Below are 57,671 nucleotides of genomic sequence, written 5' to 3' on the forward strand. Positions count from 1 at the left end.
CCACCCGCAGCGAAAATCCCATGATCATACTAATTTTCTTTTGTACCCAGTTAATCTAAAGCACAAAAAAGAGGAAAGAATGAGTTTCATTCCTTCCCCTGCTTTAAAAGCTAATGCCTATTCACTCTTCCTCATCCAGAAAAAAAGCTGGATCTTTCTGCTTGCGGGCGGTTACGAATACGGACACTGCAAACAGCGCCATCAGTAACAGGACCACCGCTATAAAAATCCATCCCGTCTGACTTGCCATCTGCATTCCTCCTCGTTATATTACATCACCCGATTAAGCAAAAAAGTCAAAACCGAGCGGCAGCTTGAATCCGACGAACAAAGTTGCCAGAAGGAATACGATGAACAAGACCCACATAAGACCCGTGTTCTTTCCTTTTCCGCCGCGGATCAGCGTCATTTCCATAAATCCGATCGTCAGAAGACCCAGTACAAATTTAATGCCGTACAGCATGCCGTTCAGTCCCATATGCGTGAAGAACAGCGTCGCTCCCGAAATGATAATTAAAACGTAGAACAAGCGCAAAATCATGTGAGTGATCTTCTTACCTTTCGTGCCTGCCGCCATGCTCGCAGAAACGAGGAATAGAATTATCCCCACTACCCATGTCAAAATATGAAAATGGGTTGTATCCGTTAAAAATCCCAAACTTGCCACCTCATTTTACTATAGTCGTTTGCTATGTTACCATAATTTCCAAAAGACTACTATTCTCTTGCCTGCAGTCAACCGGCAGTATTTTATTCGAATCGGTTGACCAATGTGCCGATGCCTTCGATAGACACTTTTACCGTATCGCCTTTTTTCAGGAATGTCGGGGGCGTCATGCCTTTTCCTACGCCGGCCGGAGTGCCCGTCAAAATGACATCGCCCGCTTCAAGTGTCAAATACTTGGAGATTTCTGCAATCAATTCATCAATTTTGAACATCATGGAAGAAGTATTGCCGTTTTGACGAACATCATCATTCACTTTCGTCACGATAGAAAGATTATGCGGATTTGGAATCTCGTCCTTCGTCACCACATAAGGGCCCATCGGACATGAACCATCCAGTGTTTTGCCGAGGAAGAACTGCTTATGATCAGCCTGCACATCGCGTGCTGTAATATCGTTCGCAATTGTGTAGCCGAATACATAGTCATAGGCCAGCTGTTTCGGGATATTTTTTCCGTTCTTGCCGATGACAACAGCCAATTCCCCTTCATAATCCAATGAATCCGTCACATCACTGTGGATCGGCAAAGTCTGCTCGTCCCCTGCGATGGATGTAGGAGATTTCGTGAACACCACAACTTTTTCAGGCGGTGCTTCGCCTCCCATTTCAGTTACATGGTCGGCATAGTTCTTCCCGACACATATGACGTTCTTAGGGGTGCGCGGAATCGGTGACAGCCACTCCACATCCGTAAACGCGTGCTTAAACTGCTCCGCATTTTCTTCTGTTTCTGTTTTCTCCACTAATTTACGAACCATTTCCACAAAATCCATGCCAAGGGATACAGCTTCGATCATCGTTTTAGGAAAATCAGGCTGATCTTGCGCTTCTGCCATTGCAAGCACGTCCCACACTGCTTCCTCTCGTTTCACTTTTGTACCGAATAACGTCTGTCCTTCGTAACGGAATGACAATAGTTTCATTTGAATGCCCAACCCTTCCCATGTGTATTCACATACTACTATGTTACGACAAATTCTATACTTTTTCCTCTTTAATGCCGAAATTCTTTCCGTAAGATAACTTTCTCCAAATAGATTCCAAGGGTCCCATACGGAATTTGGACAGCCAGATCTGTGCGGCAATCAGCTGAATGAAAAAGATTCCAATGGCGAGCCACGTACCTGTTATGATATCTACTTTACCATAGAGTCCCGCTCCATATGAATAAAATATCAGCGTCGCAATGACAGATTGCAAGATGTAGGTCGTAAACGCCATTCTGCCAATTGCTGCGAACGGTTTCGTGATAACTTTCAGAAACGGAATCTGCCACAGCAACAAGAATAGTGCGGCATAGCCAATTGTCAAGACCGCTCCGCCAAACGTCGACTGTACGAGATAAATGTTCTCAAACTTCGGTCCATCCACATACGGAATATTTTTCAAAAGGACACCGAATGAAATGAAAATAATCATGACAGCTGCCAGCCTGCCTTTCATTTCATACATCCGCTCGACGATCTTCCATTTAGAAAGTGCTGCGCCGAACATCATCAGCGGCAAAATCGCAAATATGGAGGTAATCAGGCCGGTTACGCCGAACATCAGCCACTCCTGCAGACGGAACAGGAAAATCTCTGCAAACGAGCCGTGGGCATAAGCCGAAATTGCCAGTTCAATTTTCTGAATGTCGACAAAGCCGTCCAGCAGCGAGTTCGGATTGATTTTCCGTCCGATCACGAGAAAACCATACAGCAGTCCCGCCGGTACAATATACAGCACGAGAGCCAGCGATAAAAGCCATTTTTTCGGAATGCGCACGACGGCGATCATAAGAAAACCCATTAACGCATAGGTGAATAAAATATCTCCAAACCAGATCAGCAAGGCATGCAGGACACCAAATACCAGCAGCCAGCTCATCCGGCGTGCCATGAACGGCGCAAAAGGCGTTTCATTCCGCAATGATTTCTCGTACTGCATATTGATGCCATAGCCAAACAGCATCGCAAACAGAGGATAAAAACTGGCCTCTACAAATACATCGATAAAATGAAATGCCGCCTGCTCGCCCGGCGCAGAAAACCACGAATACGGGTCCATATACGCGTAAGGCGAATGAAAATGCAGCATATTCGCAATGAAAATCCCTAATAGCGCGATGCCCCGCAGAAAATCGAGTCCTTCAACCCGGTCCTTCAGCGGCGTAGGAGTCAAATTCAAACTAATTCCTCCTGTAAACTGATTGTTTTCGCTCCGTCAAATAAGTATAGAAGCATCTCTTTGATATCAATTCCTAAAATGGACTGCAGCACCTTTTTATACAGACTCAGCTGCGTGCCGTAGCGTTTCTGCATTTCATTCGCCACTTCCTCCTGCGAATGAAAATTGCCTGTATAATCTGTTTTGTAATCGACAAGCACCCACTCCCCGTCTTCGTGAAACAGACAGTCTGCAATCCCCTGCAGCAGCTGGAATTCCCCCTGCTCTGCCGGCAGCGCATAAGTAAACGGCATTTCACGAAGCACTTCATCCGCCTGCTTCATCCGTTCACCGAGCGGCGCTGCAAAAAACTTCACGATGTCTGAAGCCTTAATGGCAGTCCCTTCTTCCTTCGTCAGCAATTCACGCTCGACAAGCTCTGCGATAAAGTGTTCCGCTTCCGCAACATCCAGCGGCTGTTTCAAATCGAGATGCTGCATGACAGTATGCATCGCGGTGCCGACCTCCGCTTTCGTCAGCTGGCGTTTCTGTAAAAACGACGGGCGGTCATGCAGGAAGGAAGGACGATTCGCAAAGTCAGACGAGCGTTCTTCAAACGGATCCGCGTCCCCCCGTTCAAGCTCCAGCAGAGCAATGCGCTTCAGCTCACTGACCGATTGCTTGGACGGCAATTCAACTGCATATTTATACGGATAGCGCGTCTCAAAACGCTGCGTAATCGTTTCAACAAGCTGCGGATCAGCCTGTAAGTTTTCATTGTCCAGCGGAATCCAGTCGTCGATTTCCGTGCTGTCTGACGAATGAAAAGCGGAGAACGGATAGGCATTGATATCCCATACCGACGCATCATCCATCAACTCGCCGCCGGCCGCTTTGCCGAACTTGCCGAAATCCATATGGCGCGCTACAGCAGGCCCGATCCAGTCTAAATAACCCGCCGCGCGCGAACGTTTATATTCGGGCAGAGGCGCTGTTTCATCCAGCAGCTGTGCTTCCTGCCATTGACTGATCGTCTTTTCGATATCTTTGACCGATGCAATCAGCTCCAAATGTTCTTTCGCACGCGTCATCGCCACGTACAGCACACGCATTTCTTCGGCACGCATTTCCAGTTCCTTTTTCTCTTTCACCGCCAAAAACGGCAGCGATGTGAACGTAATGCGTTTTTCCGGATCTATCGCTTTCACTGCAAGGCCGAAATGCTGATCAAATAAATACGGATTATGGAAATCCATTTTATTGAACGGACGCCCCATCCCTGCGAGAAATACATACGGAAACTCGAGACCTTTCGACGAGTGAATCGTCATAATCCGCACTACATTTTCTTTCTCGCTCATAAAACGGGCTTCACCAAGATCATCGCCCCGTTTCCGCATGCGGTCGATAAAGCGCAGGAAGCGGAACAGCCCCCGGAAAGACGTTTTCTCATAGGACATCGCCCGGTCATGTAGCGCACGCAAATTCGCCTGACGCTGTTTGCCGTTCGGCAGGATCCCGACCATTTCATAATAATACGTATCCTGATAAACCTTCCAGATTAATTCGGACAATGAACCATGCCGGGCCATATTACGCCAGTCTTCCAGGCGGATGAAAAACTTTTGCAGCTTTTTCTGTGCCGCGGGGCTCACTCCCGCTCCGCCTGTCTGGACAAATAGCTGCACGGCTTCATAGAACGGCGCATTCGGTTTCACCAGACGGATTTCCGCCAGCTCGTTTTCTGTCAGGCCGACAAACGGCGCGCGCAGCACCGATACGAGCGGAATATCCTGATACGGATTGTCGATGACACGCAATGTATTGAGCATGATCATCACTTCGATGGCGTCAAAATAGCCCGAAGAAAGCTCTACATAAACAGGAATCCCCGCTGCTTTTAATTCATCGGCAATTTCACTCGACCATGTCATGGACCGCATCAAAATCACAATATCGCGGTATTCAATGGGACGCTGCCTGCCGCTGAACGCATCCGCCGTCTGCGCCTGATCCGCCTGCCACTGCTTGATTTTCTGCGCAATGAAACGGGCTTCCACCTGAGATTTCTTCAGTTCCTGCTGCGCTTCCTGTTCTTCCGAAAGCTCTTCGTCTTCTTCATTTTCATACAGAATCGTCAGACCGGCCGCCGCTTCTTTATCAGGATACTGCGCACCATATTTGAGCGCAGCCGCCTCATCGTACTCAATCTCTCCGACACGAGTGCCCATGATCTGCCTGAAAATAAAGTTTGTTGCGTCCAGCACTTCTCTGCGGCTCCGGAAGTTCGCATTCAAATCAATTTTCAGTCCCTGCTCTGATGGATCATCAAGAAAGCGGTCATATTTCCCGAGAAACAGCCCGGGTTCAGCCAGGCGGAAACGGTAGATCGACTGTTTGACGTCGCCGACCATGAACAGATTGCCGTCCGCTTCCGCCCCCTGCTTGATCAGCTGTAAAATCGCTTCCTGCAGGAAATTCGTGTCCTGATATTCATCGACCAATACTTCCGCAAAACGCGCCTGGTAGTCGAGCGCGATATCCGAAGGCGTTAATTGGCCATCTTCCTCGGCTGATAAAATCTGTAGCGCGTAATGCTCCAGATCAGAAAAGTCCACAAGCCCCCGCTCTGCCTTCACTGCCTGATAACGTGCTGAAAAATCTTCGACCAGTTCCACAAGCGTATGCATAAGCGGAGCCATCAGCCGTATTTCCTCCAGCAGGCGTGCAGGCGTCCGTGTAAAATACGTTTCCTTCAGCTTATTGACGATCCTTTTCACTGAGTCACGCATATCTTTTCCGCGTTTCGCCAGCTCTTCATCACAGGAATCCTTCTTAATCATGCCTGCTTTCACCCAGGTTAGCGTCTGGAAATAGGCATACGCATCTTCCCACTTGCCGTTCGTCACATAGTCAATCGCCTGATTCAGCCAAGCTTCATCCGCTTTGGCCGTATCCAGCAGCGGCAGCGGGCCTTCATTCATCTCCGCCAGCCGCTGCAGATCCTGCGCAATGGTCTTCGCCTCATCGAGCGTATGTTTGATCGCCAGCTTCAGCGGCCCAATGAACGATAAACCGTCAATCACCGCGTCGTCGCCAATTTCATATTGCTGCGGAATCATTTCCAGCCACTTAGCAGGATTTGGATGCACCCGCGAATAGTCGTACAGCTTATCGATCAAGGTCTCAATCGCCTGGTCATTGCGGTCCGCCGTAAAACTGTCGCTTAGACGGTAGATCGCTTCAGGATCCGGCCGGCTGTATGCATCTTCCAGCACTGCGGCAACAGTATCGTCACGTAAAATGGATGCTTCTGCGGGATCGGCAATCCGGAATCCCGGATCGATATCCAGTACATAGGAATACTGCCTGACCACTTGCAGACAGAAGGAATGCAGGGAAGAAATCTGCGCTTTATTCAACAGATTCAGCTGCCTGCGCAAGTGAACAGAAGCCGGATCATTCGCAATCGCTGCCTCGAGCGCACTCGCCATCCGGTGACGCATTTCCGCAGCTGCCGCGTTCGTAAAGGTCACAACGAGCAGCTGATCGACGTCAATCGGATTTTCTGTATTCAGCACTTTTTCTATCATCCGGGTGATCAGGACCTTCGTTTTTCCAGAACCCGCTGCGGCAGAGACGAGAATATCTTTGCCGGATGCGTATATGGCTTTCCATTGTTCATCCGTAAAGGTTTCATGTGCCGGTTTTTCAGGAATTCGCATTCGGATCTACTTCCTTCCGCATTTTCTCTAACGATTCTTCTTGTTTGAGCGGCGTATAATTCCGTTCAGGCTGCGTTGGATCCGTCCGGTCAAACTGGCAGATCGACTGATACGAACAGAACTGACACGGCATATGGTCTTTCAAACGGTACGGATAAACCCGTGTATCACCCGCCAGCATGCCGTCGCCCGCCTGTCTGTGCCGCTTGCGCACGAAACTGCGCATCATGTTCAAATCTTCCGTCGGCAATACTTTCGACGTCGAATAAAACGAACCGTCTTTTTTCAGCCGAGCGGGAACAATGAGCGACTCACTCTCCAGATTATCATCCATCGCGAGCGCCACTTCTGCATCTTCTAGTATATAGCCCTGCATTTTGTATGATTTCATCAGTTCTTTTTCCACTGCATCGTCCGCCAGTTCTTTCGTCAGGCGCAGCATCGGATTATGGACGTACATATACAATACACCGGCTGGGTCTGCATGCACGCCAAGCCAGTCATCCGCATGCTCAAGCGCCACGTCGAGATATGTCAGCATTTGCAGCGACAGTCCGTAATATACTTCGGTCAGATCAAGTGCACGCGCGGATGATTTATAATCGACGACGCGCAGAAATGTCTGATCACCTTTCTTCATCGTATCCACCCGGTCGATCCGGCCCCTGATGCGCATCTGCTGCCCTTGCTTCAATTGAATCTCAAGCGGCGGGATGGCTTCATTCGGACCAAATCCTGCTTCGATCGCAATCGGCGTGAACTTCGAATTGCGCGACTGCGACTGCAGGGCGCGGATCGTCCGCTGAATAATCTGCATGAGTTTGCGCTGAATATACGCATACCGCCGGCTCGACAGCAAAATTTTGTGGAAAAACTTCGGTGTCAGCGCGTCGATCGCGTCACGGCCAAGCTGCCAGCATTGCTCTCTCGTCAACTCCGCCCATGACAGCCCCTGGCGCATCACTTCATCGGATACCCATTTCAACGCAGCATGGAACAAATCACCGATATCCGGTGCTTCCAGCTGGAATTCCATGCGGTCCTGCAGGCCGAGGCCATAAGTCGTGAAATGCTGGAACGGACAGCTGTAATACGATTCGATCCGCGACACACTGGTCGTAAAGGACCTGCCGTACAACCCGGCAGTCAGATGCGGATCGAGCATCTCCGTTTTCTGCCGCTTCAATGCAGGCTGGACAATCGACTGAATGATCGATGACCACAGCGGATCTTCTTTATAATAAGCGAGCACCGCCTGCCACTCCGGCCCCATTTCCTCGTGTGAATTAGCCTGGCGCATAACGCGCACTGCATAGGACAATGACACTTCCGGGTGCTCGATATAAGGCATTTTATCTTCTGTGCCGGGCAGCTCCGTCGGCTCGATCACTGCCAGTTCTACCGGCATCCCGCGGGAAATCTGCTGCAGTCTCGGAACATACAGCGACGGAATCAATGCTTTTCCTTCTTCATCTGCAATCGGATAGCTGACCGTCAGACGCTCCCTCGCCCCCGTGAAGGCACGGTACACCATATACGACTCCCGCATTAGCTGGGTTTTTGAAGTTGGCGCCAGCGTAATGCCCAGCTCGCTGAACAGCTCCCGGTCATTATCTGACAGCAATCCTTCATGATCATTGCGCAAAGGCAGTACGCCTTCATTCGCGCCGAGCACGAATACACAATCGACATCCATCGAATTAAACAGCTCGACTGTCGTCACCGTCACTTGATCGAGCGATGGAGGAATGAGTTTAAATTCGAGCGTGTCAAACCCTTCATCCAGTATTTTTATGGCTTCTGTAAACGGCAGCTCCTTGTCGCCGAACATCAGCACAAACTGATCGAGCACATTGATCCAGCCGTTCCACGCCTGCTCATGTTCAGCCGCCGCACGCAGCCGGTGCTCTTCCTGCTCCTCTTTTTCCAGAGCGACCATTTTATCGTAGACATGCAGCGATTCCATTGTAAAGAACAGTGCTTCCGCAACGTCACGGCCGGTTTTCGCCTGTTTCATTTTCTCCTCAAGTTCAAGCAGCGGCAGACGGATCAAATCGCGTGTTTCTGCATACTCCGCCTGCATCGCAAGTTCTTCGTCTGTCTGGACTTTTTTGACCATCTCCAGCCCTCTGTAGCGGCTGACAATCCAGCGCTCTTCATCCAGCCAGCGTTTGCTGCCGTGAATTCCTTTTGCGAGTACGAAGTTTTCCAGCCGGTCCGCTCGCTCCCGCCACACCTGTTTGCTTTCATTGGCGGGGAAAAAGAGGTCTGTTTTGACCGCGCGGAATACCGCTTCATACGACCAGTCCGTACGCACTGCTTCAAGCAATGAACGCGCAAATTCGATAAGCGGGTGATGCAGCATCGGCTTTTTCCTGCTGATGAACACCGGGATATCGTATTGCGAAAAAGTCATCTGAAGCAGTTCATCATATTCTTCCGGCTGTCTGTAAATCACAGCGATATCCCGGTAACGCTTGCCTTCACGCATCATTTTGCGAATCGAACGAGCGACCGCATGTACTTCTGCGCGCCGGTTTGTCGCTTCAATCAGCCGGATATGTCCTTCTGATTCAATTGCGTCAGGCGGATAACGATCAAATTGTCTTTCCAGATGGCGCAGCTCTTCATTCATGAAACGCTGCAGACCGGTCAAATGAACGGTTTCATCGAGCAGCACTGAATCGCTGTATGCCAGCTGCTGAAGCGTCGCAAATTGCTGTTCAGCAGTATAGAATAATTCATGCTCGCCGCTGTGCTGGGAATCTTCCATTGGCAGCACGACATTGACACGCTTTGTATATTTCATTAATCGAGAGATAATATTGTATTCCTGTGTCGTGAAATCACCGAAGCCGTCTATGTAAACGGAGGCATCTTTCAGCCACTCTGCATGGGGAATTTGCATGGCGAGGGCGTTCAGCTGGCCTTCGCTGTCCATATACGTTGTGCCGAGCCGTTCTTCAATCTTTCCGAGCAGCAGCTGCAGATCATGCGCTTTATCCTGCAGGATGCGCGGTGCCTGCGTGTCTTCCAAGGAGCTCGTGAGTGCCGAGAATGCTTGCTGGTCGATGCAGTATTTGCTAAATTCTTTCATGACATCGCTGATTTGTTCGGCGAAGCCGTGTTTCGAAGCGGCCTGCTTGAACAGACGGAAGTCTTCCTTATTTTCCTCAAGGACGCTGCGGACCAGCATGCGATAGCCGAAGCTGTCGACTTCTTCGCGTGTGATGCCGCCGACTTCCTGCAACACGCGCCAGGCGAGCCGTTTGAACGTCAGGACTTGGGCGCGGATCATGCCGCTGAGCCCGAATTTGACGGAGAGGCTGTATTCCATGGAGTACGACAGCTGGTCCGGCACGATGACAATAATCGGCGGCCCCATCGGACGCTGCTTCAATTCTTCAGCAATCTCCTTTTCAATGAAGTGTGTCTTGCCGGTTCCTGATCGGCCAGTTATGAAACGCAGTGACATGGTTTTGTGCTCCTTTCGTGTTGCTAATTCATAAAATATATCAGATCAAGGTAAGTGGTTTATTGTGATCTATATAACAGGTATGCGGAATGAGACCGTTCCCCTGCGTTCCAGGCGGACGCGTTCTGGAGGGCCCGCGGTGAGCCAACTTGGTCGCTGCGCTCCCGCAAGTTGTCTCACCTGTCGGGCTGATCCTCCCAGAGTCGCCGCCTTCCACTCCGGTACACTGGCTTGTTTTTCAGGAATTATTATGTGGTAAAAAGTCCCGGCATTACAATAAGTAACGCGACTTTTCTCTATTTTTGCTTTATCAATTCCACAGCATGAGTTCAATGTCAAAAACCAGCAAGAAAATGACTTTGCTTTGATTTAAGAATATTGTTTAATGCTAGTCCTTCTTTAAATCTAGCCAATGAGACATGAATACTTTATATACTACTTGAATTACAAAGCTTCCCAGATGTTAGACAATTGCAATGAACTTACTAAAGCCATTCACAAACATAATTAGGATTGAAGCGTAGGGTGGGGCGACTCCCGGAGGATCAGCGTGCGCCTTGAGACCCCGCAGGTAGCGCCAGCGGACGAGGAGGCTCAAGCCACGCCCTCGGGAAAGCGCCCCAACCCGCAGCGAAAATCCCATACTGCTCACTAACTAGCTCTTAAGCTCTTAAACTTCAAACATCCTGCAACAACAAAAAATCCCGTCCCCGCCCTTTCTTCCATTGTACCGAAAGAGAGGAGAGACAGGAAATATTTTAATTTTCTTTGTCTGACTTGTTTAAAGTGGAGAAGCTTTTAAAATCTTGTTCCACTTTCTTGTTGAGCCTACCCTCGAACCATTTTCCCACCAGCCACAGCAAGAAGATCACAACTAGCATAATCAGCGTCCGGATTGGATTCGTAAACAAAGCACGGACATCGTAGCCGATATACGTAATCATAATAATCATCACAAGCTTCCCGAGCATCAGAGCGAACAAATAATTCTTCTTATTCATATTCGACAGACCTGCCACCAGATTGACGAGCGCTGACGGCGTGAACGGGAAACAGATCAGAATGAACAGCGGTCCGAAACCGTTCCGCTCGACCCAGTGGATCAGTTTCTGCACTTTCGCCGGTCTTTTGAGAAAGGAGAAAAAACGATTGTGGCCGTAATAGCGCACCAGCAGAAACACTGCGTACGATCCCGCCACCGTTCCCGCCCAGGATAGCAGAAATCCATACCAGAAGCCGAATGCAATGGCGTTGGCGATCACGAATACGACGAGCGGCAGGAACGGCAAAAAGGCCTCAATGAAAGGGGGCAGCAGACCCATATACAGTCCAATCGCTTCATATTGTTCAGCCAGTTCTTCTACTTTATCGATCGACAGCCATTCATTCATCGCAAACACCCTCACCGTTTCGAATTAACTTATAGTATAATAGCAGACAGATTCCTTTAGAAAGATGGGCTGCCAGATGAACACAACCTTTTCTCAAGGCGTAAAAGCAGGGACGAGCATTGCGATCGGCTACTTCCCTGTCGCCCTGACATTCGGACTGCTTGCCAAAACAACCGGTCTGTCCATTTTTGAAGCGACTGCCATGAGCCTGCTCGTCTATGCCGGCGCCTCGCAATATATGGCGCTCAGCCTGATTGCCACCGGTGTAGCCCCCTGGCTCATCGTGATGAATACATTCATCGTCAACATCCGCCACTTTTTAATGACCGCTTCACTGAGCGAAAATGTTGCGCCGGCACCGAAGTGGATGAAAGCGATTTATGCTTTCGGTATTACGGACGAATCATTTTCCGTCCTCTCTACGCAAAAAGGCGGGAAGATCGCAACAGCGTTTACGTTTGGCGTTGCGTTGATTGCCTACAGCAGCTGGGTCGTTTTTACAGCGGTAGGACATGTCATCGGAGCCAATCTGCCGCAATTTTTACAGGAGGCCATGTCCGTTGCACTGTATGCGATGTTTATCGGACTGCTCGTTCCTTCCATGAAAGGCAACCGGAAAGTTGTTCTGCTGGCTGTAATCGGCGCTGGTATTCATTGCGCATTGTATTACTCGAACCTGCTGTCAACCGGATGGTCCATTCTTGTGGCGACGCTCGGTTCCGCGGTTCTAGTAGAATTTTTATATGTTAAAGCGAATAAAAATGTAGATCGATGGACGACAGAAAGGAAGGCGGATCAATAATGGGACCAGTATATTGGTGGATGATTCTTGGGATGGCGGTCGCCACTTATCTGCCCAGGATGATTCCTTTAACGTTTCTCGACGGCAAAGAGCTCCCGCCGATTGTCAGCGGCGTGCTGCGTAATATTCCGTTTGCTGTGCTCGGCGCGCTGATTTTTCCTGCAATTCTGCATATCCAGGATCATATGCTATTCGGCGTGATCGGAGCGGTTACTGCTTTTATTTTATCTTTTATCGGGCTGGATGTCATGTTCGTTGTGATCGGAACCATCGCCGTTCTGGCGGTCTACAGTTTATTTTGATAGTACTTATTATAATGATTCCCAAATCCCCGCCTGCTAAAACAGCAAAGCTTGATTTACGGAACAAAAACGCGGTTTTCAAAGAGGGACTCTCCTTTGAAAACCGCTTATTTTATTCTTCGATTTGATTTTCCCGTGCATTCTTCACCATGCGCGATGCAAACCAGAATCCGACCGTCAATGAAACGGCGTCCGCCACATACAGCAGCCAGTTATGCGTATACCCTGCATAAACCGAAGCCGCAATCAGCGCTAGCGTCAGAACGAGGCCGACGACATGATGAAAAGTCACTCTGGTGAAAAACACAACTAACAGCCCAGGCAGAAAAATCGCCAGCAGAAGCTTCGTTTCAAAATCTTGCATCGCACTCTCTCCTTTTACCGCACGACCAGCATGCCCAGACGGAAATGATCGTGGCGGTACAGCACTTGCTGTTTCAATCGCACTTCGCCGTCCCGTCCGATGACTTGCAGGCGGCAGTGAGCAGCGTTTATTTGAATCGCATCATATAGTTCATCTTCATTGTGAATCGTAATGCCGTTGACCGACTTGATGAGATCGCCGGGAATGATCCCCATTTTCTCTGCCGGTGAATCTTCCAGAACGGAAACAACGAAAATCCCTTCTGACTGAGGAACCAATAAAAGCGCATGTTTTCGTTCGGTAATCGACAGGAGAATGGACAGGAAAATCCGGCATACGACGCCTGCGATGAGCGCTGCCCAGCCGAGAACCGGCATCCAAATTGCACCGATGCCTACAGCCGCAACCGCAATGCCAAGCCACGCAACGGCCGCACCTATTTTAGGGAACAGGATGTCCGGGAACGAAGCGCGCGCCATTTGTGAAAAGCCGATGACCAGCGGAACCGGAATCAATGAAAAACTCTCCGAACCGAGCGTGAACTGCGGCCAGTACGGTACGTATTCCGCAAGCATATGACCAGGCACAACCAGCACGATCGGAACAATCCACAGCAATTTAGCCTGGTAGACCGCTGCACGCAATCCGCGTTTCGTAGGCGTTAAGAACGGTGAAGCATGGCGGCTGGCATAGCGCCTGATCAATAATCCTTCCGTCACTAAGAACAGTCCTGCGATGACAGGGACCGTCACGGCCATCGTGCCGAAAAAGTCCAGCTCTTCTTGCACAAACCAATCCTTTACCGAAAAGCCTGATGCAAAGCGATCTAGCGCATACAATCCAAAAAACGCAATCGCTGCGTAATAGACCGGTGAAGCCAGTTTATAGGAAAACGAAATAATGGCGAGCAGCATGACAACAGATAAAAGGACAATCCAGTTGAAATCTACAGTGAGTCCGGCGCCGGCAATCAGGATCGACAGCACAAGCCCGTATAGCCAGCCGGATGAAATCGCATGTTTCATTTCAGTCAATCCGGAAAGCACACGAATTGTAAAGTCCCGCCGCTCCCGTTTCACGCGCACATAGCCAAGCAAAACAGCAGCAAGCACTGCCGCCAGCCACACCGGATTCAAAACGAAATAGAGGATCGCTTCTGTAATGTTATTCAGTAGTTCACTAGACATGATGATCACCTTCCCGCTCGTCCAAACAACTCTTTTACCCATTGTACAAAAAATGAAAGCAAATAGCGAATGCCTACTTGCTGAAAATGGCTATTTTGATAGAGATGAGTAAATAGTTCTGCAGAATTTTTACTGTTATGAGCGGCTGCAGATGCTGTATGAGCGAGTTTCATTGGCGTATGATCACTTGAGCCAGGAGTATGAGCGGCTGGCACGGCGGCATGATCACTTGGACGGGGCCAATGATCACTCGAACGAGGCTAATGATCACCAGAGGACTTTTCATGATCACACGCTGCCCGCAGCTTGACTTGCAGCCGTGCCATTCGCCCCCGCCGCGCGAAAAACGCACTGAAGCGAGCCAAAAGCAGCCGGCAGCGAACCTTTCACAACCAGCACCGCACGTATCCGGCCTCCCGGCGAACCAATCCAGCACCCAGCCGCACCATTCGCCCCTTCCCGCCATTCACCCCAGCTGCACCCGCCCCCAATCAAAAAAGAGACCGCCGCAACTTCCCCGGCAGCCCTCCCTTTTATCATTCCCCTAATTCATTCACCAGAAAATCGACAGCCATCCGCAGCTGCTTATCGTTCTTTGGTTCATTGCGGAACTCTTCGACCGTCTCTTTCAATGCGGTGAAAAATACGCGGTCCATCGATTTGCTTTCTGCAATCTGGCGGTCTGCGCGAAATGCAAGGACTGCCGCAGCGGTATCTTTGTCGTAATAGCCGTCGGTGCGGCCGGGCTGATAATCGAGCGCCTTCAGCATCCGCTGCGCATAAGCGATCTGCTCATTGAAATGCCCTTCTTTGAACGTCTCCGTCACCATCTGCAAGTGCTCCGTGAACAGGACGCTCTGCTTCACTTCGATGTCCGCGGCGACCCCTTTGCCGTGAATCCACTTCTCTTTCGGCGTCAGCCATTTATTTGTCGACAGTTTCAGTTCGCCGCCGTTCGATAATTCCATCGTTTCCTGCACGGTACCTTTACCAAAACTCGTCGTGCCAATCAAAGTTCCGCGTTTCAAGTCTTTCAGCGCAGCGCTCAGCACTTCACTGGCAGACGCACTGCCCGTGTCCTGCAACACCACTATCGGAATTTGCTTGAGCCGTTCATTGAACTCGAGTTTCTCCGACTTCTCCGTCACGATCGGCGCCAGACTGCCCTGGGCATCCTGCATCACTACAAACACCTGATCTTCTTCCAGTAAGCTCGCAGAAATCTCGGACACCGCCATCAAATAGCCGCCCGGATTGCCGCGCACATCAATAATGACTGCCTGTGCGCCTTGCTTTATGACGTCAGACGTCGCTTTCTGCCACTCTTTCGCCGTCTCTTCACCAAACATTGTCAGTGCTATGTATCCCAATTTAGCACCCCGTTCCTCAAGCAGCTGATGATTGACCGATTGCACAGGCATCGTATCGCGCTCAATCGTGTATTCCATATGCTTATCCGCATCTGGCCGGAAAATCGTCAGCTTCACTTCGGTCCCTTTTTTACCGCGGATCGAATTCACGACTTCCTGCAGCGTTTCATTGCCCAGCCGTTCACCGTTTACCCGCACAATTTCGTCATATGGCTGCAGTCCCGCTTTTTCTGCCGGCCCGCCTTTAATCGGAGACACGATAATATACTTGCCGTTCGTCCGCGTTACTTCCGCCCCGATTCCAACCCTTGAGCCGGCTAGCGATTCCCGGTGCGACGCTGCTTCCTGTTCGGTCAGATACGTCGAATAGGGATCACCGATCGTATCCGTCATTCCGCGGAGCGCCCCTTCAATCAGCATGTCCTTTTCAACCGGATAAACTGCTTTCTCCTGTATCGCTTCATACGCCTCATCGATCACAGGATATTTACTGACCGACTGCGACTGCTTAGACTCCGTTTTTCCACATCCGTTCAATCCGAACAGCACAACGCCGAGTAACATCATGATTCCCACTAAAAAAAGCCTGCTCCTACGCATGCAACCCCTCCTCCCTCCACTATATGAAGGCAGACAAGAAGTTACGACACAGGAACAGACTCTTTTTTCAGTCCATGAAATCGACTAATTCATTCAGTGTTTTTTCATCCAGCGGCCCAATAACCTTCTGGGCGATGCGTCCTTTTGTATCAATCATAAATGTCGTCGGCATCGAGAATACACCGTACGTATGCGTCACCTGCGCCGTTTCATCCAGCGGTATCGGGAAGCTCAGCTTATAGGACTCCACAAAATTCTCCACCTCACTAATGCCGAGTTTCTCAGATTCCGTCACATTGACAGCGATCAGTTCGACCTGATCTTCTTCTGTTAGTTTCGAATAAAAACTTTCCATATGCGGCATTTCTGCTTTACATGGCGGACACCAAGTGGCCCAGAAATTCAGGATGACTTTCTTCCCTTTTAATTCAGAAAGTGTCACCGTTTCACCGGCAAGTGTCTCCAGCGTAAAATCAGGCGCCGGCGAATACTGCTCAAGCCCCTCTTCTTCTGCCTGCTGCCCCGGCAGGTCTGCCGCAGTCTGCGACGGTTCAATCGGTTCAATTTCAGGCTTGCCCACTGTATTTTTCACCATCAGGAAAACCAACGTGCCGACTACAAGTGCACTCACAATATAGCCAATCATTTTTTTACTCATCGTAATTCTTCCTCTCTATGTAGCGATTTCCCTGCAAACTGCTGCACCAGAACGAGCAGCACTCCTCCGCTGATTGACGTGATGAGCGGCAGACTCATAAAAACTCCGGGCTGCAATGCGGAAACCATCAGATGCACTGCAATCCAAATAATCGATATATCACTGACAGTGTTGGTGTGTTTCTTATAAATCCAGAAAACGAACACCCATAGCAGCGCAAACAAAATAATGGTCATACTTTTTATCAGAAGACTTCCTTCATTTAGGAACGTCATGACAATCTGATATACCGCCTGCCAGCTGACGAACGCAAGCAGCAGCGACCATTGCTCTTCGTATTGCCATTTCTCTCTTTTATTCTGCCGGAGCGTTAATAAACCTGTGATGAGGATGGCCAGTATCCAGCCGACTGTCCCGCCGTGGAAATACAGAATAGACAGCGGATAATGAATGACTGTTGAAAAATCGGTCAGAATCACAGAAAGTTTCCAAATGATCACAAGGTTTAAAAAAATATTTCCGATCCGCTCGCCCGCCGCTTTCCCAAAGTATATGCGAATGAAAAGGTAGGTCATGACGAAACCCGCAATGACTGCGATCCAGGATGACGGCACGATAATGGAGCCAATCGGATAATACTGTGTTACAGGCATCGCCAAGTCTCTCCCATCTGTTTACATATGAAAAACCCGCCGTATGAAAGGCAGGTTTTTCATTTGATGCTATATCAAAAAGACACATAATGCAAAGGGTTGACCGCGCTTGGACCGGATGCAGAGAAGTTACCTACGTGTAACTCAAAATGCAGGTGAGGTCCTGTAGAGAAGCCTGTAGTGCCTACGGCTCCAATATATTGACCCTTAGAGACATGCGCACCGGAGCTTGTACTGATCGATGACAAGTGTCCGTACACTGTCGTCAGGATTTTTCCGTCGACAGAATGAGTAATCATGATGACATTACCAAATCCGCTCATGGAGCCCGCATACGATACGACGCCATCCCCGGCTGCTACAACCGGAGTTCCCATTGGTGCCGCTAAATCCATACCGCGGTGCTGTTTCTTCGCATGAGTGATCGGATGCGTACGCCATCCAAATCCTGAACTGTATCGGCCGTTCGTCGGCTTTGTCCAGAATCCGCTTGATACTGCCGGCAGATTGCCTGGAGAAGCGGATGAACCACCGCTCGATTGACTTTGCTGCTGCTCACGTTCGCGCTTGGCTGCCGCTTCTGCACGGCGTTTTTCTTCCGCTTTACGCGCTACTTCAGCCAAACGATTCTGCTCAGCTACGATTTGTCCTTCCAGCTCGGAGCTGATTTCAATCGCATCATTGTATTCTTCTTCTAAATTTGTTTTCTCTTTTGACAGCTTTTCTTGCTCCGCCTGCAGTTTATTGACAAGCGTATTCTTTTCTTTCTTCTTCGCATCCAGTTCATCTTTCATTGCCTGGATTTTCTTCTTGCGTTCTTCTTGCTCTGCCAGCTTTGTCTCGACTTGCTGCTTTTCATCTTCAAGCTGCGCGATATCTTCTTCCTGCTGGCGGATAATCTTTCGGTCTGCATCCATCAATGTCGTAACAGCCGAGAATCTGTCAATGAAATCCGAGAAACTATTCGCGCCGAGAAGCACGTCCAGATAGCTGACCTTGCCGCCTTTAATCTGCATTACCCGTACACGCTCACGCAAGACTTCATCGCGCTCTGCAATACGAATTTCCAGTTCTTTAATGGACTCTTTCAGCTCTTTAATCTCTTTTTTCGTCTGATCCATTTCTGCAATCAAATGATTCATATTGCTGTTCGTTTCATCAATTTTTGCATTCAGCTTCTTGATCTGGCCCATCAGCTCTTCCGCTCTCGTCTGCTTGACCTGAATCTCATTTTCTTTCTTTTGAATCGTGGAATTTAAACTGTTCTTTTTATTTTCTACCGCATTTTTCTCATTTTGCAGATCCTTCAGTGTACTTGCCGAAACGCCTGCACCGCCAACTACTGTCGACAGTAGCAGGACTGACAAAACACCTGAGATGATTCGGTGTTGCTTTTTCAAATCCCAGTTCCCCCTTCCATTACACTTTCAAAAATTTCCGTACGGACATAAAGCTTCCCCACACGCCAATGAATACTGCGATGAACAGAAGCAACCCATTCAGCTGCAATAAAAACGGCATCGGTTCCAGCAAATGAAACAGTTCATTCTGCAATTTGGATTCCCATAAGTTAAATAGCTGAGAATACGCGACCGTTACCAATATCATCGGTAAAATCGCACCAAAAATCCCGAGCCACACTCCTTCAAGCATGAATGGAATCCGTACAAAACTATTCGTTGCACCTACGAGTTTCATAATCTCGATCTCTGTCCGTCTTGCGACAATCGTCAAACGGATCGTATTGGATATGAGGAACATCGCGGTGAACAATAAAGCGAGAATCAGTCCCAGTCCAACATTGCGTCCAATTTTCAGGACATTGAACAATTTTTCGACCTTGCCTTCTCCGTATTCCACATCGTATGTATGCTCATATGTACCGAGTTTCTTGGCGATTGCTGCGGTATTTTTCGGATCGGCTGCTTTAATATAAAAAGCATCACCGAGCGGATTGCTCTGCTTATACAGCGCAAGCTCATCCCCGAATGACTGGATCATTTTCTCAAGTTCCTGATCCCGCGTTGAATAAACCACTTCTTCTATACCCGGCGTCTTTTTTATTTCTGCCAGAAGCTGCCGGACTGCTGTTTCATCGGCTCCGGGATCTGCAACCACTTTGATCTCCACGTCATTTTCGATATTGTCTGCCAGCTGATTCAAGTTCATCATGATGACAAAAAACACACCAATGAGCAGGAGCGTCACTGTGACGGCGCTGACCGATGCAAATGTCATCCAGTTATTCCGGCTGAGGCTCTTGAAGCTTTCCCGCAAATGACGTTTCAAGGTTCTAAATTTCATAGCGGTACTCTCCTTCATACTCATCGCGGGTAACGAGGCCGCCTTCGATCTGAATAACCCGATGCCGCTGGGTATCTACTATTTCTTTGTTATGCGTAGCCATGACAATGGTTGTGCCGTGCTGATTGATCCGTTCAAAGATACTCATGATTTCCCATGATGTATCCGGATCGAGATTTCCTGTCGGCTCATCCGCAATTACCAGTTTCGGTGAATTGACGATCGACCGGGCTATCGATACCCGCTGCTGTTCACCGCCTGACAGTTCATTCGGGAACATTCTCGCTTTCTGTGTCAGTCCGACCAGCTCGAGCACTTCTGTCACTTTTGTTCGAATGACACTCGGAGTCTCTTCAATTACTTCCAGCGCATAGGCTACATTCTCGTAAACATTTAATTTCGGAAGTAATTTAAAGTCTTGGAAGACCACACCGATCTGCCTTCTCAAGTACGGTACTTCTTTGCTGCGCATTTTCGTCAGATCTGTACCGTTGAAATATATCGTACCGCTGGAAGGAACTTCTTCCCGGTACATCATCTTAATGAAAGTGGATTTTCCTGCTCCACTCGGCCCGACGACGTAAACAAATTCGCCTTTCGCAATCTCTACATGGATTCCGTTAGAGGCGACAACGCCATTCGGGTACTTTTTGTACACATTCTTCATAACAATCATACAGTTTTAACCACCTGAATTTTGTTTTCTCTTCATATTCGCCATTTCAATTATAGCATGATTCGACATAGCAAGTATTACAGTTATGTATCAAATGGTCAAAGCATGTGTATTAATAGAAAAACGTGCCGAATGCTCGCCACGAACGAAAAAGCCATTCTTAAGAGAGTCTTAAGAATGGCCGATTATTACAGGATTATTTCTTTTCAGCTAACCAGGCAGCTACTGCGTCTGCTTCGTCGCCTTTCAGCATTGGAGGCATTGCGCCTTTACCGTTGGTTACGATGTCATGGATTTCTTCTTCAGAGTGAGTCGCGCCTGCTTTCGCAATGGATGGAGCGTTGCCCTGTCCTTCAAGGTTAGATCCGTGACAAGATACACAGCTAGTCTGTACGACTTTCTCTGCATCTACACCTGATGTTTCAGCGCCGCTGTCGTTTGTGTCAGCCGGTGCGTCAGATGCGTTGTCATCGCCTCCGCCACATGCGCCGAGTACTAATGCTGCTCCGAATAGTGTTGCTAATAATTTGTTCTTCATGCAATATCCTCCCTCTTGCTAATTATTTTCTAACATCCTTAAGTATACCAAACCTTTTCCGTCCCACATCGAGCAGAATTGACAAGTTTTCAAATTATATTGAAGCGTTGCCGGTGCTTTTTGTGGTTTGGGCGGATTTGTGGTGAGTACACTGTATAGTATTGACCGTTTGTGTGGAAGTTAAACATGGTTTTTGAAAGTTTTTGTGGAGAGTTTGTGTTGTGGAGAGCAGGGGTGTGCAGGGAGACCGTTTCCCTGCGTTCCAGGCGGACGCGTTCCGGAGGGCTTGCGGTAAGCCAAGCGAACAGCGAGGGGTTCGCTTTGCCGTATTTTTGCGCTCTTTGCAAAAATTAAGGCAATACAGGGTGCCTTCTGCCATCTTCTTTCGCTTCGCTCCCGCAAGTTGTCTTACCTGTCGGGCTGATCCTCCCGGAGTCGCCGCCTGGAACGAAGGTACACTGGCTTGTTTTTCAATACTTTTTGTGTCAGCTGGCAGTACGAGCATGCTATTTTGGGCTATTACAATAGGTAAGGTTTTTCATGCAATACTTATTATTCTGCAAAGGCAAAGATTCTTGTGATCAATGCGTTTGCAAAGTCGCGAAACTGGAGCGTACACCAACTAAATCTGCACTATTCGAAAAAGCAGCATAATATACTTTCTCCAACACCAGCGAAGGCGCAACTGCGGAGTGGCTATGAGCGCGAAGGCCGGTTCAATGATCACGGTTGGTTGCAGTATGATCACGCGGCCGAGCCTAATGATCACTTGGCCGGTATATATGAGCGGCTGAGGCTAGGCTATGAGCGCTTGGGGGGATACTATGATCATCCCGAAGTTTCTTTGGCAGGCAGTCGCGCCTATAAGCAATCCCCCAGCGCCGAAGCGAGTTCAAACTGAAAACGTTCCTGTGTAAACTTCCTGCAAAGTCGAGAAACGGAACTAAACTACATCTCACTACACAAAGTAGCATACTCCATCCATAAAATTTCATACAAAAAAAGTGCATTTCTGCACTTTTTTTGATTAGGATATTCTTGAACGCAAGTACGCATTGATGAATGGGTCCAGTTCGCCGTCCATTACGGAGCTGACATTGCCTGTTTCTTCATTGGTACGGTGATCCTTTACCATGGAGTACGGATGGAAAACGTAGGAGCGGATCTGGCTGCCCCAGCCGATTTCTTTTTGCTCGCCGCGGATTTCCGCAAGGCGTGCTTCTTCTTCCTCTACTCGGATCTGGTAAATTTTCGCCTTCAATAAATTCATCGCGCGCTCACGGTTTTTGATCTGTGAACGTTCTGTCTGACAGGTGACGACTGCGCCTGTCGGGATGTGCGTCATCCGTACGGCTGAGTCTGTCGTGTTGACGTGCTGTCCGCCGGCGCCGCTTGAGCGGTACGTGTCGATCTTGATGTCTTCTGTCTTCAGATCCAAATCGATGTCGCCGTCGAATTCAGGCATGACTTCAATGGATGAAAACGACGTATGGCGTCTTCCGGAAGAGTCGAACGGTGAAATGCGGACCAGACGGTGAACGCCCTTTTCCGCCTTCAAATAACCGTATGCATTATGCCCTTTGATGCTCAATGTTACGGATTTTATACCCGCCTCGTCACCCGCCTGATAATCAAGCGTCTCGACTTTGAAGCCATGGTGTTCGGCCCAGCGTGTGTACATACGGAGCAGCATCGATGCCCAGTCCTGAGACTCGGTTCCGCCTGCGCCTGAATGCAGTTCAAGTATGGCATTGTTTTTATCGAATTCATCGCTTAACAGCATTTGCAGATCGAATTTATCCATTCGTCCTTTGAACTCTTTTAATTCGGAAACAAGTTCGTCCTGAAGTTCTTCGTCTGCTTCTTCTTTCAGCAGTTCGTGTGTCATTTCGAGATTTTCTTGTTCTTCGTTCAATTCGTTGTATTCGCCGACGATGTCTTTAAGTCCATTGGATTCGGAGATGACTTTCTGCGCGCCGTCCTGGTCGTCCCAGAAGCCTGGCTCGAGCATCATTTCATCGAGTTCCTGCATTCGTGCCTCTTTGTTTTCTAAGTCAAAGAGACCCCCTAAAGTCCGCTAATTTCTTAGCTGTTTTGTCGAGCTCGTTCCGAACATCGGATAATTCCATCATAATTGTTTCCTCCTGGGTTGTTGTTTCTCTTACGCTTTGCCGTGGCAATTTTTGTACTTCTTGCCGCTGCCGCACGGGCATGGGTCGTTGCGGCCGATGTTGACTGTGCGGCGAATTGGTTTTTTGGCTGCAGGTTCGCTGCCTTCTTTCGGGTTGTTGGCCTGGCCTTTTGCTACTTCTTCGCGTTCCAAGTTATTGCGGATTTCTGCTTTCATGACGTACTTGGTCGCATCGTTTTCGATAGCCATGAGCATGTCTTCGAACATCGCAAATCCTTCTGCCTGGTACTCACGGAGCGGATCGTTCTGTCCGTATGCGCGCAGGTGAATTCCGTTGCGCAGCTGATCCATCGCGTCGATGTGATCCATCCATTTCGTATCGATCGCTCGCAGCAGGACAACTTTTTCAAACTCACGCATACGTTCTTCGGACATTTCCTGCTCTTTTTCATTATAGCGGTCAATGACCAATCCGTGAATGAATGATTGCAGTTCTTCAGGAGATTTATTTTCAAGCTCCTCAACTGTCACTGAATCTTCCGGCAGTAAGTTTGCTTCGAGATAGTCTTTCAATCCTTTTGCAAACACTTGCTTCTCATCGGTATGGAGCGCTACCACGCGTTCGATGGCCGATTCGAGCATGCCTTCCAATATAGGACGGATATTATCGGAACTCAATACTTCGTTACGTTCTTTATAGATGACTTCACGCTGCTGGCGGAGCACGTCATCATACTGTAATAGACGCTTCCGCGAATCAAAGTTATTGCCTTCCACACGTTTTTGCGCAGATTCTACAGAACGTGACACCATTTTTGACTGGATTGGCGTCGTATCGTCCATACCAAGCTTTGTCATCATCGATTTCATTTGTTCGGAACCGAAACGGCGCATCAATTCATCTTCCAATGAAAGGTAAAACTGTGTGACACCCGGGTCTCCCTGACGTCCGGAACGACCGCGGAGCTGATTATCGATACGTCTGGACTCATGACGCTCGGTACCGATAACCGCAAGTCCGCCGACTTCCTGAATATGGTCGCCGAGTTTAATGTCGGTACCGCGTCCGGCCATATTCGTCGCAATTGTCACGGCGCCTTTTTTACCGGCATCCAAAATGATCTCCGCTTCGTGTTCATGGTTTTTCGCGTTCAGTACATTATGCGGAATGCCGTATTTCTTCAAGAATGCTGAAATAATTTCAGATGTCTCAATAGCGACCGTACCGACCAATACCGGCTGGCCTTTTTCATGACGTTCTTTAATGTCTTCCGCAACTGCTTTATATTTCCCGTCCATCGATGCATAGATCAAGTCTGGACGGTCGTCGCGCGCAATCGGTTTATTCGTCGGAATCGCGATAACGTTCATATTGTAAATATTACGGAATTCTTCTTCTTCCGTCTTCGCTGTACCGGTCATGCCGGCCAGTTTTTCATACATCCGGAAATAGTTCTGGAATGTAATCGTCGCGAGCGTCATCGACTCATTCTGTACTTCAAGACCTTCCTTCGCCTCAATCGCCTGGTGCAGACCGTCACTGTAGCGGCGGCCTTTCATCAGACGTCCCGTGAAGGAGTCGACGATGACGACTTCGCCTTCTTCGACGACGTAATCTACGTCATTATGCATGCTGACATGTGCTTTCAATGACTGATTGATCGCGTGGTTGAGTGAGACGTGCTGCAGATCGAACAAGTTGTCGATGCTGAACGCCTTCTCCGCCGCTTCAATCCCCGACTCCGTCAACACAACGCCTTTCGTTGACTCATCGAATGAATAGTCTTCTTCTTTTTTCAATGTAATGATGAAGCGGTTCGCCAGACGGTACAGTTCCTGCGATTTCGCAGCCTGACCGGAAATAATCAGCGGTGTCCGCGCTTCGTCGACTAAAATGCTGTCCACTTCATCGATAACGGCGAAATGAAGCGGCTTCTGTACTTTGTGTTCATTGTAAAGAACCATATTGTCACGCAGATAGTCGAAGCCCAGTTCGTTGTTTGTGCTGTACGTCACGTCACACTCATACGCTTCCCGCTTTTCGTCTTTACCCATGCTGTTCAGGTTCAGCCCGACACGCATGCCAAGGAATTCATAGAGACGGCCCATTTCTTCAGCGTCACGGCTCGCCAGGTATTCGTTGACTGTTACGACGTGGACGCCTTTGCCAGTCAGTGCATTCAAATAAACGGCAAGTGTGGAAGTCAGTGTTTTACCTTCACCGGTTTTCATCTCTGCGATATTGCCTTCATTCAGTGCAGCTGCACCCATGATCTGTACGCGGAAAGGATATAGACCGAGTACGCGTTTAGCGGCTTCTCGAACGACCGCAAATGCTTCGGTTTGCAGGTCCTCGATCGTTTCGCCTTCTTGGTAACGTGCTTTGAGCTCGTCAGTTTTTGAAGCAAGTTGTTCATCTGACAGCTGTTCCATGTTGTTCGCCAATGCTTCGACCTGGTCTGCTATTTTTTCGAGACGTTTCAGGTCCCGTTTGTTCGGATCAAACATTTTATTCAATACGCCAAGCATTTATGTCACATCCTCATTAACTTCATCAATCAAGCAGCAGTTTCCTGCGAGTTGTTGGGGCTTTTTCAGCAAGTATCAGTAATTTTTGAGTCACACTCCATTTTAACATTGTCAATAGGCTGGTGCAAATGGTCTGCTATAAAGTTTACTGTTTAAAATGGGATTTGCGCTGCAGGCGGACGCTTTCCGCGGGCACGGCCTCAGCCAAGCGAACAGCGGAGAGTTCGCTTTGTATAATTTCTGTGTATTTTACAGAAATTATACAGCCTGTGCTCATAACGCTGCGCTTTTATTCGCAAAAGCCGTTCTTCGTGACGGCTTTCGCTCCGCTCAGTCCAGGGTCTTCGGCTCGTGCTGTTCCCGCAGGAGTCGCCGCCTTCCTCTCCAATCCCTTTGTACGTAGAGTTTACCAATCATTGTTCTTTGAATTAATCAATTAACATAAATCTGTTATGTAAAAAGAAAAACAAGTGACGAAAACCAAAATGGCTTTCATCACTTGCTTGAGTAAATTAGTTTGTTTCAATCAGGCCGTATTTGCCGTCTTTGCGCTTGTAGACGATGTGTGTGCCGTCTGATTCTGAGTCAGTGAAGATGAAGAAGTTGTGGCCGAGCATGTTCATTTGAAGAATGGCTTCTTCTTGATCCATCGGCTTCAAGTCGAACTGCTTTGTGCGGACGACGTTGAAATCTTCATCTTTCGCTTCTTCCACACTATTGCTATTGTCTTCAACCGATTGGAAGTAAGCCGCTACGCCTTCGCGTTCGCGTGATTTTCGGTTGACACGTGTTTTATATTTACGGATTTGACGCTCCAGCTTGTCGACGATCAAGTCAACCGCCGCATACATATCGTTATGACGCTCCTCTGCGCGAAGTGTCAAATTCTTCATTGGAATCGTTACTTCCACTTTAGTTTGCTTATCATTGTAAACTTTCAAATTTACGTGAGCTGTCGCATTCACTTCTTCTGAGAAATAACGCTCCAGTTTTCCTACTTTCTTTTCAACGTACTCTCTGATCGTCGGAGTTACCTCGACGTTTTCACCGCGGATATTAAAGTCTAACATATGAACTCCTCCTTTAATTGAACCTTCACTACTATACTTCTTCATAGTACCCTTAAAACCCTTTTACAAACTCGAGAAATTTGCTGAAAGACCAAGAATCTTTGTCTGGCTGAATGAAAATCACTCAGGTTTTTTCCCGTTTTGGATCTCAGCACGTTTACGGAGCTTCAACTCTTCAATAATCAGCGCATCCGCCTGCTGTTCTTCACCGAAATCAAAGCCGTACTGGAAACCGTGCTCCGCTTCTTGTTTCCATACCACCACACCCGCGAGCTCAAATGGATGCTGATGAAGAGTGAACTCCAGTTGCAGTTCAATTTTATTCGACTGCAGCGGCAAATCAAGGAACGTGAAAAATTTAACACCGCCTGTACTGATATCCAGCAGCTCGCATTCCCCTTCATTAGATAATCTGTTTCCTTCTCCTTCCAGCTGAATTCGAAACTTCGCGGGAAGACGTGGCTCGAACTCATACCGGAAATAGTCATGCCGGTTATAGCGCATAAGCTATTCTCCCTTCCAATTAAAATTTTATGTAAAAAAACCGAAAGAGATGCGCTCTCTTCCGGTCATTATTGCTTTGTATCGTAATAGGCACCGTCCGGGTTAATATTTCCATAAGGATTCACGTAGCTGCCCATATTCTCTTTTTTCGCTTGCGCTTCCACGATATTCACACGAATGTCTTTCATAAAACGGGCAAGATTCGCCTGTACTTCTTTTTCAAGCTGAACAAGTTCCCTGCCTGCCTCTTCTTCTTCCGCTGTGAACGGCTGAACAATATGAGCCTGCAATTTATCCCGGTCATCCAGCAATTGCTCGATTTGTTCAATCACCTTTTCGCGCTCTTCTTCATCCACCTGTTTCGTCAGCCCGATCAATTGATGAGAACGGTCACGCCACATGGCCATGGCAGCACGGATCATATTTCACTCACGTTGGCGTATTGTTTCGAGCGGTTCACCTGGATAACCTGCTTCCATGTATCACGGAATTCCTTAATGATTCCTGAAGCTTCATCAAACAGCGCAGGATCATTCTGGATGTTGCCATCGATCAACCGGCTGTTGACAAACTCATACAGCACCAACATATTCTTGGCAACCGGATAAGAAGTATCCAGCGTCAACATCAATTCCGTCACAATCGCCTGTGCTTTTTGGATCGCCACATTTTTATCTTCAAGCTTGCCTTCTTCCAGCGCCATCTTCCCCTGCTGAATGAACTTGAGGCATCCGTTGTAAAGCATCAAAGTCAATTCACCAGGCGTAGAAGTCGTCACCGTGTTGTTTTGATATGCTGCATAAGGATTGTTTGTAGCCATTTTATGTCAATCTCCTTTTTCATACAAAGTTATTTACATGCCGCCGCCGAGTGATTGCATCAATTGTGCAGACTGTGCGTTTGCACGCTGTATCGCCCGTTCCATCGCAGCGAACTGTTTATAGTAGCGCGTTTCCATCATCTGCAACTTATTTTCAAAGCGGTCGATTTGTTTGTCCATGCTTTTGAGTGAACGTCCCAATGCGAAAGTGTCGTTGACTGCTGTAGAATTACCAGCTTTTTCTGAGATGGATTTCTGTGCTGCCGCAAGCTCTTTACGGAAGTCCTGTGCGATACCGGAGTTTGTACCCGCCGTTCCATTTACACCTTTTTCGTCTTTAGCATCGCGGCCGATTAAGTCATAGACTGCATTTGGATTTTCCGCGATTTTTGAACGAAGTGTATCTTCATTGATAACAAGTTTACCGTTATCTGAATAGCTTTTGGATGGTTCGATGCCGAGATCTTTCAGGCTGATTTTCATGGATTCACCATTAGCATCAGTAGTGATTACACTTTTCGTCATAATCCCTCGAAGGTTTGTCAGCATACTGGAAATCGCAGGATCGTTTCGCAGCGTACCACTTTTTGCTTTTTCTTCCCACAGCTCGATTTCTTTTTCTTTCATGTCTGCTTTCTGCTCATCTGAAAGCGGATGGAAGTCACGGAAGTTTTTCTCTTTGATTTTACTGTTAAGTTTTTCGATCATTTCATTGTAGTCGTTTACGAACTGGACTACTGAGTCGACGATTTTATCAGAGTCAGCGGAAGAACTAAATGTGACAGGTGAATCGGTTACTTGTTTTAGCGTTACTTCGAAACCGTTTATTTGGAACGTGTTTGATTCGCGCTGAGTTTCAAGACCATTAAATACGAATATAGCATTTTCTCCTTTAGCAGAGAGAGCTTGATCATTAGTAGGTTTATTTGATGGATTTAAAGCATCGTCAGGTACAAACACATCAGTTAATTTTAGTTTATCACCAAGATTACCACCTGCAATATTTTCTATCTTAATTTCTGTGTCTCCACTATTCTTTGCAGTTAATGCAATCCTGCCAGTATATTCATCGTAAAATGCATTTACGCCAGTTTCTTTATTAATTTGGGCAATAACAGCACCTATCGAATCACTAGAAGAAACCTTGATATTCTGTGATTTACCACCCACAGATATTTTGATTTCTGACGTATCACTTATAGAACTGTCAAAACTTTTTAATTGCATAGTTGCAATCTCACTCTCTGAGAGGTTAACCTGCTTGTCGTCAACAGTTTTTGTTAGCTTACCACTCTGCAACGTGGCTTGCGTAGCCAACTGCTCAACCTTTAAAGTCCCCGAAAAGTCATTCGAAGCATTCAAAGACTTAATACTAACCGCCTTATCATCCGAAACGTTAACATTCTTCTGCAAGTACGTACTCTGCTTAATTACCGTATCAAACAGCTTATCACTCGTTTTGCGGAGATCGCGGTTGATGCTGCGGTAGTCTTCCATCTGCCATGTTGTGTATGCTTTCTTCTGCGTAATTTTATCAAGCGGGATCCGGTGCGCTTTCATCATGTCTTTGATAATTTGATCTGTATCCATACCGGATGCTAGTCCACCAATTCTCATTGGGCTTCACACCTTTTCCTTAAATTTTACGATCGATTAACAGTCCTACGAATTCTTTCATGGAAGCGTACATGTCCATCAGTTTCTTTGGCGGAATTTCTCGTACCACTTCATTTGTCTCTGAATCTACGATCGCTACATAGTATTCATTCAGCTTATCATGAAATGTAAATCGCAGCTGCGTGTTGACACTTTCGAGGAACTTGTTCATCCCGTCTGTCAGCTGTTTCGCTTCACTTTTCGTCAGTTCTTTTCTTTCCTCAGGCGATTGCTGCTGCCTCGGGTCTTTGATTGCCTGCACTTCTGCAATTGGTCTTTCATTTTCAATGGGCGCATTTTCAAAGGATGTCTGTACTGGATGCGGCGCGGAACCACTGCCTATTCGGCTCACCATGATGGAACCCCCCGTCTTTATATCTGCATTGTTACTTATAGTATCGGAATAAAATTGACGATGTTGAGTCTGTGAAATGAATTTCTTCTGTCTATTCAATTTCGACAAAATAAGATAAACTATTTAAATTAGTAAGAAAATTGATATCGCACTAATTACATGTCCACATCTTCCAAAAGTATTGTAAGATAGATAGTATCTATGAGAAAAGGAGCATAATTCCCCCATGTTTCAATCGATTAAGACTAAACTCACATTACTTGTCATATTACTCGCCGCCATTGGAATTCTGACCATGACAGGAATCAGCAGCTGGCTGGTCAAAGAGAGGACAGAAGAAAATATCATCGAATCATCTGATTCCATTCTGCATGAAATGCGCCTTTCCATTGAAAAGGAACTGCAGCAATACAGCAAAGGAATCGCGCTGCTGACGGAATCTCAGGATTTCAAACAGGCAACCGCCGATGAAGGACAGGCTGAATTGGTCGCGGCACTCGATAATGTACTGGCCACATATCCGAACATTTCAAGCGGTTATATGTCTTTTGTTTCAAAAGACACGACGATTCGTCCGCATGTGGATTTAACAGGCTTTGATCCGACAACGCGTGAATGGTATGGGAATGCTGTGTCTGCGCCAAATGAAGTGCATTGGACCAAACCGTATATTGATGAGGCGACAGGTGAATTTGTCATCAGTGCTTCAAAAGCGGTGCAGAATGAAGGTAAACTGGCCGGCGTGGTGGGACTGGATATCCAGCTGGCTACGATGACCGAGGAAATTTCGGCAAGCGATATTCCGTATAACGGCTATGCATTCCTGCTGGATACGGAAGGAAATGTGATTGCCCACCCGACGTCCGGTGGAGAAAATTTAATGGACCAGAGTTATGTCGCAAAGATGTATGAAAAAGAAAAGGACCACTTTAAATTCACGAACGACGGCTCGGAAAAAGTGGATATGTACACAACGATTCCTGATTTGGACTGGAAACTCGGAATCATCTATGAAGTTTCCGATATGAACGCACTTGCAGCCGGCTTGCGAAATGTCATGGTTATTGCTGCAGCCGTCACGCTAATAATTTTGGCAGCAGCTATGTTCATTTTCATCAGCCGTATGCTGAAACCGATTTTCCGTCTGCAAGAGAAAATTCAGGAAGTTTCAAACGGCGATCTGACAGTCCGTGCGAATATCCAATCAACAGATGAAATCGGCGCACTCGGCAAAGGATTCGATCAGATGCTTGAGCAAATGAATGGTTTGATTACGACAGTTACGCATTCTGCATCGAATGTTCTGGCCAGTTCACAAAATCTCAGCGCTGTTTCCGAAGAAACGAATGCGGCGAGCGAAGAAATTGCCCATGCCCTGCAGGAAATCACCCGCGGAGCTTCGAATTCTGCAGAGAACGCAGAAAATGCTTCGACGCGTGCTGACCTGCTGAACCAGCAAATTGTGGAAGCTAATGATACAGCCAAGGAAATGGACAAACTGGCAAATGAAGCAGTGTCCGTCAACGCTGACGGACGCACGCAAATGGGAATTCTGAAACATTCATTCAATGACTGGAATCGGGATCTGCAACAAATGAGCGGGATGATCGGCACGCTGGAAGATAAGGTGAAGGCGATCAGTTCAGTAATCGATGCCATTACGAATATTTCTTCCCAGACGAATTTATTGGCATTGAACGCGAGCATTGAAGCAGCGAGAGCCGGTGAACACGGAAAAGGCTTTGCAGTAGTGGCGGATGAAGTGCGCCAGCTGGCTGAACAGTCTGCCCGCTCGGCTGAACAAGTGCGCTCAACCGTACACGAATTGCAGGAAGACACGCAGCATGTCATTCAGCAAATGGCAGGAACCCGCGATACATTCGAGCGTCAAAGCGGCGTGGTTCAGGATACGGAAGGCGTCTTCGAGAAGATTTCAGGATTCATTGGTGATATGCAGTCGCGCATCAAAATTGTGAGCGATGATCTGCGTGAAATGGATGTTTACAAAAATGATGTCGCCGACGAGATCCAGAACTTACTGGCCACGACAGAAGAATCTGCAGCAGCCTGCGAACAGGTAAACGCTTCGTCCGACGAGCAGCTGCACGCCATCGGCACAGTCGCGGAAGCAGCAGAAACACTGACCCGGCTGAGTGAAGATCTCAGTATGGCGGTGGAGCGGTTTAAAGTATAGGATTAAGCCGTCCTGGGAGTTTTTCCTAGGACGGCTTAATTGTTATATTCAAGTGATTGACATGCCTGGAAGATAGGTTCCTTCGGCAGCGGATTATACATTTCCATCGGCTGAAGAAGCTCTTTGGTCCCTTCCTCTGTTTATTAATACAAAAGCCGATAAGAGTGTAATAAGTGCAGTTACACGGAACATATTGGCTAATCCGATTGCTTCTGCCGCATATCCGGCTAATAAAGGCCCCACAAAGATGCCTATAGCGTAAAATGATTGGTAATAACCCATTGCTGACATTTTTAACTCAGCTGGACTGATTCGTACGACTTCACTCAATAATACAGGGAAAGCATAACCCAGAGATAATCCCAGTCCACTGTGATACAGCAATAACTCGGTTAAAGAAGAAGAATTAGCAATCAGCAAAATAAATAATGCGGAAGCGGCGAAGCTAATGAACAATAAAACGTAAGTGGTGTTCGGTTTCAGATTCAGGAAAACCAGAAGTAACGATATGCAGGCATGAGGCAGGAAAAAAGCGCTCATTAACCAGATATATTGAGTCTCTGTCATGCCGAACGTGTCAGCGAGAATTACACTGAAACCGAAGATCGTAATGAACAACAGGGCATGCGCTATTAACGATAAAAAAGTGATGGCTTTTAATCCTCTAATCATATGGGTCCTTTGGAAGTAACTGAAAAACGGCAATCCCACAGTCTCTGCTTGAACACTTTTGACTTCCTGTATCCGCAAGCAAAAATACATACCGAAAACCGAAAAGACTGCGCCCAATAGAAACGGGAATTTCCAGCCAAATAAATGTATTAAATATCCGCTGATTGCTACACAGAAAAACTGGGTAATGACTGTATTAAACTGCATAGTGCCCATGCCTTTTGAGGCTTGCTCCTTATTAAAGTAATCTGAATACAGGACGGTTGCCATCACCCACATCGATGCGTTAATGCCTGCCATTAATCGCGCCAGTAATACTATATAAAACGAATCAAAAAAGACTAACAGTAAACCGCTGAGAAATGCGCTTATAAATCCTGCGATCAGCATATGCTTTCTGAAATTGACTAATCTGTCAGACAAGATTCCGAGTGGCAGCCTGAACAACACTTGGGTTAATCCGTAACTGCCTAAGATCAAGCCTATCGCAGTATAAGAGAAATTGATTTTTTCCAAGTATACACCGAATAGAGGAGAGTATATATAGAGTGAAAACCAAAAACAAAAAACCATTAAGTTAAAGTTGATATGATTCCGTACAGTTGCATGAGTGATATATTGTTTATTGGTGAGTAAAACTCTTTATCCCTCCCTTATCAGCTGAATACCTTGCTAAAACACTTAGTTTGTCACAAATTCATATTTTTTCGAAGAGCCAAATTCGCGCATTTTACCGACTACGCTTTCTCTGATTGCTTCCCGGCTTGGCCCCAGGTATTTCCGGGGATCGTAAACCGCAGTATTCGTTTTAAGGATTTCTCGTATTTTTTCTGTCTGAACCAATTGGTTTTCTGTATTGACATTTATCTTTGCCGTTCCAAGCGAAATGGCCCGTTGAATATCCTGTAACGGAATTCCCGTTCCGCCATGAAGCACAAGCGGTATGTCCAGTAAACCGGCAATCTCTTCCATTTGATCAAATCCTAAATTAGGCTCTCCTTTATAGGGGCCATGGACAGAGCCCAATGCCGGTGCAAAACAGTCGACCTTTGTTTCATCTGCCAATTTCAAGCATTCCTCCGGGATGGCGTAAAACATTTCTGATTCATCCACAATCAAGTCATCTTCCTGTCCGCCGATTCTTCCAAGCTCGGCTTCTACAGACACACCATGAAGATGCGCCAGCTCAACGACTTTCTTCGTAAGTGAAATATTTTCTTCTAAAGGCAGATGAGAGCCATCAATCATAACCGATGTAAAGCCTGCATGTATGGCCTCTGCGCATTTCTCAAAACTGGAACCATGGTCCAGATGGACAGCTACCGGAACCGTAATTCCTTTCGCTTCAACAAACGCTTTCACCATAGCCATCACTGTTGGAAATCCATCCATATAGCGTGCTGCACCTTCTGAAACACCCAGTATGACAGGAGAATTTTCTTCCTCTGCCGCTTCTAAAATTGCTTGAATATATTCCATATTATTTATATTAAACTGTCCAACTGCGTAACCGTGTTCTTTCGCCTTGTTAAGCATGTCTTTCATCGAAACTAATGGCATAGCCCCTGATCTCACCCTTCTTTTTTATTGTAGCTCCAGCATTTCTATAACACGGTCTCCTACCTCATTTGTTTTAGACTGACCACCCAGGTCGGGAGTGAGCGTTTTTCCTTCTGCAAGCGTTTTTTCAATCGCCTGTAATATTTCGCTTCCTCTCTGCTCATAGCCAAGAAAGTCCATCATCTGACTTACCGACCAAATAGCGGCAAGGGGATTCGCAATTCCTTTGTGGGCGATATCAGGCGCAGAACCATGGACAGGCTCAAACATGGATGGAAATTCTTTTTCAGGGTTCAGGTTGGCTCCTGCCGCTAGCCCCATTCCGCCTGCCAACGCCGCCCCGATATCCGTCAAGATATCTCCAAAAAGATTGGAGGTCACTACTATTTCAAACCGGCCGGGATCAGTAATCATCAGCATGGAGGCAGCGTCAACGAGATAAGAGTATGTGGTAACTTCAGGGAACTCTTTGCCAATTTCCTCGAATATTTCGTCCCAAAACACCATCGAGTAATTCAGGGCATTTGCTTTACTTACGCTTGTCAGTGTTTTATTTTCCTTTTTCGCTGCTTCGTATGCATAACGAATGATACGCTCTGTTCCTTTACGAGAAAACACGCCCGTCTGAAGAACCACTTCTTCCGGTTTCCCCTTAAACAACCACTCACCTGCTCCTGAATATTCACCTTCACTGTTTTCACGAATAAAAAGCATATCAATATTTTGCTTGGTTCCATTGACCACTGCAGATTTGACTCCATCTAGCAATCTAATCGGACGCAGGTTTACATATTGGTCAAAGTTCCTTCGGATTGTAATCAGCAGATCGCGAAGCGAAACATGGTCAGGCACTCCCGGATAGCCGACTGCTCCCAGGTAAATTGCATCGAACTCTTGAAGCTGCTCAATTCCATCTTCGTCCATCATCTTTCCTTCGGCCAGATAGTACTCGCAGCCCCAAGGAAAGTAAGTAAATTGAAATTGAAAAGTCCCATCCATTTCAGCAACTTTCTTCAATACTTTTATTCCTTCCTCTGCCACTTCGGGGCCGATTCCATCTCCTGCAATTACTGCTATTTTTTTAATTTCCATTACAGTTCACCCTTTTCGATTATCAAGCAGCATTTCAATCCAGATTGACAACGACTGTCACTGTATCTACTAAATCTTGAATTGCATAGGCAGGTCCTTCTTTACCATTTCCGCTCTCTTTCACACCGCCATACGGCATCTGATCTGTCCGGTAACAGCAAGTGTCATTGATGATCACTCCGCCAACCTCCAGCAAATGAGGAAGCTTATAAGATAATTGAAGGTTGGAAGTGTAAATGCCGGCCTGAAGTCCATATTTAGAGTCGTTTACCTGTTCGATTGCTTCTTCGATCATGCTGAATTCTGTGACCGAGACAACCGGAGCAAACAATTCTTCATCTAGCACCTTCATGCCTTTTTTTACTTCCGTCAGGACCGTCGGCTCAAATAAATTATCTTTACGAGTGCCTCCTGCAAGAATTTGAGCACCTCCGGAAACTGCTTCTTGAATCCATCCTTCCACGCGCTCAGCTTCTTTTATATTAATCATCGGGCCTACGTCAGTATCAGAAAGTGTTGGGTTACCTACTTTTAATGATTCGACAGCGGGCAGGAAAACTTGCATAAATCGCTCTTTGATTGATTGGTGAAGGAAGATCCTTTGAACGGAAATACAGATTTGTCCGGCATGGGCAAATGACATTTTTGCGAGTTTAGCAGCAGCCTGTTCGACGTCTGCATCTTCATGCACAATCGTCGCCGAGTTGGAACCCAGCTCTAGTGTGGATTTGCGTAATCCAATCGTTTTTTGGATGTGTTTTCCAACGCCGGGTGAGCCGGTAAATGTATAGTGCGCAATCCTGCTGTCATTCAGTAGTTGCTCCCCGACAGTTCTTCCACCGCCAATTACGCACTGGACGTATCCTTCAGGCACTCCGGCTTCCTCCAATATTTCACATAAGCGGATTGCAAGGCTCGGTGTTTCGGATGCCGGCTTAATGATAATTGGATTTCCTGCCGCCAGTGACGGCGCCACTTTATGAACAACTAAATTTAACGGGAAGTTAAATGGCGTAATTGCAGCTACCACCCCAACCGGCTTTTTGATCGTATACAAAAACCTGCCGGCAGCATTATAATTGGGAATGATTTCACCTACAAGCTTTTTAGATTCATCTGCAGCCATTTGGAATGTGGCTGCAGATCTAGTCACCTCAATCAACGCATCGCTTAACGGTTTTCCTCCCTCTTTTGCAATGATCTCAGCTAATTCTTGTTTGCGGTCTAGCAGGAGTTCCGCAGCTTTCGTCAATATACTGACACGCTTTTCCACTTCAAATGGAGTTTTTTTGAATGCCTTCTCAGCCGCCTGGACCGCTTCATCGACTAATCTTTCATCCGCCACACTGACTTCTGCAAAGGTTTCTTGAGTGTATTTATTCAATACACTCATTTTTTCGTCAGTTTCTATCCATTTTCCATTAATAAATAGTTTTTCTTGATTAATTGATGTTTGAATTGAAGTCATCTGATCTGTCTCCTTTGCTTACTTTTTTTCAGGACCTTCCTTACTGCTGATTCGATATGAATGCTGTCAATCTCGTACTTTTGTAGAAGTTCTTCATTGGGAGCCGACTCGGCATTGACATCTTTTACTCCGACCCGCTGCATTGGTACCGGTATCTCTTCGACGAGAACTTCGGCAACCGCACTCCCCAAACCGCCATAAATGCTATGTTCTTCTGCAGTGACAATCGCGTGTGTATTTTTCGCAGCATCGATAATTGCTTCTTTATCAAGCGGCTTAATCGTCGGCATGTGAAGTACGGCGACAGACACCCCTTCTTTTTCAAGTGATTCTGCAGCTTCAATTGCACGGCTGGTTTCTGTCCCTGTAGAAATGATCGTTACATCATTTCCTTCCTTCAGTTTGACCGCTTTGCCCACTTTAAACTGGTAATCATCAGAAAAGATAACGGGATATGGATCGCGGGCCAGACGTATATATACTGGACCGTCATATTCATTTGCAAATTCCATCATTTTCTCGACTTCTGTGCTGTCAGCCGGTGCTAACACAGTCATATTGGCCAAAGTCCTGAAAATCGCTATGTCTTCAAGTGCCTGATGTGTTTTACCAGTCAGACCTGTTAGTAACCCGCTGTATGCGCCAATCATTTTTACATTCAAATTCGGCTGTGCAATCTGTACCTGTATTTGATCAATCGCCCGTTTTGAGAGAAAAGCAGCAAAGGTCACTGCCCACGGCTGCAGGCCTGTAGTTGCCAGGCCTGAACATACGCTTAACATGTTTTGTTCGGCGATACCCATCTGTAAAAATTTCTTCGGATTCTCATGGGCCACGATATCGATTTTTGTACTGTTTGCCAAGTCTCCATCCACTGCGTAGACTCTTTTGTCTTTCTGTGATAGCTCCAAAATTTTCGCTCCAAATATATCTCTCATAGTTTCTTTTTTATCTGATAATAGACTTTTCATTAGATGATCCCTCCGTCTCTAGTTCTTCTAATGCATTTGCTAATTCGTCATCTGTCGGAATTCTCGAGTGCCAGAGGTATGCATTTTCCATGAAGCTGATCCCTTTACCTTTTACAGTATTTGCAATGATCATAGTAGGCTTCCCTTTAATTTCTTTTGCTTCATTAAATGCGGCTTCCATGTCTGAGAAGTTATGGCCGTCAATTGTGATTACATGCCAGCCAAATGCTTCCCAGCGCTTATGCGGATTTTCCACTGGAATCTCACGTGCACCGCTTTCGCCATTCCAGCCGAATTGCTGTAATTTATTGTAATCGAGTATTCCTACCAGATTGTCCAGTTGATATTTGGAAGCAATATCTGCTGCTTCCCATACTTGACCTTCTTGTGATTCTCCGTCCCCTACTATGCAGTAAGTTCTGAATGTTTTCTCCTGTAACTTTCCGCCCAAGGCAATTCCAACAGCTGCCGAAATACCCTGTCCAAGAGAGCCTGTTGACATATCCAGTCCAGGCAGAGTCTTCATGTCAGGATGAGCCTGCAGACGTGAGTTCAAAGAATCAAAAGTTTTTAATTCTTCTTCGGGTAAATATCCCCTCTGTGCCAGTACTGCATACAGACCGATAGCAGAGTGACCTTTAGATAAAACAAAACGATCACGATCCGGATCTTTCGGCTGTTCTGGATCGATATTCATTTCTTCAAAATATAAGTATGTCATTAAATCTATAGCCGACATAGGTCCGCCGACATGCCCTGCACCTGCAAAATGTACGGTTTCTATAACATTTTTTCGTGCCAGTATCGCTTTTACCTGTAAATCTTTCATCGTCATGGTCATCGTAATTCCTCCTAGCTTACAAATTAGATTAAGCGCTTTACCTTACAAATCTATTGTTCCGATTTTAACCGGTCGTCCTTGTTCATATGAAGTCTTGGAAGCTTTTGCAATGATTTCTGCCTGCAAGCCATCAAATCCGCTACACACTAACGGCAGATCGTTCTGTATGGAATCAATAAAGGCAATGGTTTCTTTATGATAAGCCTCTTCGTAGCGTTCCAGGAAAAAATGTTTTAAAGGATCCTTTAATGAACCATTTTCCGTACTCAACTCCACGCTTGAGTTCCGATCATTATCACACGTCAAATTTCCTTCCGAACCAAAGACCTCTACTCGCTGATCATAGCCATAAACAGCTTTTCTGCTATTATCAATCACCCCAAGCGCACCATTTTCGAATTTCAATGTAATGATCGCCGTATCAATATCGCCTGCTTCTTTTATATACGGCTCAACCAGATTAGCTCCTGTGGCAAAGACTTCCACTACTTCGCTGCAGGCAAGATATCTTGCCATGTCAAAATCGTGGATAGCCATGTCAAAAAATAACCCGCCTGACTTCAAAATATATTCTGCGGGGGGCGGCGCCGGATCCCTTGATGTAATCTTAATCATCTGCGGACTGCCAATGCCGCCTTCTTTTACAATTGAATGGATCCTGGAAAAGTTCCGGTCAAATCGCCGATTAAAACCTACTTGAAATTTAACACCTGCAGATTCAACAGCTTCCAGTACCTCTTTGGTCTCTTCTGTTGAAAAACTAATGGGCTTTTCGCAAAAAATATGTTTTCCTTTTGAAGCGGCTTCCTTAATAATCCCAGCATGTGTGCTCGTTGGCGAACAAACGAATACCGCATCAATTTCCTCGTCTTCAATTATGTCTTTATAATCTGCGACGATCTGTTCGATTCCTAATTCCTCTGCCCAATCCTTCATACTATCAAGAAAGATGTCAGATATTGATTTTAGTTTGATATTTGGATTTGTGATGATATTTTCAGCATGCAATCTGCCAATACGTCCCGCGCCGATAATTCCAAGCGTAGTTACTCTCCGCACTTGCTAACACCTGCCTCTATCTTACTAAATAGTTTATATTCCAGGCCCACCGCATTCTAGCAGACATGCAGTGAGCTGATCCGGACATTTACTTCTTCCCAAGCATTTCTTTCACTTTCTCTAAATGTTCTGCTGCATTTTCTTCAGTAATCAATTCAATTCCACTGTCAATTTCTCTATCTACTGATTCGCCCTTAATCGCTTTCAGTGCATTTTCAACTCCCAAATATGACATATTATATGGGTTCTGGCCTACAGTAGCTGTTACTTCACCCGCTGCAATGGATTCTAAGCCATCTGCTGTACCATCGACGCCGACAATGGGAATGTTGACTCCATTAGAGGTTGTTGCTTTCAAAGCACCTAATGACATGGCATCGTTTGCAGAGAATACCCCTTTAATTCCCGGGTTGGCTGTTAAAATGTTTTCCATTGTATTGACTGCTTTGGTCCGGTCGAAATCAGCTGATTGGGAAGTTGCAATTTTAATGCCGGCTTCTTTCATATAATCTTTTACACCACGCACTCGTTCTTCGTTAACAGCCGCGCCTGAGACACCTTCTAGAATAGCAATCTCATCACCTTTGGATAAAAGGGATGCTAAGTGCTCTGCCGCTTTTTGTCCGGCAGTATAATTATCTATGCCAATATAGGTAAGTTTTTCATCCCAATTCAAATTGGTATCGATCAATAATACCGGTATATCTTTATCTGTGTACTTAGATAAAGTGGGAATGGCTGACTCTGTACTCGGCATCACTACAAGCGCGTCGGGTTTGTCTGTTAGTAAGTCTTCCAAGATATTAATTAATTCCTGTTCCTTTGTTTGAGTAGATGCTGCTAAAAACTTCCCATTTACATCAAAATCTTTAAACGCTTGCTTAGCTCCTGCTTCTGCAAGTTTAAAGTATTCTTGATCCGCTCCTTTCAGCACTACCGCCACAGTCGGTTTACCACTTTGTTTTTCATCTCCGCCAGAGGAACTTTCTGCGTTGCCTTCTGTGCCACTGCACGCAGCGACAAGCAAAAGAACAGCACTTATAATTAATAAGAAAAGCTTCTTTTTCATTTAATCCTCTCCTTCGCTTTCCGGATAGACGATAATTTTAATAGCTTCTCCAGTTCTCATGATATCTATCGCTTCATGTATATTTCCTAAATTCGTCTGATGGGTGATCAGGTGATCTAATTTCAGCATACCTGATTCCAAAATCTTAATAACTTTTGGGAAATGATTGTTTTGTATAATGGTTCCATATACCGTGATTTCTTCTTGAGTAATTTTAAATTGCTTAATAGGAGGTCTTGCATTCTCATTCATTCCTACTAATAGGATTTTTCCGCCTTTCCGTACTAAATCAAGTGCTTGATCAAATAACACACCCACACAATCTATTACGATATCTGCGCCTATCTGTGTTATTTCATGAACCAACTCTTCAACACTTTGCTCATTAGGATTAATTGTATGTGTAGCTCCCGATTCCTTTGCATAATTCAAGCGATAGTCAGATAAATCAACCACTATTACTTTACCTGCTCCAGTACTTTTTTGGACCTGAGTAAATAATTGACCCATCGGACCCGCCCCTAAAATGACCACACTATCTCCAGGGCTCATTTGCAATTTTTCACTGCCATTAATGACGCAGGATAATGGTTCTGCCAGAACAGCCACTTCTGCCGGAACCTCTTTTGATATCCGGTGAACATTCTGCGAAGGGATCACACTGTATGGAGCCCATCCCCCATTTTCAAAAATACCAATAGTCGAGAAGTTTTCACATAAGTTCTGCTTGCCCAACTTACAATAAAAACAATCACCGCAAACTACTGTGGGATCTATCACTACACGGTCACCGACAGCTACATTTCGAACGTTTTTCCCAATCTCTACGATCTCTCCAATAAATTCATGGCCTTGAATGATTCCCGTGGTAGCCGGATGAGTCGGAGGTTCCGATAAAATATGGATATCCGAACCGCAAATACTTGCTGCCTCCACTTTAACCTTTACTTGATTGTCACTTTCAATTTCGGGGATATTCTTATTTTGCAGGGATAGTTTCCCGATATCTTCAAAGACAGCTGCTAACATAATATTTCCTCCTGACTGTGCATGTATTAAATATATTGATTTAGTATCTTCAACGAACTTTTCAGATACTCTGTTAATTGGAGGTTCTTTGATGAATTCGCTTCGAAAGGACTTCCGCTGGGAACCAGACACTCCAATACTACCGGCCCGTCATACTGAATTGTTTTTAATGCAGTAAAGATAGCGGGAAAATCAAGATGCCCCATTCCTAAGCCTTTTCTGTTATTGTCCGCAACGTGAAATACTGCTAACTGATCGGCTGAATCGAATATGGCTTGAATAAGATCTTCTTCTTCAAGATTCATATGGAATGTATCAACCAGCATTTTTACATTAGTGTGTTTTATCTCACTGACAAACCTGCAGGCATCATTTGCCGAATTCAGCAAAGAACTTTCATAGCGGTTTATAGGTTCTATAATTAAGTCAATGTCTTCAGCTGCAGCCGTTTCACTCAGTTTCTTCACGGAATCAAGGGCGCGCTGCCAATTCTCATCTTTCTCTATCGGCGATGTAATCTTCCCAACTGCTGAAGGACAGATCACAATATAATCGGCAGCCAGCTCTCCCGCTGTCTTAATTTGTTCTTGAAAATAAGACACCGCTTTATTCCGATAATCTGAATTATGGTTGGATAAATCTTTTGTTTCATCCGGCCAGGAGGCATCCCCTGTCATTCCACCGATGATCAGATCTGTATCTTTCAGAATCGATTTGATTTTCGAAGTTTGATTAACTGCCTCGGATGCCGCTATTTCAATTGATTGATAGCCCAGACTGTCAATCGTTCGAATCGTTTTTTCTATCGGCTGGTCACCAAATATCCAGCTGCATACAGAAATCTTGTTCATTTTCCTAAATATCCTTCAATTTCTTTTAGTCGTTCTTCCGCATTATCAATTGTGTATACTTCGGCTCCAGAATCAATTCGCTCATCCACCGTCTCGCCGTTCATTGCTTTATAAGCTGATTGAACTCCCAAATAGCCCATTTGGTAAGGATCCTGGGCAATATTAGCAATCAATTTCCCATCTACGACTGCCTGTAGACCATCTGGCGTTCCATCAAATCCAATCAATGGGATTTTGGTGCTATTTTTATTCTCCAATCCTTTATACGAACCGAGTGCCATTTCATCTGATGTTGCGAAAACAGCTTTGATATCCGGATCGGCGGTCAGTGTATTCTCAACAATATTTACTGCTTTCACGCGATCACTCTGGGCATCCTGTATGATAAATTGAATGTTCTTATCCTCTAAAGCCGCCTTAAAACCTTCAGTGCGCTCATCATGAACTTTAGCACCCATTTGACCTCTTACGATTAATACCTTGTCATTTTCTTTTAATTGATCGCTAATGAATTCTCCGCCTTTAAATGCAGCATCAAAGTTTTCCGTTCCTATGAAGGTGACCCGCTTATCAAAGCCGTCCACATTGGAATCAGCTAAAACGACAGGAATGCTCTTTGCACTGGCTTTTTCAAGAATAGGCAACATTGCTTCCGGCAAACTGGGCGCAACGACCAATCCATCGACATCAGAAGACACTAAATCTTCCACCATCTTGACTTGCTGTTCATATAGGGTTTCTTCGGTAGGGCCTAAGATATCGACTTGGACTCCCAACTCTTCTGCAGCCTTCTTCGCTCCAGCCACGTGGATCTTCCAGTACTCAGAGTTCAGTGACATTAGAACCACACCGATTTTTTTACCGTCTCCTGAATCAGCATTAACCGTTACTTTTGAGTCGTCATCTTGTGAACATGCAGCTAACAGAGTAATGCATAACAGTAAAGTAAACAGAAATTTTTTGCCCATTATTTATATTCCTCCTCTAAGGGATAATTGGTGAGTTAATTTTTAGACCTTCTGCGTAACACATCAACATACACTGCCAAAATAATGACAACCCCGATCACAACTGTTTGGACATCGGTTGATGTGCCCAATAGGTTGAGACCATTTCGTAAAACTGCGATGATCATGGCACCAATTAACGTTCCCCAGACCGTCCCTACTCCTCCAAAAAAACTGGCTCCGCCGATAATAACGGCTGCAATCGCGTCAAGCTCGTAGGTAAGTCCGGCAATCGGTGATGCAGCGTTTGTTCTTCCAATTAGAACAAGACCAGCAAGACCCGCCATCAATCCACTAATTGTATAGACTTTAATAAGTACTTTGTCGACCGGAATACCTGAAAGTCTTGCCGCCTCTTTATTACCGCCTATGGCATAAATATACCTGCCCGTAGATGATCTGGTTAAGAACACATGGAAGATAACACAAATAATTAATACTAAAATGAAACTAACCGGAATGACCCCTACACTTTCAGACCCAGTGAAGTTAATCAAATAGGCGAAGCCGAAAATTGGGGAGGCTCCTGTGATGATCAGCGCCAATCCTCTGAAGACATTCATTGTTCCCAAAGTAGAAATGAATGGATGAGGCAAGCGCAATTTTGTAAGCAGCAAACCATTCAACAAGCCTGCCAGCGCGCCAACTGCCAAACAAACGATGATACCGATTATCGGGGAAAAGCCCCATGTTACGGAAACTACTCCTGTCATGACAATTGAAATTGCCAGTATGGAGCCAACTGACAAATCAATTCCAGCTGTTAGAATCGGTAATAGCATCCCGATAGAAAGCAATGCATTGATGGAGGACTGTCTTGCAATATTCATCAAGTTATCAACTTTTAAGAAGCTAGGCGAAAGAATTGACAAAACAATCGTCAAAATTAATAAACCGAATAATGCTCCAAACTTATTGACAATGTATTTCACGTTATATTTACGTTTTTCCTTTGGCAATTCAACCGTTTCTACCGTACTTAAACCATTTTGTTCTGCCATTCAATGACCTCCTGTTGCAGCTTTCATAATAATTTCCTGATCAGCATTTATACGATCAAGATCTGCGCTAATCTTTCCTTCATTCATCACCAATATCCTATCCGAAATCCCAAGTATTTCAGGAAGCTCAGAAGATATTACGATAACGCCAGCCCCATTCTCGACTAAATAATTCATCAGATTATATACTTCTACCTTGGCCCCGACATCTATTCCGCGGGTAGGTTCATCGAATATAAATATTCGTGCGTCAGTGAACAGCCATTTAGCAATTACTACTTTTTGTTGGTTTCCACCACTAAGATGTCTGGTCATTAAATCAACATTATTGGGACGAATACTTAATTCTTTAACATACTTATTAGCGATTTCCCTTTGCCTGCTGACATTGATCAAACCGTTTCTCTTAACGTTATTAATATTGGAGATAGTTTTATTAAAGATAAGCGACTGATCTAAAAACAACCCTTCTTCCTTTCTATCCTCTGTAATGAATGCAAGTCCTGCCTTTATGGCATCTATCGGATTGCGGATTACTTGCTTTTCACCGTCTATATAGGTTTCGCCTCTATAGATTGTATCCGCACCAAATATTGCCCTTGCCAACTCTGTTCTTCCTGCTCCTACCAATCCGGATATCCCCAGAATTTCTCCTTGGTATGCAGTGAAGTTGATGACTGGAGAGTCAGCAGTTAACTGCATATCCTTAACTCGTAAGATTTCTTTTCCTTTTTTGAATTCATGTTTAGGGAATTTATTATCAAGTGAACGCCCTACCATTAAAGAAATCATTTTGTCGATGCTGGTGGTTGCCGTATCGACAGTAGCAATTTTAGCGCCATCTCGCAGGATCGTAATTCTGTCGCTAATTCGTTTGATTTCTTCCAATCTGTGAGAAATATAGATAATTGTCATACCTTGATTTTTTAATCGTTCAATTGTTTGTAGTAATTGTTCTGCTTCTCTTTCACTTAAGCTGGAAGTGGGCTCATCCATAATAATGAGTTCACAATTCAAGGAAAGCGCTTTAGCAATCTCGATTAATTGTTGCTGGCCCACACCTAATTCACTGACCAATGTGTCAGGGTCCACTCTTTGACCAAGTGTTTCCATAATAGCTTTTGCTTCTTCTCGCATTTTCTTCCTGTCAAGCAGCGAAAATTTTCCGCCAGATTTCTTTTCATTACCAAGGAATATATTTTCCATTACCGACAATTCGGGAACTAGATTTAATTCTTGGTAAATAGTGCCAATCCCTGCATCGATAGAGTCACTAGGTTTACTGACCACCAGCTCCTCATTTTTCCATCTGAGATCCCCTTCATCTTTGGAGTAGGCGCCTGTAATAATTTTAATGATTGTAGACTTTCCAGCGCCATTTTCGCCCAGCAAGACATGGATTTCTCCGGATTCTACTTGGATGTCAATATCTTTTAACACTTGGACTCCTGAAAACGATTTGCATATTCCTTTTAATTCTAGTAACATCCTGCCTCACCTCTTTAGTTTACTTAGGAAACTTGATGATTTTTTACAGCTGGACATTCTGTTCGGCAGATGAAGCGCTTTCATATCATTCGTCCTGTCAGTTGCCGATTGCAGTTCTTGTCAGCCTAGAATTTTCTCTTCGATGTTCCGTAATAATACCGTCTCCCCATTTCTGAATGAACGGGTTGCTGCTGTTGCGATTTCCAATGCTTTCTTTCCGTCCAACGCGTTGCATTTCGGCTGTTCTCCGGTTTGGATGCACTGTATGAAATGAATCATTTCCAATAGATATGCTTCTTGAAAACGTGTCGGGAAGTCCTGTACCAAGTCATAGCTGGTTTGATTCGCACGAAGTATACGGATATCATTAGTTCTCATAGAACCGATCTGGATAGCGCCTTCTGTACCTATGACTTCTCCGCGAATATCATAGCCATATGGAGCAATGCGCATCGTCTCAATGTCTGCTGCTGCACCCGATTTGAAGCGGATCGTAGACAGTCCCTGATCAACATCCTGATATTTCTCCATGAACTGATTGGATTCATTTAAAATATTTCCGGTGCTTAAAATAGAGTGCACTTCGTCTTCCATTAAGAAGCGGGCTATATCATAATCGTGAATTGCTACATCCAGGAATATTCCGCCACTATGTTTTATAAATTGCTCAGGAGGAACATTTCCATCTCGACTTGCTGCCTTAAAATATAGTGGTTTTCCAATATCCCCAGCTTTAATTCTTTTTTTAGCTTCCACATACGCAGGATCGAATCTTCTCATAAAGCCTACTTGGCAAAGCACTTGATGCTCCTCGATTGATTGGATTACTCCATCAGCCTCCAGTAAGTTACTGGTCAATGGCTTTTCTACGAAAATATGCTTGCCATTCTCTGCTGCTTTTTTAATCATTTCAGCATGTACATCAGTCGGTGTAACAATTACTACCGCATCAATCTCATCATTTGTAAATGGACTGTTGACATCAGTAGACCACTTCGAGATACCCAGCTCTTTAGCTACTTGCTCTGCTCGGCCTTCCAGTGGATCGACCACCTGTACTACCTCTGCTCCTTGGATTTTTGTGGCGATATTTTGAGCATGCCAGTATCCGAGACGTCCGAGACCCAATACGGCGACTTTTACATTACCTTTCATTTCTCATCCTCCTTAGCTTTTAGTTATTTGCTTTTGTGTAGTTCTCTTGATTGATTTGGTCAACGATTTGCTGTAAATAATGTATCGAATTTTCAGCATAATCATAAGGATTATGTTCTAAGGGATCTTGTTCTCCCTCTATCAGTGCCCAACGGTTATAATTATGTTCCATCATTATTTTTATAATAGATGTAAAATCAATGCAGCCATCTCCAGGTACGGTAAATAACCCACTGCGCAGTGACTTTCTAAGACTATATTTTTCTGATAGTGCTTTTTCAAGTACATCTTTCCGGATATCTTTCAAATGAATATATTTCACTCGATCATAGTATTTTTGCAAGAGTTCAACAGGGTCATTTGTCCCATATAAAGCATGGCCCGTATCATATAAAAGAGATACTAATGCGGGATCGGTCATTTCCATCAGCTTATCGATTTCGGATGGCTGCTCTACTACTGTACCTGCATGATGGTGGTACACTAAATCCATACCATACTCTTGGCAGATTTCTCCGGCTTTATTTAAACCTTCCGCAAGATAATTCCACTGGTCTTCTTTCAGATGTTCAACAAATGTCTCATCCTGCTTACGGGTTGGATCTTGATTTAACATCGATCCGCCGATTTCTGCTGTGCTAACAACCTTGCAGTCGAATAACTTTAAGAATTGCACATGTTTCCTGTATGCATCTAGTTCCTCTTTTTGACGGGAAGGATCTGTGAAGAATACTGATTTCCATTGTGTTGTCAGTGACAAGCCATACTTGTTTAATGCCTTTTTTAATTCATTCGGGTCTTTCGGAAACTTTCTACTGACTTCTGTTCCCTTGACCCCCAATGACGAGATCTCCTCCATCACTTGGTCATATTCATAGAAATCCCCATGTTCCTGTACATCTTCACCAACCCAGTTGATTGGATGAATTCCCAGTTTAAATGATGTGTTTTTTAATCCCATGTAATAACCTCCGGCCTTTTATCTTAAAGTGCAGTCCCGCGCTTTGCTGACAGCTGCACTTCATGTATTATTACTTCGTTAACCACTCATGATCTGGATCATTGGTAAACCGCCATTTACGAATTGGACCAGCCATGACATTTAGATAATACAATTCATAGCCTGGAGGTGCGGAACATGGATGATGACCCTTCGGAACCATAACCGAATCTCCGTCACTTACAATGATTGTCTCATCGAGCGTCCGGTCATCAGTGTAGACCCGCTGAATCGCAAACCCGCCATCTGCCGGATTAATTTTATGATAGTATGTTTCTTCTAAATATGTTTCATCCGGAAAGTTTTCCGTGTCATGCTTATGTGGTGGATAACTGGACCAATTACCAGCTGGAGTAAACACCTCAATAACGAACAGACTGTCAGCCGGCTGGTCTTCTGGTATGATGCCATGTATTTCCCTTGTCATATGACCGGAACCGCGTTTTGCCACATCTACATCTTTCGGCTCAATCAACCTTGCTTCATAGGTTCCTTTTCCCGGTGCGGTACAAACAGCAATTTCCACATCTGTTTGTGCCACTAATTTCATATTATCATCATTCGGAATATAGACAGTATAGGCAGCTGTGTCATCAAAGACACTCATGCGCTCTCCGATATTCTTCCATTCTTTATGTTTAGTAAAAGCATCTGCCTTACCTGAAAGCAATACGACCGCCATCTCCCTATCGCCTGTTTCCTGCTGAAATATTTCGCCTTTACCAAGTTTATATACTTCAAATCCCACGTACTCCCAGCCCGCCGATTCAGGCGTGATACGCAGCAGATTTCCGTTTTGATCGGCTGTTTGATTTGGTTTCACTTGTAGTTTTGACATTTCCATAACCTCCAATGATTAATACTTTCTGGCTTCTTGTTTCTTTTTCTCCATCTCCTGATATGCATTTTGAACCTTTTCACTAGTTGAAACTTCTGCCACCCCTAAATGCCACCAAGATTCGTATCCTTCTGTACTTGTGCCCGGCAACACTTTAATGTCAATTAGAGTAGTGATTTTCTCTTCCTTTGCCTTGGCTAATGCATCTTTCAGTTCTTCCTCTGTTCGTACAGTATAGGATTTAGCACCCAGACTCCGCGCATTTGCAGCAAAATCAATTGTGAAATAATCACCTGACAGCCGGTTATCTTTTTCTGAACGATATCGGAATTCATTGCCGAACCCTTCACTGCCCTGCCCTACCTGTAAATTATGGATACACTGATAACCATTGTTATCCAGCAGCAGAATTATAATTTTTTTGTTTTCTTGGATGCTCGTTACTAATTCGGTATGAAGCATAAGATAGCTGCCGTCACCGACAAAGGCATATACGTCCTCGTCCTTATCTGCGGCCATTTTCACACCAAGAGCACCTGCGATTTCATAACCCATGCATGAAAATCCATATTCCATGTGATAGGTTTTTGGATTCTTGCTTCGCCATAAACGATGCAAATCACCAGGCATGCTGCCGGCCGCACAAGTAATAATAGCGTTATCTCCAATCGTATTATTGATGGTTCCAAGAACAGCTGTTTGAGCCAGCCCGTTTTCTGCTTCGGCAGAATAATATTTATCAACAATCTGATCCCATTCTACTTTTAAACGCTCAAGTCTCCCATTATCATAAGCGCTGACATATTCCTTTTTTTCCAAGACGTTGCTTAATCTTTCAAGAGCTAATTTAGCGTCTGAAACTAAAGCCTGCGATTCCATTTTCAAGGCGTCCATACTGCTGACATTAATATTAAGGAACTCAACATCAGGATTGGCAAATGCAACTTTTGAAGATGTTGAGAAATCTGTCAGTCTCGTTCCCACTGCAATAATCAAGTCAGCTTCTTTTGCCAATTTGTTTGCAGCCAGTGATCCGGTTGATCCAATACTTCCCATGTTGTAGTCGTGATTCCATGCCAACGCACTTTTCCCTGCCTGCGTTTCACCTACCGGGATTTTGAACTTTTCTGCAAAAGCGGCCAATTCATCCGTTGCAAGCGAGTAATGTACTCCGCCCCCGGCGATAATGATAGGTCTCTCTTTAGACATAATCAATTTGGCGGCACGCTCAATCGACTCGTCTGATGTAATTCGGCGGTCGACATAGTGAACTCTTTTCTTAAAGAATTCTACCGGATAATCATATGCTTCAGCCTGAACATCTTGCGGCAATGCTAAAGTCACAGCTCCCGTATCAGCCGGATCAGTCAGCACCCGCATTGCATTAAGAGCTGCGGTCATCAATTGTTCGGGTCTCGATACGCGATCCCAATATTTACTTACCGGTTTAAACGCATCGTTGGATGAAATGGTATAATCAGTCGGGTCTTCAATTTGCTGCAAAACCGGGTCGGGCTGGCGTGTAGCGAACGTATCACCAGGGAGCAGAAGCACAGGAATTCTATTAACTGTCGCAGTAGCTGCAGCAGTCACCATATTTAGAGCTCCGGGTCCTACCGATGAAGTACAGGCATAAATCTCCAATCGGTTTTTATGTTTAGCATAAGCAGTTGCGGTATGCACCATTCCTTGTTCGTTCTTTCCTTGCAAGTACGTGAGATCACCCGTGTGGTTTTCTAAAGCCTCTCCCATGCCAGTCACATTTCCGTGACCAAATATTCCAAAAACTCCTTTGACAAATTTACGTTCCTCACCGTCAAAATAGATGTACTGATTATCCAAAAACTTCAGCAAAGCCTGTGCCATGGTTAGTCTAACTGTCTTCATTTTCTTCACTCCTGTTTATATGTATTTTTTTATTTTTTTCAAATGACTCTCTTGCAGCTTCAGAGATTTGTAAAGCAATTTTTCCGTCCAACTCATTAACCAGTGGCTCGTGGCCATGTCCGGCACATTCAATAAAATGTTCCATCTCATTTAGAAACCCTTCTCGAAAATAGCTCGGAAAGTCGGGGATGTTCTCAAAATATTCATAGCCGTCTTTGAGCAGCAGATTGTCGCATTGCTGAATAGAACCAATTTCTATCATTCCTTCTGTTCCCAGCACTTCCCCCCGAATATCATAACCGTATGAGGAGTTCCTGCTTCCTTCTATTACTGCAGTTGACCCATTTGTAAAAACTAAATGGGATAAAGATTGATCGACGTCTGTATACTTTTTCATAAAAGGATGCATTTGCACTGTCCCAAAAGTCTGAATAGAATCCACTTCACTGTCCATCAAGTATCGAGCTATATCGTAGTCATGTATGCAAAGGTCCAAGAAAATGCCACCACTTGTCTTAATATAACTTTCGGGAGGAGACCCCGGGTCTCTGCTGACACCGCGGTAAAGAATCGGTTTACCAATATCTCCTCTATTTATTCTTTTTTTGGCTTCAACATATGCGGGTGCAAATCTTCTCATAAAGCCTACCTGGCATATAATTTTGTTTTCCTTTACACTGCTAATCACCGTATCTGCTTCTTCAACCGTGCTGGTAAGCGGCTTATCGACAAATACATGCTTTTTATGTTTTGCAGCTTTCAAAATCAGTTCGGCATGCGTATGTGTTGGTGTGGCAATAATCACGGCATTTACTGTTTCATCCTGCCATATTACATCCAGGTCATTTGTCCATAAATCTACGCCTAATGCCTGAGCCGCTTTTTTTGCCGATTCTTCTCTGGAGGCCGCAATATACTTAACGTTTGCTTCTGCAATATTCATCACCAGATTTTCGGCATGAATGATTCCCAACCTTCCTACACCGATAACCGCGCATGTTACTTGATTAGACAAATAATCATTCCTTTCTGGGTAAGCGCTTTTTCAAAAATGCTTGATTTCATAATATAACTTCATAAAGAGGGAGACCATTCTCCATGGGAATTTGCACTTCCCCCTGTATTAATGGACGAATATATTGTAGAAACTCTTCCTGCATCGTATGTTTCTCTTGATCGTACCATGCAATTGGAATATGCTTTTCTTTATTTGCTACATCAATCAGCATTTTAGGATTGAACTCAATTCGATAGTCTTCATTCGCTGAATTAATTCGATCAATACCAACCATGATTCCTGTATAGCCTTTTATCGCCAACTTCCAAGCAGTTCTCCCTGCCTCGTACGCTTCCTCAGCGTCAGTCTTAGAAGATAGCAAAATACTGCTTCTCTGCCAGATACTCGGCGTGATCGACCGGGTCTGTATTCCTGTCTGGTTTTCAATTTGTTCTTGTAAGTGGGTGGTGACTCCTCCCAGTTTTGCCCGATTTAACGGATCATATTCCAGCTCGCCGATTTCTTTGTTAACCAACGTACCATCAGCATTTACAATACCTTCTGATACAATCAGGAAACTATTTCGATTTTCTTTATGGGTTTCTATAACTTTTCCAATACAGTCATCTAAATTAAAAGGTATTTCAGGTATATAAATCATTGTTTGGCTGTGTTCTTCATTTCTTGCAAGTGCACAAGCCCCGGCCAGCCAACCCGTATGTCTTCCCATTGTTTCGATAATCGTCACCCGGCTGTTATTCGGATAGCTTGCCGCATCCATCTGCATCTCAAGTAAGGAAGTAGTCAAAAACTTTGCCGCACTGCCGTAGCCAGGGGAATGATCCGTTTCCAGCAAATCATTATCTATAGATTTCGGTATACCGATCACCACTAAGCTATAACCAAGAATAGAGGCCGCCTCTTCAATCATTCGGGCAATTTGCATGGAACCATTGCCGCCGATATAAAAAAAGTAGCGAATATTGTATTTCTTTAGCACTGTTATGATCTGCTCAGCCTCATCCTCTGTCAGCTTGTGTCGGCATGTGCCCAGCGCAGCGCCTGGAGTAGAACGCAACTGAATTCTTTTTTTAAATGAGAGGGTGGATAACTCCACAAAGTCTTCTGAGATTAATCCGTGCAGGCCACCTAAACTTCCGTACACTTTTCCGATGAATTGTTGTTCCTCCATCTCATCGAGCAATCCAACGAGAGAGTTATTAATGACAGCAGTAGGCCCTCCTGATTGTGAAACTAAGCAATTACTAGTCATGAAGTCGATACCTCCGTTTATTTGCATCAAGGAAAGCGCTTACTGAATGTTATGAAATAACTTAAATCACATTCTAATACGACGGTTCAGAAAAATCAATAGTTTTTGAAATTTGCTTATTTATTTCTTTAGTCGAATTCCTTACTACTAGATTTGGCAACAGGGTAATTCGACCCTTCTCTTCCCTTTCTCCTTTAATTATAGAGATCATAAGGTCCATTACTTCTTTGCCCATACTTTGAATCGGTTGGGCAATTGTAGTTAAAGGTGGTTCAATAATTGAGACGATTGACGTATTATCAAATCCTACGACTGACAAGTCATCTGGAATGCTCAATCCCATTTCTTTTGCTCTCTGAATTACGCCTGATGCCAGTAAATCATTACAAGCAAAAATGGCAGTAGGCATCTGGTCATTTGATGCGTAGAAATCGACCATTTTTCTCCCAGCTAAAATATTATCAATTTCATCCGTATAAACGTAATCTAATTGTGGTTCTAGCCCTTTTTCTTCCAAAGCAAAATTGAATCCCCGCAGTCTTTCTCTATTACTATATAAGTTGCGCGCTACTACTCCTATACGTTCGTGACCGAGTTCAGTCAAATGCTGTGCTGCCAAATAGCCGCCCATAAAATCGTCAATCGCCACTGCATCTACTGAAAACATTGGAAAGTCTCGTGCTACAATTACTACTGGCACGTCGGCTTTCATCAGTTGTTCTACTTTGTCCAAACTTTCGAACCCTGACGCTAAAATGAATCCATCTACTTGCTTTTGCTTAAGCAGTGATAAGTAATTATCTTCTTTTTCTGGGTCATAATCTGTATTGCAGATCACCAAATTGTAATCCATAAGATGTCCGCGATCCTCAATACTTCTTGCCAATTCCGCAAAAAACGGGTTTACTAAATCGGGTATGAGTAATCCAATAGTTTTCGTCTGCTTACCCATTAAAGCAGACGCTATTAAGTTAGGCCGGTAATCCAGCTCTTCCATTATATTTTTAACTCTATGTCTGGTCTTTTCACTAATCCTGCCTGTATTATTTATCACTTTTGAAACCGTTGCGATCGAAACATTCGCCTCTTTCGCTACATCATAAATTGTAACTTTCATAATCTATCTCATCGCCTTTAATAAGTTCTCGATTTTTCTTTAATAGTAACTTGCTCAGAAGAATTGTAGAGTGATTGATATGCTTTTTCTATGCAATTAATAACTTCAGCCGAATGCGTACCATTATAGACCGGCTCTGTATCATTTACGACAGCGTTTTGGAAATGTTCTATTTGCTGTAAGTATTGATCACCCGCGAATGTTTCTCTCTGAGTTTCATGCCCTTTTAAATCAAGCACCTTCACAACGCCTTCTCCATTTTCGGTAACGTCAGGACGGAATGCAGCTTCTGCAACAATCGTTCCTTTTTCACCAAAAATCTCATAACGATCCAAAAAGGAACCTGCAAACGAAGCAGTAATTTCAGCTGTCCGGCCTTCCTCATCCATATAAAAAGCAACAGAAACGGTATCAACTTGATATTTTTCCGGCACTTTCCCAACCATCCTGACCTGGGTCGGTTTCATGCCGATTATTTGTGTTAATGCGTGTACACCATAACAACCTACGTCCCAAAATGCCCCCCCGCCAAGTTCCCGGCTAAGACGGATATCCTCTTCACCATTAAGCATAAACGAAAAATGGGCTTTGACATGTAGATAGTCTCCAATTATCCCAGAGTCCATCAAATTCTTTACAAATTGATGCTGTGGATGGAATTGGTACATAAAGGCTTCCATAAACACTGCCTTATTCTCTTCTGCAGCTACTATGATTTCTTCCATATCTTTTACAGACAGCGTTGCAGGTTTTTCAACCAGTACATGTTTCTTTTTCTTTAACGCTTTCAAAATCCACTGTTTATGAAACGCATTTGGCAGTGGAATATAAACTGCATTAATCATCTCATCATTCAACAAGTCATCATAATTATTGTACACAACAGGTACATTAAAACGGTTTGCTCTCTCTATATTTCGTGATGCGATAGCTGAAACTTCTCCGTTGATTGATCTGCGGATCGCTGGCACTACTTCATCATATGCAATGTTTGCGGCTCCTAATATACCCCATTTGACTTTATTCATATATTTATTCACCCTTCTGCAATTCAGATTAAGCGCTTACCTTGATACTTATAAGGCGCTCTAACTTTCACCCTATTGTAAATCCTTATCTCAAAAAAAGCAAATACAAATTAGTTTATTTAGAAAATTCTTTTTTCTTCTTTTTTTGTTATAAGCTTTTATAGCACATTTTTACTTGGCTTCCAAAAAACTTTGGAAATGAAGTCATCTGAAATAAAAACGATAATCAATTCACCGTGTAATTCTCTTAGAGTAGGCAACCGCTTAGAACCGCATTTCCAGAGCTGGACACCTGAACTTGCTTCATGGGTATTCAAAACAAAAAGAAGTGGTTCCCGAAGGTTCCACTTCTTTGACTTTACTTTTATTTTATTGAGCTTACATTCGCAATTGCACTGCTTCTTCATGGGTTTCTGTAATGTACAGTGCAATCTGTTCTTGTTCATTCGTCAAATCTGTCAGCGTGGCGTTCATTTCTTCAATGGCTGCGGTGCTTTCCTGAATGACCGATGCGAATTCTACTGTGTGCTCAGAAACCGATTTACTGCTATCGGCGATATGGTCAAAGTCATCCATAAATGCATGAAGTGCATTCTGCAGCGTGATCATTGTTCCGAATAACTCGGAGAAAGAACGATTTGAATTGTCTGCTACTTTCACTTGCTCTGCTACTTGTTTCAGGCCGTCCGAAAGTTTGCCGACGGACAGTTCATTAAATGTGTTAACTTCAGATAAATTCAAATCAATTTTCTTTAACGTTTCATCTGTTAGACCTGCAAGTTTCCGGATTTCGTCTGCAACTACTGCAAAGCCCTTCCCTTTTTCACCCGCTCGTGCGGCTTCGATACTTGCGTTCAGTGCGAGTAAATTGGTCTGCTCGGTGATTTCTTTAATGTTGCTCGCGAATGTATTGGTTTCTTTGATTTTATTGGAAAGGATTGCGAACGTGTCGTCCAGTTCTTCAAAGAACTTGGAGAAGTTGTCGATCTGCCCCTTCAATTCATTAATTTGATGCGTTCCCTCTTCTGCCTTCAGTCCGGCTTCGTCTGCCTGACCGGCCAGATCCCCCATCTGTTTCGAAATCCGTGTGACTGAGCTGTGAGTTTCTTCTGTACTTTCCGCAATTTCCATAATATGATCTGCCTGATTCTGACTCGCACCGCTCACTTCATTGATGGCTACGAGCATTTCACGCTGCGAAGAGACAGATGTATCAGAACTTGCCTTCAATTGACTCAGATTGGCTGTGATTTTTTCTACAGCTCCATCCAGCTTCTGAGCAATCTGTTCTTCTTTACGCATCTTTTCCGCTGTCAATTCTGCATATTCCTCGACCTGTTTGAAATTTCGTGAATTTTGACGTACGACTAAAAATAATACGACACCTCCGAGGAAGTGAAGCAGCACAAGGTTCTTACCGCTTGCCGCCACCAACGCCGGCTCGACGAAGTAGGCATTGTTTAAAAGTAGTGCAATCATACTAAGTATATAGCCGAAAGCCATGATTGACGTCTTTCCGTGGATTCCCCCAAGAACCAGCAAAAGAATGATAATTCCGAGAGAGCCTAAATTCGCTTCTGAAAAATAAATCACTCCGGCGGCGATTGCAAAATTCATCAGCAATAAGAATATGGGCAATGCATTCGTGATGAATTTATGCTTTGTAATTAGGAAGTAAAAATACAGGATGAGTGCAATCCCAAAAGGAATAGCAACTGCTAAAATAATCTCCATCGAAGATCCTTGGATAAACTGAGCCAGCAGGCCGAGACCTGCTGCAATCCCAAAAGCCAGCCCCATGATTTTATTCTTCAGTATCCAATCATCTTTTTTTATTTGTTCAATATCCATTTATATCCCCCTCACTATATTGCCATAATTTCCAATCTAGTACATATAAGGTATCATGAATGAATCGTCATTCATATAGTTTATTTTACCTAACTTGAGTTTTATTAAATTCCTTTATTCATATTAAAGAGGCATAAGGCTGAATTGAAGGTCAATCTTTTAATTTTATTCAGAAGTATCTAGATTTCTTTTCTAAAGCCAAGGCAAATTGAAAATTCTTGCATAGGATAAGGGTAGTTCC

50 protein-coding genes are annotated in these 57,671 nt (G+C 45.1%); 3 read left to right on the top strand and 47 right to left on the bottom strand.

What is annotated here, in order from left to right; all coding sequences use genetic code 11:
- Positions 1-121: 121 nt before the first annotated feature.
- The 7 genes from NCCP2331_RS18405 to NCCP2331_RS09740 all read right to left on the bottom strand — a co-directional run bounded on the left by NCCP2331_RS18405 (position 122) and on the right by NCCP2331_RS09740 (position 11,463).
- Complete coding sequence (locus NCCP2331_RS18405) at positions 122-250, bottom strand: hypothetical protein (RefSeq protein WP_264879245.1); 129 nt, start codon at positions 248-250, stop codon at positions 122-124.
- Positions 251-283: 33 nt separating this feature from the next.
- Positions 284-658, bottom strand: a complete 375-nt coding sequence (locus NCCP2331_RS09715; RefSeq protein ID WP_153720626.1) for a YisL family protein — start codon at positions 656-658, stop codon at positions 284-286.
- Between the two features lie 92 nt (positions 659-750).
- Complete coding sequence (locus NCCP2331_RS09720) at positions 751-1,650, bottom strand: fumarylacetoacetate hydrolase family protein (protein ID WP_251670306.1); 900 nt, start codon at positions 1,648-1,650, stop codon at positions 751-753.
- Between the two features lie 55 nt (positions 1,651-1,705).
- Positions 1,706-2,893 (bottom strand): DUF418 domain-containing protein, encoded by a 1,188-nt coding sequence (locus tag NCCP2331_RS09725; protein WP_251670308.1) that lies wholly within the window; start codon positions 2,891-2,893, stop codon positions 1,706-1,708.
- Positions 2,890-6,597, bottom strand: a complete 3,708-nt coding sequence (addA, locus tag NCCP2331_RS09730; protein ID WP_251670310.1) for a helicase-exonuclease AddAB subunit AddA — start codon at positions 6,595-6,597, stop codon at positions 2,890-2,892. Before addA ends, NCCP2331_RS09725 begins: the two co-directional genes overlap by 4 nt.
- On the bottom strand, positions 6,584-10,072 hold the full coding sequence (gene addB / locus NCCP2331_RS09735) for a helicase-exonuclease AddAB subunit AddB (RefSeq protein WP_251670312.1): 3,489 nt from the start codon (positions 10,070-10,072) through the stop codon (positions 6,584-6,586). The genes addA and addB overlap by 14 nt, the downstream gene beginning before the upstream one ends.
- Positions 10,073-10,830: 758 nt before the next feature.
- The gene (locus NCCP2331_RS09740) at positions 10,831-11,463 is read right to left on the bottom strand and encodes a TVP38/TMEM64 family protein (protein WP_153720631.1); all 633 of its coding nucleotides are present in this window, start codon (positions 11,461-11,463) and stop codon (positions 10,831-10,833) included.
- 76 nt (positions 11,464-11,539) lie between these two features.
- On the opposite strand from NCCP2331_RS09740, the gene NCCP2331_RS09745 reads away from it, so the two are divergent.
- Positions 11,540-12,265, top strand: coding sequence for an AzlC family ABC transporter permease (locus NCCP2331_RS09745; protein WP_153720632.1), 726 nt, complete (start codon positions 11,540-11,542; stop codon positions 12,263-12,265).
- Positions 12,265-12,567 carry an AzlD domain-containing protein gene (locus tag NCCP2331_RS09750; protein WP_251670314.1) on the top strand — a complete coding sequence of 101 codons (303 nt, stop codon included), beginning with the start codon at positions 12,265-12,267 and terminating at the stop codon, positions 12,565-12,567. Before NCCP2331_RS09745 ends, NCCP2331_RS09750 begins: the two co-directional genes overlap by 1 nt.
- A 112-nt stretch (positions 12,568-12,679) precedes the next feature.
- Here NCCP2331_RS09750 and NCCP2331_RS09755 read toward each other — a convergent pair whose 3' ends face one another.
- From NCCP2331_RS09755 to flaG, 18 genes are all read right to left on the bottom strand, one after another.
- A complete protein-coding gene (locus NCCP2331_RS09755; RefSeq protein WP_153720634.1) occupies positions 12,680-12,931 on the bottom strand; it encodes a CsbA family protein in 252 nt (83 codons plus the stop codon).
- A gap of 14 nt (positions 12,932-12,945) precedes the next feature.
- Positions 12,946-14,118: a PDZ domain-containing protein gene (locus tag NCCP2331_RS09760; protein ID WP_194841022.1), complete on the bottom strand. Its 1,173-nt coding sequence runs from the start codon at positions 14,116-14,118 to the stop codon at positions 12,946-12,948.
- Positions 14,119-14,406: 288 nt separating this feature from the next.
- A complete protein-coding gene (locus NCCP2331_RS09765; protein ID WP_251670317.1) occupies positions 14,407-14,658 on the bottom strand; it encodes a hypothetical protein in 252 nt (83 codons plus the stop codon).
- Positions 14,655-16,088: a S41 family peptidase gene (locus NCCP2331_RS09770; protein WP_251670319.1), complete on the bottom strand. Its 1,434-nt coding sequence runs from the start codon at positions 16,086-16,088 to the stop codon at positions 14,655-14,657. Before NCCP2331_RS09770 ends, NCCP2331_RS09765 begins: the two co-directional genes overlap by 4 nt.
- 67 nt (positions 16,089-16,155) lie before the next feature.
- Complete coding sequence (locus tag NCCP2331_RS09775) at positions 16,156-16,746, bottom strand: redoxin domain-containing protein (RefSeq protein WP_251670321.1); 591 nt, start codon at positions 16,744-16,746, stop codon at positions 16,156-16,158.
- Positions 16,743-17,399, bottom strand: a complete 657-nt coding sequence (locus NCCP2331_RS09780; RefSeq protein ID WP_251670323.1) for a hypothetical protein — start codon at positions 17,397-17,399, stop codon at positions 16,743-16,745. The genes NCCP2331_RS09775 and NCCP2331_RS09780 overlap by 4 nt, the downstream gene beginning before the upstream one ends.
- Positions 17,400-17,473: 74 nt before the next feature.
- A complete protein-coding gene (locus NCCP2331_RS09785; RefSeq protein WP_228550970.1) occupies positions 17,474-18,799 on the bottom strand; it encodes a murein hydrolase activator EnvC family protein in 1,326 nt (441 codons plus the stop codon).
- 19 nt (positions 18,800-18,818) lie between these two features.
- Positions 18,819-19,703, bottom strand: a complete 885-nt coding sequence (gene ftsX / locus NCCP2331_RS09790; protein ID WP_153720640.1) for a permease-like cell division protein FtsX — start codon at positions 19,701-19,703, stop codon at positions 18,819-18,821.
- Positions 19,693-20,379: a cell division ATP-binding protein FtsE gene (ftsE, locus tag NCCP2331_RS09795; RefSeq protein ID WP_251670325.1), complete on the bottom strand. Its 687-nt coding sequence runs from the start codon at positions 20,377-20,379 to the stop codon at positions 19,693-19,695. Before ftsE ends, ftsX begins: the two co-directional genes overlap by 11 nt.
- 196 nt (positions 20,380-20,575) lie before the next feature.
- Positions 20,576-20,917: a cytochrome c551 gene (gene cccB / locus NCCP2331_RS09800; protein ID WP_153720642.1), complete on the bottom strand. Its 342-nt coding sequence runs from the start codon at positions 20,915-20,917 to the stop codon at positions 20,576-20,578.
- Between the two features lie 1,027 nt (positions 20,918-21,944).
- A protein-coding gene (gene prfB, locus NCCP2331_RS09805; protein WP_251670435.1) for a peptide chain release factor 2 occupies positions 21,945-23,046 on the bottom strand; the annotation gives its coding sequence in 2 pieces (ribosomal slippage) (positions 21,945-22,973 and positions 22,975-23,046; 1,101 coding nt in all).
- Positions 23,047-23,078: 32 nt separating this feature from the next.
- A complete protein-coding gene (gene secA / locus NCCP2331_RS09810) occupies positions 23,079-25,577 on the bottom strand; it encodes a preprotein translocase subunit SecA (protein ID WP_251670327.1) in 2,499 nt (832 codons plus the stop codon).
- Positions 25,578-26,089: 512 nt separating this feature from the next.
- Positions 26,090-26,647: a ribosome hibernation-promoting factor, HPF/YfiA family gene (gene hpf, locus NCCP2331_RS09815; protein ID WP_251670329.1), complete on the bottom strand. Its 558-nt coding sequence runs from the start codon at positions 26,645-26,647 to the stop codon at positions 26,090-26,092.
- A 120-nt stretch (positions 26,648-26,767) separates the two neighbouring features.
- Positions 26,768-27,151, bottom strand: coding sequence for a PilZ domain-containing protein (locus NCCP2331_RS09820; protein WP_251670331.1), 384 nt, complete (start codon positions 27,149-27,151; stop codon positions 26,768-26,770).
- 68 nt (positions 27,152-27,219) lie between these two features.
- Positions 27,220-27,573, bottom strand: a complete 354-nt coding sequence (gene fliT / locus NCCP2331_RS09825; RefSeq protein WP_251670333.1) for a flagellar protein FliT — start codon at positions 27,571-27,573, stop codon at positions 27,220-27,222.
- A complete protein-coding gene (fliS, locus tag NCCP2331_RS09830; protein ID WP_251670336.1) occupies positions 27,570-27,971 on the bottom strand; it encodes a flagellar export chaperone FliS in 402 nt (133 codons plus the stop codon). The genes fliT and fliS overlap by 4 nt, the downstream gene beginning before the upstream one ends.
- Before the next feature lie 33 nt (positions 27,972-28,004).
- Positions 28,005-29,588 carry a flagellar hook-associated protein 2 gene (locus NCCP2331_RS09835; RefSeq protein ID WP_251670338.1) on the bottom strand — a complete coding sequence of 528 codons (1,584 nt, stop codon included), beginning with the start codon at positions 29,586-29,588 and terminating at the stop codon, positions 28,005-28,007.
- 19 nt (positions 29,589-29,607) lie between these two features.
- Complete coding sequence (gene flaG, locus NCCP2331_RS09840; protein ID WP_251670340.1) at positions 29,608-29,982, bottom strand: flagellar protein FlaG; 375 nt, start codon at positions 29,980-29,982, stop codon at positions 29,608-29,610.
- Between the two features lie 226 nt (positions 29,983-30,208).
- On the opposite strand from flaG, the gene NCCP2331_RS09845 reads away from it, so the two are divergent.
- The gene (locus NCCP2331_RS09845; protein ID WP_251670342.1) at positions 30,209-32,176 is read left to right on the top strand and encodes a methyl-accepting chemotaxis protein; all 1,968 of its coding nucleotides are present in this window, start codon (positions 30,209-30,211) and stop codon (positions 32,174-32,176) included.
- A 93-nt stretch (positions 32,177-32,269) separates the two neighbouring features.
- Here the strand turns inward: NCCP2331_RS09845 and NCCP2331_RS09850 are convergent, their stop codons facing one another.
- The 22 genes from NCCP2331_RS09850 to NCCP2331_RS09955 form a co-directional block, all read right to left on the bottom strand.
- Complete coding sequence (locus NCCP2331_RS09850; protein WP_264879246.1) at positions 32,270-33,421, bottom strand: MFS transporter; 1,152 nt, start codon at positions 33,419-33,421, stop codon at positions 32,270-32,272.
- Between the two features lie 108 nt (positions 33,422-33,529).
- Entirely contained in the window at positions 33,530-34,408 is an 879-nt protein-coding gene (gene fba / locus NCCP2331_RS09855; protein WP_251670346.1) for a class II fructose-1,6-bisphosphate aldolase, read from the bottom strand.
- Between the two features lie 24 nt (positions 34,409-34,432).
- Positions 34,433-35,500, bottom strand: coding sequence for a tartrate dehydrogenase (locus NCCP2331_RS09860; protein WP_251670348.1), 1,068 nt, complete (start codon positions 35,498-35,500; stop codon positions 34,433-34,435).
- 34 nt (positions 35,501-35,534) lie between these two features.
- On the bottom strand, positions 35,535-36,968 hold the full coding sequence (locus NCCP2331_RS09865) for an aldehyde dehydrogenase family protein (protein WP_251670350.1): 1,434 nt from the start codon (positions 36,966-36,968) through the stop codon (positions 35,535-35,537).
- Positions 36,965-37,939: a transketolase family protein gene (locus NCCP2331_RS09870; protein WP_251670352.1), complete on the bottom strand. Its 975-nt coding sequence runs from the start codon at positions 37,937-37,939 to the stop codon at positions 36,965-36,967. The genes NCCP2331_RS09865 and NCCP2331_RS09870 overlap by 4 nt, the downstream gene beginning before the upstream one ends.
- The gene (locus NCCP2331_RS09875; RefSeq protein WP_309296367.1) at positions 37,917-38,780 is read right to left on the bottom strand and encodes a transketolase; all 864 of its coding nucleotides are present in this window, start codon (positions 38,778-38,780) and stop codon (positions 37,917-37,919) included. The genes NCCP2331_RS09870 and NCCP2331_RS09875 overlap by 23 nt, the downstream gene beginning before the upstream one ends.
- Before the next feature lie 42 nt (positions 38,781-38,822).
- Positions 38,823-39,839, bottom strand: a complete 1,017-nt coding sequence (gene iolG / locus NCCP2331_RS09880) for an inositol 2-dehydrogenase (protein ID WP_251670354.1) — start codon at positions 39,837-39,839, stop codon at positions 38,823-38,825.
- Positions 39,840-39,927: 88 nt separating this feature from the next.
- The gene (locus NCCP2331_RS09885) at positions 39,928-40,908 is read right to left on the bottom strand and encodes a sugar ABC transporter substrate-binding protein (RefSeq protein ID WP_251670356.1); all 981 of its coding nucleotides are present in this window, start codon (positions 40,906-40,908) and stop codon (positions 39,928-39,930) included.
- On the bottom strand, positions 40,909-41,937 hold the full coding sequence (locus tag NCCP2331_RS09890; protein WP_251670358.1) for a zinc-binding dehydrogenase: 1,029 nt from the start codon (positions 41,935-41,937) through the stop codon (positions 40,909-40,911).
- Positions 41,938-41,963: 26 nt separating this feature from the next.
- Positions 41,964-42,788 (bottom strand): sugar phosphate isomerase/epimerase family protein, encoded by an 825-nt coding sequence (locus NCCP2331_RS09895; RefSeq protein ID WP_251670360.1) that lies wholly within the window; start codon positions 42,786-42,788, stop codon positions 41,964-41,966.
- Positions 42,785-43,756, bottom strand: a complete 972-nt coding sequence (locus tag NCCP2331_RS09900) for a sugar ABC transporter substrate-binding protein (protein ID WP_251670361.1) — start codon at positions 43,754-43,756, stop codon at positions 42,785-42,787. Before NCCP2331_RS09900 ends, NCCP2331_RS09895 begins: the two co-directional genes overlap by 4 nt.
- Before the next feature lie 35 nt (positions 43,757-43,791).
- A complete protein-coding gene (locus tag NCCP2331_RS09905; RefSeq protein WP_251670362.1) occupies positions 43,792-44,796 on the bottom strand; it encodes an ABC transporter permease in 1,005 nt (334 codons plus the stop codon).
- Positions 44,797-46,284 (bottom strand): sugar ABC transporter ATP-binding protein, encoded by a 1,488-nt coding sequence (locus tag NCCP2331_RS09910; protein ID WP_251670364.1) that lies wholly within the window; start codon positions 46,282-46,284, stop codon positions 44,797-44,799.
- Between the two features lie 120 nt (positions 46,285-46,404).
- Entirely contained in the window at positions 46,405-47,439 is a 1,035-nt protein-coding gene (locus NCCP2331_RS09915) for a Gfo/Idh/MocA family oxidoreductase (RefSeq protein WP_251670366.1), read from the bottom strand.
- A 19-nt stretch (positions 47,440-47,458) separates the two neighbouring features.
- On the bottom strand, positions 47,459-48,400 hold the full coding sequence (gene iolE, locus NCCP2331_RS09920) for a myo-inosose-2 dehydratase (RefSeq protein WP_251670368.1): 942 nt from the start codon (positions 48,398-48,400) through the stop codon (positions 47,459-47,461).
- Positions 48,401-48,470: 70 nt separating this feature from the next.
- Positions 48,471-49,277, bottom strand: a complete 807-nt coding sequence (iolB, locus tag NCCP2331_RS09925; protein ID WP_251670370.1) for a 5-deoxy-glucuronate isomerase — start codon at positions 49,275-49,277, stop codon at positions 48,471-48,473.
- Between the two features lie 18 nt (positions 49,278-49,295).
- Positions 49,296-51,164 (bottom strand): 3D-(3,5/4)-trihydroxycyclohexane-1,2-dione acylhydrolase (decyclizing), encoded by a 1,869-nt coding sequence (gene iolD / locus NCCP2331_RS09930; RefSeq protein ID WP_251670372.1) that lies wholly within the window; start codon positions 51,162-51,164, stop codon positions 49,296-49,298.
- A complete protein-coding gene (locus NCCP2331_RS09935; RefSeq protein ID WP_264879247.1) occupies positions 51,151-52,179 on the bottom strand; it encodes a Gfo/Idh/MocA family oxidoreductase in 1,029 nt (342 codons plus the stop codon). The genes iolD and NCCP2331_RS09935 overlap by 14 nt, the downstream gene beginning before the upstream one ends.
- A 46-nt stretch (positions 52,180-52,225) precedes the next feature.
- Entirely contained in the window at positions 52,226-53,434 is a 1,209-nt protein-coding gene (locus NCCP2331_RS09940) for a diphosphate--fructose-6-phosphate 1-phosphotransferase (protein WP_251670375.1), read from the bottom strand.
- 73 nt (positions 53,435-53,507) lie between these two features.
- Entirely contained in the window at positions 53,508-54,551 is a 1,044-nt protein-coding gene (locus NCCP2331_RS09945; protein ID WP_251670376.1) for a LacI family DNA-binding transcriptional regulator, read from the bottom strand.
- 17 nt (positions 54,552-54,568) lie between these two features.
- The gene (locus tag NCCP2331_RS09950) at positions 54,569-55,579 is read right to left on the bottom strand and encodes a Gfo/Idh/MocA family protein (RefSeq protein WP_251670377.1); all 1,011 of its coding nucleotides are present in this window, start codon (positions 55,577-55,579) and stop codon (positions 54,569-54,571) included.
- A gap of 378 nt (positions 55,580-55,957) precedes the next feature.
- A complete protein-coding gene (locus NCCP2331_RS09955) occupies positions 55,958-57,430 on the bottom strand; it encodes a methyl-accepting chemotaxis protein (RefSeq protein ID WP_251670378.1) in 1,473 nt (490 codons plus the stop codon).
- Positions 57,431-57,671: the final 241 nt, after the last annotated feature.

It is taken from the genome of Sporosarcina sp. NCCP-2331 (assembly GCF_023707945.1).
GTDB lineage: Bacteria > Bacillota > Bacilli > Bacillales_A > Planococcaceae > Sporosarcina > Sporosarcina cascadiensis.

Bases quoted from the DNA above. Each gene is read 5' to 3' on its own strand.
- NCCP2331_RS09910 (WP_251670364.1), bottom strand. From the start codon at position 46,284: ATGTTACTAGAATTAAAAGGAATATGCAAATCGTTTTCAGGAGTCCAA.
- NCCP2331_RS09775 (WP_251670321.1), bottom strand. From the start codon at position 16,746: ATGAGTAAAAAAATGATTGGCTATATTGTGAGTGCACTTGTAGTCGGC.
- NCCP2331_RS09850 (WP_264879246.1), bottom strand. From the start codon at position 33,421: ATGGTTTTTTGTTTTTGGTTTTCACTCTATATATACTCTCCTCTATTC.
- cccB (WP_153720642.1), bottom strand. From the start codon at position 20,917: ATGAAGAACAAATTATTAGCAACACTATTCGGAGCAGCATTAGTACTC.
- NCCP2331_RS09870 (WP_251670352.1), bottom strand. From the start codon at position 37,939: ATGAAAAGTCTATTATCAGATAAAAAAGAAACTATGAGAGATATATTT.
- NCCP2331_RS09760 (WP_194841022.1), bottom strand. From the start codon at position 14,118: ATGTCTAGTGAACTACTGAATAACATTACAGAAGCGATCCTCTATTTC.
- fliT (WP_251670333.1), bottom strand. From the start codon at position 27,573: ATGATCCGTGCTGCCATGGCCATGTGGCGTGACCGTTCTCATCAATTG.
- NCCP2331_RS09905 (WP_251670362.1), bottom strand. From the start codon at position 44,796: ATGGCAGAACAAAATGGTTTAAGTACGGTAGAAACGGTTGAATTGCCA.
- iolE (WP_251670368.1), bottom strand. From the start codon at position 48,400: ATGGGATTAAAAAACACATCATTTAAACTGGGAATTCATCCAATCAAC.
- NCCP2331_RS09845 (WP_251670342.1), top strand. From the start codon at position 30,209: ATGTTTCAATCGATTAAGACTAAACTCACATTACTTGTCATATTACTC.
- hpf (WP_251670329.1), bottom strand. From the start codon at position 26,647: ATGTTAGACTTTAATATCCGCGGTGAAAACGTCGAGGTAACTCCGACG.
- NCCP2331_RS09755 (WP_153720634.1), bottom strand. From the start codon at position 12,931: ATGCAAGATTTTGAAACGAAGCTTCTGCTGGCGATTTTTCTGCCTGGG.
- NCCP2331_RS09890 (WP_251670358.1), bottom strand. From the start codon at position 41,937: ATGTTAGCAGCTGTCTTTGAAGATATCGGGAAACTATCCCTGCAAAAT.
- iolD (WP_251670372.1), bottom strand. From the start codon at position 51,164: ATGAAGACAGTTAGACTAACCATGGCACAGGCTTTGCTGAAGTTTTTG.
- flaG (WP_251670340.1), bottom strand. From the start codon at position 29,982: ATGGTGAGCCGAATAGGCAGTGGTTCCGCGCCGCATCCAGTACAGACA.
- NCCP2331_RS09765 (WP_251670317.1), bottom strand. From the start codon at position 14,658: ATGATAAAAGGGAGGGCTGCCGGGGAAGTTGCGGCGGTCTCTTTTTTG.
- NCCP2331_RS09865 (WP_251670350.1), bottom strand. From the start codon at position 36,968: ATGACTTCAATTCAAACATCAATTAATCAAGAAAAACTATTTATTAAT.
- addB (WP_251670312.1), bottom strand. From the start codon at position 10,072: ATGTCACTGCGTTTCATAACTGGCCGATCAGGAACCGGCAAGACACAC.
- NCCP2331_RS09955 (WP_251670378.1), bottom strand. From the start codon at position 57,430: ATGGATATTGAACAAATAAAAAAAGATGATTGGATACTGAAGAATAAA.
- ftsE (WP_251670325.1), bottom strand. From the start codon at position 20,379: ATGATTGTTATGAAGAATGTGTACAAAAAGTACCCGAATGGCGTTGTC.
- iolB (WP_251670370.1), bottom strand. From the start codon at position 49,277: ATGTCAAAACTACAAGTGAAACCAAATCAAACAGCCGATCAAAACGGA.
- NCCP2331_RS09780 (WP_251670323.1), bottom strand. From the start codon at position 17,399: ATGCCTGTAACACAGTATTATCCGATTGGCTCCATTATCGTGCCGTCA.
- NCCP2331_RS09940 (WP_251670375.1), bottom strand. From the start codon at position 53,434: ATGACTAGTAATTGCTTAGTTTCACAATCAGGAGGGCCTACTGCTGTC.
- NCCP2331_RS09885 (WP_251670356.1), bottom strand. From the start codon at position 40,908: ATGAAAAAGAAGCTTTTCTTATTAATTATAAGTGCTGTTCTTTTGCTT.
- NCCP2331_RS09770 (WP_251670319.1), bottom strand. From the start codon at position 16,088: ATGCGTAGGAGCAGGCTTTTTTTAGTGGGAATCATGATGTTACTCGGC.
- NCCP2331_RS18405 (WP_264879245.1), bottom strand. From the start codon at position 250: ATGGCAAGTCAGACGGGATGGATTTTTATAGCGGTGGTCCTGTTACTG.
- NCCP2331_RS09950 (WP_251670377.1), bottom strand. From the start codon at position 55,579: ATGAATAAAGTCAAATGGGGTATATTAGGAGCCGCAAACATTGCATAT.
- NCCP2331_RS09895 (WP_251670360.1), bottom strand. From the start codon at position 42,788: ATGAACAAGATTTCTGTATGCAGCTGGATATTTGGTGACCAGCCGATA.
- ftsX (WP_153720640.1), bottom strand. From the start codon at position 19,703: ATGAAATTTAGAACCTTGAAACGTCATTTGCGGGAAAGCTTCAAGAGC.
- NCCP2331_RS09740 (WP_153720631.1), bottom strand. From the start codon at position 11,463: ATGAATGAATGGCTGTCGATCGATAAAGTAGAAGAACTGGCTGAACAA.
- NCCP2331_RS09875 (WP_309296367.1), bottom strand. From the start codon at position 38,780: ATGACCATGACGATGAAAGATTTACAGGTAAAAGCGATACTGGCACGA.
- NCCP2331_RS09945 (WP_251670376.1), bottom strand. From the start codon at position 54,551: ATGAAAGTTACAATTTATGATGTAGCGAAAGAGGCGAATGTTTCGATC.
- addA (WP_251670310.1), bottom strand. From the start codon at position 6,597: ATGCGAATTCCTGAAAAACCGGCACATGAAACCTTTACGGATGAACAA.
- NCCP2331_RS09820 (WP_251670331.1), bottom strand. From the start codon at position 27,151: ATGCGCTATAACCGGCATGACTATTTCCGGTATGAGTTCGAGCCACGT.
- NCCP2331_RS09915 (WP_251670366.1), bottom strand. From the start codon at position 47,439: ATGAAAGGTAATGTAAAAGTCGCCGTATTGGGTCTCGGACGTCTCGGA.
- fliS (WP_251670336.1), bottom strand. From the start codon at position 27,971: ATGGCTACAAACAATCCTTATGCAGCATATCAAAACAACACGGTGACG.
- NCCP2331_RS09900 (WP_251670361.1), bottom strand. From the start codon at position 43,756: ATGGGCAAAAAATTTCTGTTTACTTTACTGTTATGCATTACTCTGTTA.
- NCCP2331_RS09750 (WP_251670314.1), top strand. From the start codon at position 12,265: ATGGGACCAGTATATTGGTGGATGATTCTTGGGATGGCGGTCGCCACT.
- NCCP2331_RS09745 (WP_153720632.1), top strand. From the start codon at position 11,540: ATGAACACAACCTTTTCTCAAGGCGTAAAAGCAGGGACGAGCATTGCG.
- NCCP2331_RS09860 (WP_251670348.1), bottom strand. From the start codon at position 35,500: ATGGAAATTAAAAAAATAGCAGTAATTGCAGGAGATGGAATCGGCCCC.
- NCCP2331_RS09720 (WP_251670306.1), bottom strand. From the start codon at position 1,650: ATGAAACTATTGTCATTCCGTTACGAAGGACAGACGTTATTCGGTACA.
- secA (WP_251670327.1), bottom strand. From the start codon at position 25,577: ATGCTTGGCGTATTGAATAAAATGTTTGATCCGAACAAACGGGACCTG.
- fba (WP_251670346.1), bottom strand. From the start codon at position 34,408: ATGCCATTAGTTTCGATGAAAGACATGCTTAACAAGGCGAAAGAACAC.
- NCCP2331_RS09835 (WP_251670338.1), bottom strand. From the start codon at position 29,588: ATGAGAATTGGTGGACTAGCATCCGGTATGGATACAGATCAAATTATC.